Consider the following 57,355-nt stretch of genomic DNA (forward strand, 5'->3'; position numbering starts at 1 on the left):
TGGTCACATTGCGTACACCAACCGCCACGGGGCCCATTCAAGCCCCTGCCGGGTATTTTCAAGCCCCTGCGGCGATTGAGCAGCGGGGTCCGGGGCAGAGCCCCGAGACGTGGGAACGGTGCCGGGTGAACCCAGTCGACTAGCCCGCGCGGAGCGCCACCGTCATCGACTCCACCGCCAACAGCGGCGCCACATTCCCGTCCAACGCCACCCGACACGCACCGATCGCCTCGATCCGCCGCAACGTCGACTCCGGAGAAGTGCCACGGGCCAACCGCTCCAACGTGTCCTGAATCTCCGTATTGGCCAGGTCCACGCGCGAGCCGAGCTGCATCGCGAGCACGTCCCGGTAGACCCCGGTCAGCTCGGTGAGGGCCAGGTCGAGGCTGTCCCGCTGCGAGCGCGTGCGGCGCCGCTTCTGCATGTCCTCGAGGTCCTTCATGACACCGGCCGTGCCGCGCGGCATCCGCCCGCCGTTCTGCGCGCCGAGCGCCGCCTTCAACTCCTCGGTCTCCTTCGTGTCGACCTCCTCGGCGAGCTGCTTGGAGTCCTCGGCGGCCGCGTCCACCAGTTCCTGCGCCGCCTTGAGGCAGCCGCCGATCTCCTCGACGCGCAGCGGCACCTTCAGGACGGCGGCCCTGCGCTCCCGCGCGCGCGGGTCCGTGGCCAGGCGGCGGGCCCGGTCGATGTGGCCCTGCGTGGCGCGGGAGACGGCGGCGGCGACGTCCGGCTCGATGCCGTCGCGTCGTACGAGCATGTCGGCGACGGCGGAGACGGCGGGCGTGCTCAGGGTCAGCAGGCGGCAGCGGGAGCGGATGGTCGGCAGCACGTCCTCCACGGAGGGCGCGCACAGCAGCCACACGGTGCGCGCCGCCGGTTCCTCCACGGCCTTCAGGACCGCGTTCGCCGACTTCTCGTTGAGCCGCTCGGCGTCCTCCACGAGGATCACCTGCCAGCGGCCGCCCGCCGGTGACGTGTACGACTTGCGGACCGTGTCACGCATGTCGTCGACGCGGATCTGGGTGCCGACCGCGGCGACCGTCGACACGTCGGCGTGCGTGCCGAGCAGCGCGGTGTGGCAGCCGTCGCAGAACCCGCAGCCGGGGGCTCCGCCGAGGGCCCGGTCCGGGCTGACGCACTGCAGCGCGGCGGCGAACGCGCGGGCGGCGGTCTCCCGACCGGCCCCCGGCGGGCCCGTGAACAGCCACGCGTGCGTCATCTTCGACGCGGCCGGCGGCGGGGTGTCGGAGGACGCCGCCGTCACCAGGGCGTCCGCGTCCCGCGCGGCCGCGTCCAGCGACGCGATCACACGCTCCTGACCGACCAGGTCGTCCCATACGGCCACGCGGCACCGCCCCTCTCTCCCACCGATTCTCCTACCGAGCCCAACTGCAGCCATTGTGCCGGGCCCCACTGACAACGTTTGATACGGCGATGACCGACCTCCGCATCGAGCCCCTGACCGGCGCCTCCCCCGACGGGCCGCTCGCCGACTGGCAGCACGCCCACAACACGATCGTGCCGGTCGACTCGGCGTACCTCTCCCTCGACGACGTACGCGAACGCGCCGGACGCAACGTCATGGAAGTGGCCTACGCCGACGACGTACTGGTGGGCTGCTCAACCCTGCGCCCGCCCCGACGCGACGGGGTGGCCACGGTGATCGCCCGCGTGCTGCCCGAGCACCGCGGCCGCGGCTTCGGTCGGACCCTGTACGAGCGCGGGCTCGACCGGGCCCGTGCCCTGGGCGCCGACGAGATCGAGACGGTCGTCCTGACCTCGAACACGGCGGGCCTGCGCTTCGCGGAACGCGCCGGGTTCACCGCGGAGGTCGACCGCTACCGGCTGGACGGGGACACCGTGGACTGGGTGGAGCTCAGGCTGACCTGAACCCCGCCCACCTACGGTGTCACCGGCGGCGCCGCCCGCCCCGGTCGTCCTCGTCCTCACGCCCACCGAGCAACTCGTCCGCGAGCGACGGCAGGTCGTCCAGCGGCGTCTCCTCCGCCCAGTCCGGGCGCGGCCGCTTCGGCCTGCCGTTCTCGTCGACCTGCGGCAGCTCCGCCGTACGGTCGTTGGAACCGTCCGGGCCCGACCCGGGCCGCTCGTCGCGGAAGTAGCCGCGCGGCAGCCGGTCCGCCGGGTCGGAGACCTGCGGAAGGACCGCCGTCTCGTCCGCCGCACCCGGCGCGGCCTGCGGCAGCACCGTCGTCTCCTCCGCGTCCCGCGGATCCGTCGCCTGCGGCAGCACCGTGGTCTCCTCGGCGTCGCTCGCCTGCGGCAGCACGGTCGTCTCCTCGGCGTCCGAGGAGCCACCCGAAAACGCATCCGCGGGCGCACCCGAAGACGCATCAGAAGGCGCATCCGAAGGGGCACCCGAAGACGCGTCCGAAGACGCGTCCGAAGGCTCGGGCGCCTTCGTGAAGTCGACGATCGGCGTCGGCACGGTCGTCTCGTTGTCCACCGGCGCCTCGTCCGAAGCCCGGCCCGACGACCGGTCCGACGCCCCGTCCGGCGCCTCGCTCGGCAGCTCCACCTTGCGCAGATTCGCGGTCGGCGCGCCCGCACTCCGCTGCGCCTGCTCGGCGGCCTGCGCCGCGAGGCGACGCGCCTCCTCCGCGCGCAGCAGCGCCTCCTCGGCCTTGCGCTGCTTCTCCAGGCGCCGCTCCTCGGCCTCGGCCCGAAGCCGCGCCTCCTCCTCGGCCTGCTTACGGAGGCGCTCCTGCTCGGCGGCGCGCGCCTCTTCCTCGGCCTTCAGGCGGGCCCGCTCCTCCTCGGCCCTGCGGCGCTCCTCCTCGGCGCGCTGCCGGGCCTCCTCGGCCTGCCGCTCGGCCTCCAGGCGCTGCGCCTCCTCCAGCTCGCGGCGCTTGCGCTCCTCCTCCTCGGCGCGCAGCTTGGCGAGCTGCTCCTGGCGCTCGCGCTCCAGGCGCTCCTCCTCCGCCTTGCGGGCGGCCTCTTCCTCGGCCTTGCGGCGCGCCTCTTCCTCGGCGGCCTTGCGGGCCTCCGCCTGCGCCTCGACCTCGGCCTCGGAGAGCGGAAGGAGTACGTCGAGCCGGTGCCGTACGACCGTCGTGACGGCCTCCGGCTCCTGGCCCGCGTCGACCACCAGGTAGCGGCCGGGGTCGCCCGCGGCCAGCGTCAGGAAACCGGAGCGCACGCGCGCGTGGAACTCCATCGGCTCCGACTCCAGCCGGTCCGGCGCCTCCGTGAACCGCTCGCGCGCGGCCTCCGGGTCGACGTCGAGCAGCACGGTCAGGTTCGGTACGAGGCCGCTCGTGGCCCACCGGTTGATGCGCGCGACCTCGGTCGGCGACAGGTCGCGGCCGGCGCCCTGGTAGGCGACGGACGAGTCGATGTACCGGTCGGAGATGACGACGGCGCCGCGTTCGAGCGCGGGCCGGACGACCGTGTCGACGTGCTCCGCGCGGTCGGCGGCGTACAGCAGCGCCTCGGCCCGGTGCGAAAGCCCGGCCGAAGACACGTCCAACAAGATGGACCGCAGCCGCTTGCCGACCGGCGTGGCACCCGGCTCGCGCGTGACGACCACCTCGTGGCCCTTGCCGCGGATCCACTCCGCGAGCGCCTCGGCCTGCGTCGACTTGCCCGCGCCGTCGCCGCCCTCCAGGGCGATGAAGAAGCCGGTCGCGGCCGGGGCCTGCACCGGGTCGTTCCCGCCGAGCAGCGCGTCCCGCAGGTCGTGCCGCAGCGGCACCCCGCTGCGGTCGTCGGCCTTGGCGAGGACGAGCGCGGCGACGGGCAGCAGCAGCGCGCCCACCAGCATCAGCGTGAACGCGGCGCCGCCGTGCGCGAAGACGAACTTTCCGCTCTCCAGGTGGTGCGGCCCGATCAGCGCGGCCAGGACCGGCGCGAGCAGCGCGCCGAGCGCGACACACAGCCGTACGACGGCCTGGAGGTGCTCGGTCGTGCGGGCCCTGCGGAAGTCCTCGGTCTCCTGGTCGAGCAGCGTGTGCCCGGTGTTCGCCGCGATGCCCGCGGTGACTCCGGAGAGCGTCAGGACGAGGATCACGGTCGTCACGTCGGGCACCAGGCCCGCCGCGAGCAGCGCGATCCCGGTGAGTGCGATGGCGAGCGCGAAGAGGCGGCGCCGCGACAGCGTCGGCAGCACCTTGGGCGCCGTACGGATGCCGACGACGGTGCCGCCGGTCACACCGAGCACGAGCAGGCCGAACGTGACCGGGCCACCGCCCAGGTCCTTGGCGTGCAGCACGGACACCGCGACGGCCGCCGAGATCGCCCCGGCGACGCAGGAGCAGGCGAGCACGAGCAGCCGGATGGCGCCCGTACGGCCCTTGTCCACACCCGCGCCGGTGCTGGGCCTGCGCAGCCCCTCCAGCGGCGAGCGCGCACGCGGGGTCTGCCGGTCGGGCAGTTCGAGGAAGAACACGACCGACAGGGAGGCGGCGAACAGCCCCGCCCCTACGTAGGACGACAGCGCCACCTGGTGCGAGGCGAACCAGTCCACGCCGGCGCCGATCAGGTTCTGCACCAGGGTGACGAAGACGAGCGCGGCGGCGCCCAGCGGCACGGCGGCGAACCCGGTGCGCAGCGAGAGCCGGCGCAGCGCGTCCATGTGGTCGGGCAGCGGCCGCACGGCCGCGCCCTCCGGCGGCGGCGGGGGCAGCAGCGAGGGCGCGGCGCTCTCCTTGGCGACGGTCCAGAACCGCTCGGCGACCCCGATGACGAACGCCGTCACGAGGAGCATCGCCAGCGCGTTGTCCGGCACCCAGTCGATCCACAGCGGGGCGACGATGAGCAGCGCGGCCCGCAGTCCGTCGGCGCCCACCATGGTCCAGCGCCGGTCGAGCGGCCCACCGGGCGTCGTCAGTGAGGTGAGCGGTCCGAGCAGGACCGCGCCGAAGAGCAGCGTCGCAAGGATGCGCGCGCCGAACACTGCGGCGACGGCGAAGGCCACGCCGCGGTAGCCACCGCCGAACGACTCCTCGGGGATCGCGGCCTGCACCGCGAGCACCACGAGTACGAGCAGCCCGATCACGTCGCCGACTCCGCCGACGAGCTGCGCCGACCACAGTCGCTTCAACTGCGGTACGCGCAACAGGGCGCGCACCGCACGCTCTCGGGAGTCCGCTACCAGGGCGTCGTCTGGGGCCGTGTTGGGGTCCGTTGGCTGCTCGGCACGGGTCATTCGTCCAGCCTATCGGGCCCCACCGACACACCGAAGGTGTGTTCCCGGTGTGAACACCTCCCCGCACGCATCACGGGGAGGCACACATTCCGCACGAGCGTGAACTACTCCGCCGAAGCGGTCTTCTTCGCGGTCGTCGTCTTCTTCGCGGTCGTCGTCTTCTTCGCCGCGGTCTTCTTCGCCGTGGTCGTCTTCTTGGCGGCCGTCTTCTTCGCCGCCGTCTTCTTCGCGGCGGTCTTCTTGGCGGGCGCCTTCTTGGCGGTCTTCTTCTTGGCGGGGCCCTTCGCCCGCTTCTCGGCGAGCAGTTCGAAGCCGCGCTCCGCCGTGATCTCCTCCACGGAGTCCGCGGACCGCAGCGTCGCGTTGGTCTCGCCATCGGTGACGTACGGGCCGAAGCGGCCGTCCTTCACCACGACGGGCTTCTCACTGACCGGGTCGGTGCCGAGCTCCTTCAGCGGCGGCTTGGCGGCCGCGCGGCCGCGCTGCTTCGGCTTGGAGTAGATCTCCAGGGCCTGCTCCAGCGTGATGCCGAAGATCTGGTCCTCGCTCTCCAGGGAGCGCGAGTCCGTGCCCTTCTTCAGGTACGGGCCGTACCGGCCGTTCTGCGCGGTGATGTCGACGCCCTCGGCGTCCTGGCCGACGACGCGCGGCAGCGACATCAGCTTGAGGGCGTCGGCCAGGGTCACCGTGTCGAGCGACATGGACTTGAAGAGCGAGGCCGTCCGCGGCTTCACCGCGTTCTTGCCGGTCTTCGGGGTGCCCTCGGGGAGCACCTCCGTGACGTACGGACCGTAGCGGCCGTCCTTGGCGATGATCTGGCGCCCCGTCTGCGGGTCGGCGCCCAGTTCGAAGTCGCCGCTCGGCTTGGCGAGCAGCTCCTCCGCGTACTCCACGGACAGCTCGTCGGGCGCCAGGTCCTCGGGGACGTCGGCGCGCTGGTGGTTCTCGGAGTCCCGCTCGCCGCGCTCGATGTACGGGCCGTAGCGGCCGACGCGCAGCACGATGTCGTTGCCCACGGGGAAGGACGAGACCTCGCGGGCGTCGATCGCGCCCAGGTCGGTCACGAGCTCCTTGAGGCCACCGAGGTGGTCCCCGTCGCCGTTCCCGGCGTCCGCGGCGCCGCCCTGGCCGGCCTCACCCTCGACGGCCTCACCGAAGTAGAAGCGCCGCAGCCACGGCACGGCCTGCGCCTCACCGCGCGCGATGCGGTCGAGGTCGTCCTCCATGGAGGCGGTGAAGCTGTAGTCGACGAGCCGGCCGAAGTGCTTCTCCAGCAGGTTGACGACGGCGAACGACAAGAAGGAGGGCACCAGGGCCGTCCCCTTCTTGAAGACGTAACCGCGGTCCAGGATGGTCCCGATGATGGACGCGTACGTAGACGGGCGGCCGATCTCGCGCTCTTCGAGCTCCTTGACGAGCGAGGCCTCGGTGTAGCGGGCGGGCGGCTTCGTGGCATGGCCGTCGACCGAGATCTCCTCGGCGGACAGCGAGTCCCCCTCGGCGACCTGCGGAAGGCGGCGCTCACGGTCGTCCAGCTCCGCGTTCGGGTCGTCGGCGCCCTCTACGTAGGCCTTCAGGAAGCCGTGGAAGGTGATCGTCTTGCCGGACGCGCTGAACTCGGCGTCGCGGCCGTCGGCGGAGGTGCCGCCGATCTTGACGGTCACGGAATTGCCGACGGCGTCCTTCATCTGGGAGGCGACGGTGCGCTTCCAGATCAGCTCGTACAGCTTGAACTGGTCGCCGGTCAGGCCGGTCTCGGCGGGCGTGCGGAAGCGGTCGCCCGACGGACGAATCGCCTCGTGCGCCTCCTGCGCGTTCTTGACCTTGCCGGCGTACGTACGCGGCTTGTCCGGCAGGTAGTCGCTGCCGTAGAGCTGCGTGACCTGCGAACGGGCGGCCGCGACGGCCGTGTCCGACAGGGTCGTGGAGTCCGTACGCATATAGGTGATGAAGCCGTTCTCGTACAGCTTCTGGGCGACCTGCATGGTCGCCTTCGCGCCGAAGCCCAGCTTGCGCGAGGCCTCCTGCTGCATCGTCGTCGTACGGAAGGGGGCGTACGGCGAGCGGCGGTACGGCTTGGACTCGACGGAGCGTACGGAGAACCGCGTGTCCTCAAGGGCGGCGGCGAGCGCGCGGGCGTTGGCCTCGTCCAGGTGCAGCGTGTTCGCCGAACCGGCCTTGAGCTGCCCGAGCGAGTCGAAGTCGCGGCCCTGCGCGATGCGCTTGCCGTCGACCGACGACAGGCGGGCGGTCAGCGAGGACGGGTCGGAGGAGTCGCCTGCGCGGCCCGTCGCGAACGTACCGGTCAGGTCCCAGTACTCGGCCGAGCGGAAGGCGATGCGCTCGCGCTCACGTTCGACGACAAGGCGGGTGGCGACGGACTGGACGCGGCCCGCCGACAGGCGCGGCATGACCTTCTTCCACAGGACGGGCGAGACCTCGTAGCCGTAGAGACGGTCGAGGATGCGGCGGGTCTCCTGGGCGTCGACCAGCTTCTTGTTCAGCTCGCGCGGGTTCGCGACGGCGGAGCGGATCGCGTCCTTGGTGATCTCGTGGAAGACCATCCGGTGGACCGGGATCTTCGGCTTGAGCACTTCCTGGAGGTGCCACGCGATGGCCTCGCCCTCGCGGTCCTCATCGGTGGCGAGGAAGAGTTCGTCGGACTCCTTGAGGAGGTCCTTGAGCTTCTTGACCTGCGCCTTCTTGTCGCTGTTCACGACATAGATGGGCTGGAAGTCGTGCTCGACGTCGACGCCGAGCCTGCGCACCTCGCCGGTGTACTTGTCCGGAACTTCGGCCGCGCCGTTGGGGAGGTCGCGGATGTGCCCGACGCTCGCTTCGACGACGTACCCAGGGCCGAGATAGCCCTTGATCGTCTTCGCCTTGGCGGGCGACTCGACGATGACGAGTCGGCGGCCGCCCTGTGCGGTCTCGCTGGTCGGGGACAACTTCGCTCTTCTCTCCGGTCGGCGGTTCGGGATCGTTCTGATGGTTCGCTGCTGGCTTGCTGCCGCGGGATCGTGCCGGTTTCGCGGCACTGCTGCGGAGTGTGACGGTACCTCCCGCCGGTGTGTCAAACGGGAAAAGCACGCAGCAGCCACTCGGAACGGTAACCCGACTCCTCGTGATCCTGCCCCCGGACCGGCGAGCGGACGCCTGGCCTCCGGGTACCCGGCCCGTACCCGCGCGGTGGCCGCGCCTTCACCCTGCGTACCGGGTTCCTGCCGGATTCCTGTGGCAAACGTCCCCATCGCGTAGCAGTCCCGTGCCCTCGGACACCCGTACCCATCGGCCCCTGACAGGATGGCGAGTGGCTGGGGGAAGCCTGCGGGTGAGCCTCCGGCTCGTCCCCAGAGCATCACCGATCCAGGAGCTTCCCGAATGTCCGACAGCAATCCATACGGCCAGCCCCCCAAGGACCAGTCGGGCGGGAACCCGTACGACCAGCCCCTCGCGGACCAGCCGACCCAGCCGGGCACCGGCAGCCCGTACGGCTACCCCCAGCAGGGCTCGCAGCCCGGCTACGGCACCCCTCCGCCGCCTCCCGGCCCGCCCGGCCAGCCCGGCCAGCCGCAGGGCCAGGGGCAGCCGCAGGACCAGCCCGGCTACGGCACGCCGCCTCCCGGACAGCCGCAGGGCCAGCCCGGTCAGCCCGGTCAGCCCAGCTACGGCTACCCCTACCCCGGCTCCGCCCCGGCCGGCGGCGGCGCCTACCCGCCTCCGCCGGGCCCCGGCATGGGCGCTCCGGGGATGGGCGGTCCGGGGATGGGCGGTCCGGGGATGGGTGCTCCCGGTATGGGCATGCCCTACGACCCGGCCGCGCCCTACGGCTACGACCCGTTCGGCCGCCCGTACTCGGACAAGACGAAGCTCGCCGCGGGCCTCCTCGGCATCTTCCTCGGCTTCTTCGGCGCGGGCCGCTTCTACACCGGGCACACCGGGATCGCCGTCGCCCAGCTCATCGTGTCGATCGTGACCTGCGGACTCGGCAGCGTCTGGGGCCTGATCGACGGCATCATGATGCTCGCCTCCGGCAACGGCACCGACGCGCAGGGCCGCATTCTCCGGGACTCCTGACCCGTGCCCCGCGCCGCGTCCCCCACGGCCCGCCTCAAGGCCGCGCTCGGCGCCCCGGCGGCGGCCCCGCTCGGGGTGCTCGCCGGGGGCACCGCGGCCGCGGCGTACCTGTACGGCACGAATCCGCACGAGCCGGGCCACTTCCTGCCCGGCTGCCCGTTCCGGTTCGCCACGGGGCTGCTCTGCCCGGCGTGCGGCGGGACGCGGATGGTCTACGACCTGATGCACGGCCAGTACGTCACCGCCTGGCACGACAACGCCGCCCTGCTGCTCGCCGCCCCCTTCGCCCTTGCCCTGCTGGGGCGTTGGGCGTACGAGGGGCTGCGCGGCCGCCGTTGGGCGCCACGGATCGGTGGGCGCGGGTCCACCGCGATCCTCACCGCGGCGGTGGCGTGGGCGGTGCTGCGCAACCTGGTCTGAACCCGGGCGCCAGGGCCCGACAGTGCCCAGATCTGGCCTAGATCTGGCCGAAACACCACACGGCGAGCGCCAGCGCCCCCGCCCCGGCCGCCCCCGCGAACACCGCCGCCACCACAGGGCGCTCGCTGTACGCGACCGGTTCCCGGTGCGCGGCGCGCGCACCGGTCCAGGTCAGCAGGCCCGCCCCGAACAACCCGAACACCGCGCCCGCGAACGCCGCAGGAACACTCTCCATCGCTCCGCCTCCCCGCTTTCGGAACCGCTTCCGATACCCAGCGGGTGACGCTGACACGGGCGGCCGAACCCGGGGTGAACTCCCGTACGCCACAAGGAGAATCCCGGTCGGCGAAGGCGGTTCGAGGGCGGTTCGAAGGCGGATCAGCCGACAGCCGCGCCCGGCTCCACGACCGGCTCCGGGGCCGGCTCCAGGAAGCCCTGCTCGACCAGCGTGCGGATCTGCGCGGGCGTCCGGTCGCGCAGCGACACCGGGTCCTCGCCCATGAGTTGGGCGATGGCGTCCAGGATCGTCCCGGCGCTCAGCGAGCCGTCGCAGACGCCCGCGAACCCGGCGCCGACCGTGTCCACCTTCGTCGCCCGGCGCATGCCGCGCCCCTGCCGCAGCACGACGTGCTCCGGGTCCTCGGCGCCCGGAAGACCGACCTGCTCCTGCACGACCTCCCCGGCCAGCGTGAAGTGCGCGCCGAGCAGCGCCGCGTCGTCGTGCGCGCGCAGCCAGTCGACGCGCTCGAAGTGCGCGCGCACGGCGTCGCCGAGCGGCTGCTCGACGGGGTGCGGCCACTCCTCGACGACGATCGACGGCTCGGCGGAACCGGTCCTGCGCAGCGTGATCCACCCAAAGCCCACGGCCCGCACCTTGCGCGCCTCGAACTCGTCGAGCCACGCGTCGTACCGGGCCGCGTACTCGGCCGGATCGCCCCGGTGGTCACCGGCGTCCCGCAGCCACAACTCGGCGTACTGCGCGACGTCCTGCACCTCGCGCTGCACGATCCAGGCGTCACAGCCGCGCGGCACCCAGGAGCGCAGCCGCTCGGTCCACTCCTCCCCCTCCACGTGCTGCCAGTTGGCGAGAAACTGTGCGTACCCCCCGTCGTTCAGGTGCTCCCCTGCCCCCTGAACGACCGAGCGGCACAGATCGTCCCCGCTCATCCCGCCGTCCCGGTAGGTGAGCCGCGCCCCCGGCGAGATCACGAACGGCGGGTTGGAGACGACCAGGTCGTACGTCTCGTCGCCCACGGGCTCGTACAGCGATCCTTCCCGCAGGTCGGCGCCCTGTACGCCGGACAGGGCAAGGGTCAGCGCGGTGATGCGCAGCGCGCGCGGGTTGAGGTCGGTCGCGGTGACCCGGGTGGCGTGCCGCGCCGCGTGCAGGGCCTGGATCCCGGATCCGGTGCCGAGGTCGAGGGCCGAGCCGACGGGCGTACGCACGGTGATCCCGGCGAGCGTCGTGGACGCCCCGCCGACCCCGAGCACGACGCCCTCCTGGCCGCTTCCGATGCCTCCGGCGCCACCGACCGCGCACCCGAGGTCGGACACGATGAACCAGTCCTCGCCCTCGGGCCCGCCATACGGCCGTACGTCGACGGTGGCCGCGACCTCGTCCGCCCCGACGGCCCGCAGCCAGCCGCTCTCCAGGCACGCGTCGAGCGGCAGCACTTCGGCGGCCCGCTCCCGCGGCGCCGGCTGCTGCAACAGGAACAGTCGTACGAGGGTCTCCAGGGGCCGCTCCCCCCGAGTGGCCCGCAGCGCGGGCACGGTCTCACTGCGCGCGAGCGCCGCGTAGGCGGAGGCCCCGAGCAGTTCGAGCAGCCCATCGGCGGTGAACTCGGCGGCAAGCAGGGCGTCACGCAGAGACTGAGCGACGTCGGAACGGTCTACGACAGGCAGGGGGGCGACTTCAGCACTCACCCCACCATTGTGACCCGCTCCTGCTGTGGGCAGGCGTTCCGCACGGCGGAACGGGTGGGCACAGCGCCCGGCGCAGGCCTCCGCAAACACAACGCCGCCCCCGGGTAGCGCAAAAAGCGCAACCCCGGGGGCAGCGAAACGAAACCCGAGACCTAGGACCCCGACGGCGTAGCGGAAGCGCTCTTGCAGCTCTCCTGCTTCGCCATCGCCTTGCCCACGTCCCCCTCCTCGAGGTTCTTGAGCGCGTCGCTGCCGTCCTGGCTCAGCGTGTCGAGCTGTCCTGCGATGTCCTTGAGACCGTCGGCGAACTTCGCCTGGTCGCCCGTGTCGAGCTTGTCGACCTTCTTCTTCAGGTCGGCGTACGACGTCGAGATCTTGTCGAGCTCCTTGACGGCGTTCTGCTGCTTCTTCTCGCCGCCGTCGGTGGGCGGGGCGCCCGCCTTGTCGACCGCGTCGCCGATCGCCTTGTACGCGTCGGACATGTCCTGGAACGCCTTCGAGTCGGTCTTCTGGACCTGCTCGGGTTCGCTGTTGTCCGAGGTCTCCTTCTGGATCGCGGTGTTCGCGGCCTCGATCTTCTTGGCCTGCGGCTGGACCTTGTCGCAGACCTGCTTGGCCCAGGAGTCCAGCTTTTCGCTGCTGTCGTCGCTGCAGCCCGACAACGCCAGTACCAGTACCGCACCGCCGGACAGTGCGGCAGCAAGCTTCTTGTTCACCGGATTGGTCCCTTCCATGGCTCTCGGCCCCGGAACTTACACGCCACGCACACGACAGTCTCACGCAGGGTGTCCTATACGACCACTTTATTGGCCTTTAACAGCCATTTGCACCAAGAGAGATAAGGCTCACGGAACCGCTCCGGACACACCAGTGGGCGGACAGCCCGTCAGGAGGCGCTGCCCGCCCACTCGTTGAGGTGCTCTCAGGTTACGTACGAGACGTCGACACGACAGCCGGATCCGCCTGCTCCGGCACCCGTCCGGCTCCGCCCGCGTCACCGTCGTCGTCCCCGCCGACCGCGATGCCGCGCCGCTTCGACATGTACACGGCACCGACGATCACGGCGAGCGCCACGACGGCGGCCGCGACCCGCACGCCCACGCTCGCGTCGTCGCCGTAGCTGAACTTCACGATCGCGGGCGCGATGAGCAGCGCCACGAGGTTCATCACCTTCAGCAGCGGGTTGATGGCCGGGCCCGCGGTGTCCTTGAACGGGTCGCCGACCGTGTCGCCGATGACGGTGGCCTCGTGCGCCACGCTGCCCTTGCCGCCGTGGTGCCCGTCCTCCACCAACTTCTTGGCGTTGTCCCACGCGCCGCCGGAGTTGGCGAGGAAGACGGCCATCAGCGTGCCCGTCCCGATCGCGCCCGCGAGATACGCCCCGAGCGCGCCGACGCCGAGCGTGAAGCCGACCGCGATGGGCGCCATCACGGCGAGCAGGCCGGGCGTGGCGAGCTCCCGCAGCGCGTCCTTCGTACAGATGTCGACGACGCGCCCGTACTCCGGCTTCTCCGTGTAGTCCATGATCCCGGGGTGCTCGCGGAACTGCCTGCGCACCTCGTAGACCACCGAACCCGCCGACCGCGATACGGCGTTGATGGCGAGCCCGGAGAAGAGGAACACCACCGCGGCTCCGGCGATGAGCCCCACCAGGTTGTTCGGCTGGGAGATGTCCATGACCAGGTTCATCGGCCCGCCGGAGCCGACCTTCTCGCCGACGTCGTGCGCCGCCGTGACGATCGCGTCCCGGTACGAGCCGAACAGCGCGGCAGCCGCGAGCACGGCGGTCGCGATGGCGATGCCCTTGGTGATGGCCTTGGTGGTGTTGCCGACGGCGTCCAGGTCGGTGAGCACCTGCGCGCCCGCGCCCTCGACGTCGCCGGACATCTCGGCGATGCCCTGAGCGTTGTCGGAGACCGGCCCGAAGGTGTCCATGGCGACGATGACGCCGACCGTGGTCAGCAGCCCGGTACCGGCCAGCGCGACCGCGAACAGGGCGAGCATGATCGACGTACCGCCGAGCAGGAACGCCCCGTACACGCCGAGCCCGATCAGCACCGCCGTGTAGACGGCCGATTCGAGGCCGATGGAGATGCCGGCGAGCACGACGGTCGCGGGGCCGGTCAGCGAGGTCTTGCCGATGTCCTTGACCGGACGCCGGGTCGTCTCGGTGAAGTACCCGGTCAGCTGCTGGATGAGGGCCGCGAGCACGATGCCGATCGCCACGGCGACCACCGCGAGGATCCGCGGATCGCCGTCCTTGCCGCTGATCGCCGTGTCCGTGACGCCGTCCAGATCCGCGTACGAGCCCGGCAGATAGGTGAAGACGGCGATGGCCACGAGCACGATCGAGATCACCGCGGAGATGAAGAAGCCGCGGTTGATGGCGCTCATGCCGCTGCGGTCCGCCCGGCGCGGCGCGACGGCGAAGATGCCGATCATCGCCGTGACGACACCGATCGCGGGCACGATCAGCGGGAACGCGAGCCCGGCGTCGCCGAAGGCCGCCTTGCCGAGGATCAGCGCGGCGACCAGCGTGACGGCGTACGACTCGAAGAGGTCGGCGGCCATTCCCGCGCAGTCTCCGACGTTGTCGCCCACGTTGTCGGCGATGGTCGCGGCATTGCGCGGATCGTCCTCCGGAATGCCCTGCTCGACCTTTCCGACCAGGTCGGCGCCGACGTCGGCGGCCTTGGTGAAGATGCCGCCTCCGACACGCATGAACATCGCGATCAGCGCGGCGCCGAGCCCGAAGCCCTCGAGGACCTTGGGCGCGTCGGCCGCGTAGACGAGCACGACACAGGAGGCGCCGAGCAGACCGAGTCCCACCGTGAACATGCCGACGACGCCGCCCGTACGGAAAGCGATCTTCATGGCGTGGTGCGAGACGGTGGTGAGATCCTTTTCCGGCTCGCCCTCCGCCGGTGTCGCTTCCCGCGCGGCGGCGGCGACGCGCACATTGCTGCGCACCGCGAGCCACATTCCGATATAGCCGGTGACGGCCGAGAACACCGCGCCGATCAAGAAGAAGATCGACCGGCCCGTGCGCTGATTCCAGTCGTCCGCCGGAAGCAGCATGAGCAGGAAGAACACCACGACGGCGAATACGCCGAGAGTTCGCAGTTGCCGGCCCAGATAGGCTTTCGCGCCTTCCTGGACCGCTCCCGCGATCTTCTTCATGGAGTCCGTTCCCTCACCGGCCGCGAGCACCTGGCGCACCAGGACCCCGGCGACGGCGAGCGCCGCGAGCGCGACGACCGCGATCACGACGACGATCAATCTGTTGTCGTCGGTCAGAACTGCGGCTGCGAACGTAGAAGGGGTACTCGATGTGGACAGCTCCGCCATTCGTCCTCCTTGACGCTTGGGCTGAGCTCAAGATGTGGACGGATTGTAGGGAGCGGGACCTGATCAAAACAGGGCGCGGCAAACGGAATTGTTTCCTACCCAGCAAATGTTCGGCGAACACAGATCAACTACAAGAAGGGGAATGCGTAATGCATTGAATGCATTAACGAGACCCCCTGATCTGAATTGATCTCGAAAAACCCGGGATGACCTCGGGATACACAACGGAGGCCCCGTTCACCAGTGGGTGAACGGGGCCTCGTAAAAGATCTCCGATTGCGCCGAGCGGAGCGTGTCGCGCTAGGGAAGCGTCGCCGGCAGGGTCGGCCAGCTCATCCGAATGAGACCGCCGTCCGTGTCCGCGGTGACCTCGACATCGTCCACGAGGCCACTGATGACGGCGAGACCCATCTCGTCCTCACCCTCGGCCTCCAGGTCGTCGGCTCCGCCTGCGCCGCCGGCCGCGGCCGACGAAGGCACCGTGCGCGGCGCCTCGTCCCCGACCTCGATGGAGAACTGCTTCTCCTCCTCGATCAGGGCGACCCGCACCGGCGCCGAGATGCCGCTGCTCTGGTGCAGCCCGACCGCGCGGCTGCAGGCCTCACCGACGGCGAGCCTGACCTCGTCGAGCACGGCCTCGTCCACGCCCGCCCTGCGCGCCACCGCGGCCGCCACCAGGCGGGCCGTGCGGACGTGCTCGGGCAGAGGGCTGAAGCGGAGTTCGACAGTGGCCATGCATCCCCCTCGGACAGACGGGCCCCACGGTGGTACGGCGCGCTCCGGTTGTACGGGCGTGCGCCCGGGGACCGGGTCGGCCTCGGCCGCCCGATCCCCTGATCTGTGCCGGTGTCGCCACCGGCATCGCCCGGATCAGTCGGTCGCCGCGACGGCTTCCTCGACCGAGGTGTGGATCGGGAACACCTTGGTCAGACCGGTGATACGGAAGATCTTGAGAATGCGCTCCTGGTTGCACACCAGGCGCAGCGAGCCCTCGTGGGCCCTCACACGCTTGAGACCGCCGACCAGCACGCCGAGCCCGGTGGAGTCGAGGAAGTCCACGCCCTCCATGTCGACGACAAGGTGGAAACTGCCGTCATTCACCAGCTCGACCAGCTGCTCGCGCAGCTTGGGCGCGGTATACACATCGATTTCGCCACCGACCTCGACGACCGTACGATCGCCGACGGTACGGGTCGACAGGGACAGGTCCACGGATCCTCCAGCACCTTGCTATCGAGCGGTCGCCCCTCGGGGACACCTCGGCTTGATCCCCCGGGACGGTTCGCCAGCCGCGATGGCATTCAATCACTTACCGGCAGGCGTGCACGACGCCTTGAGAGCATTGTCCGTCACGCCAGTGACACACTCGGTGCCGATGGCCAAGAATCACCGATCCGAACGACCCTCGGCGCCCGCCGCAGACCGCCCCTCGCCCGGTGCGGTCCTGGACCGGCTCGCCTCGGGTCCGAGCAGGGCTGCGCGCATCACCCATACGGAGCACTTGCCCTCTCGCCCGGGCCGTCATGCCGTCTGGCCCGATCGGATCCGGGCCGAGGTCATCGCGGCCGTGCAGGCCGCCGGAATCGCGCACCCCTGGGCCCATCAGGCACGCGCGGCGGAGCACGCCCTGGACGGCGATTCGGTGATCGTCGCCACCGGCACGGCTTCCGGGAAGTCCCTCGCCTATCTCGTCCCGGTCCTGTCGACACTGCTCGACGGATCCGAGGCGCCGAACGGGCGCGGCGCGACCACGCTCTACCTCTCCCCGACGAAGGCGCTCGCGGCGGACCAGTGCCGATCGGTGAAGGAACTTTCACAACCGCTCGGTACGGCCATCCGCCCGGCGGTCTACGACGGCGACACCCCGTTCGAGGAACGCGAATGGGTCCGCCAGTACGGAAACTACGTCCTCACCAACCCGGACATGCTGCACCGCGGCATCCTGCCCTCGCACCCGCGCTGGTCCTCCTTCCTCAAGGCGCTCAAGTACGTCGTGATCGACGAGTGCCACACATATCGCGGCGTCTTCGGCTCGCACGTGGCACAGATCGTGCGCCGGCTGCGCCGCATATGTGCCCGCTACGGCTCCGATCCCGTCTTCCTGCTCGCCTCCGCGACCTCGGCCGAACCGGCCGCCTCCGCCCGCCGGTTGACGGGTCTGCCGGTCGTCGAGGTCGCGGACGACGCCTCGCCGCGCGGCGAGCTGGTCTTCGCGCTCTGGGAGCCGCCGCTGACCGAGATGGAGGGCGAGAAGGGCGCGCCGGTGCGCAGGACCGCGACCGCGGAGACGGCGGACCTCCTGACCGACCTGGCCGTCCAGGGCGTGCGTTCGGTGGCTTTCGTACGGTCCCGGCGTGGCGCCGAGCTGATCTCCGTGATCGCCCAGGAGCGCCTCGCCGAGGTCGACCGCTCCCTCACCCGGCGGGTCGCGGCCTACCGCGGCGGCTATCTCTCCGAGGAACGCCGCGCCCTCGAAGCGGCCCTGCACTCCGGCGAACTCCTCGGCCTCGCCGCCACCACCGCCCTCGAACTCGGCATCGACGTCTCGGGGTTGGACGCCGTACTGATCTCCGGCTATCCCGGTACGCGGGCGTCGCTGTGGCAGCAGGCGGGCCGGGCCGGCCGCTCCGGCGAGGGCGCGCTCGCGGTCCTCGTCGCCCGCGACGACCCCCTGGACACCTATCTGGTCCACCACCCCGAGGCGCTCTTCGACCAGCCGGTCGAGTCGACGGTCCTCGACCCCGACAACCCGTACGTGCTGGCTCCGCACCTGTGCGCCGCCGCGGCGGAAATACCGCTCAAGGAGCCGGACTTGGAGCTGTTCGGCCCGGCGACGGCCGAGCTGCTGCCGCAACTGGAGGCCGCGAAGCTGCTGCGCCGCAGGACCGCCACGAAGGCCTGGCACTGGACGCGCCGCGAGTCCGCCGCGGACCTGGCCGACATCCGGGGCGAGGGCGGCGCCCCCGTGCAGGTCGTCGAGGTGGGCACGGGGCGGTTGCTGGGAACGGTCGACGCGGGCTCGGCCCACACGACGATCCACGACGGCGCGGTCCACCTCCATCAGGGGCGTACGTACGTGGTGAAGAAGCTGGACCTCGACGACAACGTCGCCCTCGTCGAGCTCGCGAACCCCACCTACTCCACGACCGCCCGCGACACGACCGCCATCTCCATCCTGGAGACCGACGTCGAAGTCCCTTGGGGCGAAGGCCGGTTGTGCTACGGCTCCGTGGAGGTCACGAACCAGGTCGTCGGCTATCTGCGGCGCCGCCTCATCACGGGTGAGGTGCTGGGCGAGACGAAGCTGGACCTCCCTCCTCGTACGCTGCGGACGCGGGCGGTGTGGTGGACGGTCACGGAGGACCAGTTGGACGCGGCCCGGGTCGGTCCTGAGATTCTGGGCGGGGCCCTGCACGCCGCCGAACACGCCTCCATCGGCCTGCTCCCCCTCTTCGCCACGTGCGACCGCTGGGACATCGGTGGCGTCTCGATCCCGCTCCATCCCGACACGCTCCTTCCCACGGTCTTCGTCTACGACGGCCACCCCGGCGGGGCGGGCTTCGCCGAACGGGCCTTCCACACGGCCCGCGAGTGGCTGGCCGCCACGCGTGAGGCGATCGCCTCCTGCGAGTGCGAGGCCGGGTGTCCGTCCTGCATCCAGTCCCCCAAGTGCGGCAACGGCAACGATCCGTTGCACAAGCGGGGGGCGGTGCGGTTGCTTTCGGTGTTGTTGAAGGAGGCGGCGGGGTAGGGCGGGCCCGTGCCGCAGGGCGGGCCCGTGCCGGCGGCCCGCACCGTGGCTGGGCCCCGGGGCTCCGCCCCGGACCCCGTTCCTCAAACGCCGGAGAGGCTCAAAGATGGCGCACCCGCTCGCGCCCGGACCTCCGACCGGAAGCCCGGCTCGCCCGCCGCCGCGGTCACCTCCGACACCTCCCCGTGCAGCACACACCGCACCACTCCCGCACCCTGCGCCCGCGCCACCCGCTCCGCCAGCGCGCACGCCCGCGTCCTCCCCTCCGTCCAGTGGTCCGCCGCGGCGAGCGCCGCGAGGTCCGCCGCCGCACCCGCCCGGTGGCGTGCCTCCACCGCCTGGCCCATGGCCAGCACCGCGCCGAACACCACGCCCACCGCGGCCATCGCCACGGCCACCCACACTGTCGCCGACCCTCGGTCCGACCGCGCCACGCGTCTCCTCATGTCCGCCCCACCGCCTCCTCCGCCGCCGCCACGGCCTGCGCCCCCAGGTCCACGCCGAGCGGCCCCGGCCCCACGGACCTGAACCGCACCGTCACCCGGACCAGGTCGCCCTCCCGGCCCACCGCGATCCGCGCCCCCTTCGGCGCGGCCTCCCGGGCCACGGCCACCGCCGCCCCCGTGGGCTCCTGCCGCGCCACCGCCCTGGCCCCGGCGCGCGCGGCGTCCACGCACCTGATCTGCGCCGACGCCGCGAGCACCGCCCAGATCAGCGCCATCGTGAACACCACGAGCACCGGCAGCGCCACGGCCGCCTCCGCCGTCACAAAGCCCCGATCGCGGCGGGACTCAGAACGACCCATGGAGCGCCTTCGCCACCAAGGACCGCAGCGCCGACTGCACCACGTCGCTCGTCACCACCTGGAACAGCACCCCGGCGAAGCCCACCGCCGCGATCAGCCCCACCGCGTACTCGGCGCTGACCATCCCGGCGTCCCGCCGCCCGGACCGCACCGCCCGCGCCCACCTCCTGACGCCTCCGCGCAGCCACCCGTACGTCCGCACCACACGCATACCGTTCATTTCGACTCCCTTCGACTCCCTTGAGAACAGCCCTTGTTCGCTTGCCAACCGCACCACCGGCACGGGTGCCGGTCACCTCCCTCCCAGCACTCCACTCCCGAGCCCGATCACCACCGGCACCACTCCGACCACCAGGAACGCGGGCAGGAAGCACAGCCCCACCGGCGCCGTGATCGTCACCGCCGCCCTGCGCGCCGCCGCCGTCGCCTGCCGCCCGCGCTCGGCCCGGCACTCCGCGGCGAACCGCGCCACGGGTGTCGCCGCCGGAGCCCCGGACTCGCCCGCCCGCTCCAACAGCCGCACCAACCCGCCGGCCCCGGGTACGGCCGCCAGCTCCCGCCACGCCACACCCAGTTCGCCCCCGAGCCGCACCTGGGCGGCGCCTCGCTCGAGCCCCCGCCCGGCGGGTCCGCCCAGCGCCTCGCCGACGGCCCGCGCCGCCTCCACAGGACCGGCCCCCGCCGCGAGACACGACGCCAACAAATCCGACGCCAACGGGAGTTGACGGACCGCGTCCGCTCTTCCGCCCGCACTCGCCGCTCCCGGTTCCCGATGCCGCCACCAGTGCCACACCCCGGCCCCGCACACCGCCCCGACCACGAGCCCGCCCACCCCACCGACCAACACGAACCCGGCCCCTACCGCCCCCGCGACCGGCCCCCACCGCCGCACCACGACCGGCAGCCCCACGGCCCGCCGCGCCGCCCCTTCACCGGCGATTCCCGGCACACCCAGCACAAGCCGCACCCGCCGCCGCGCCACCCGCTCGGCGCGCCGCGCCGCGATCTCCCGCACCAGCCACGCCACCGTCGCCGCGACGCACAGCACTACCCCCAGCCTGTGGACAACGTTCATCGCCTCTCACCCCTCCGCCCTTCGTACGATCCGCGCCGCCCACCACATCCCGGCGGCCTCCAGCACCCCGCCCACGACCAGGCACCCGACCCCCGGCCAGGTGTGCAGCAGCACCCGCAGCGGCCGTGCGCCCATCGCCGCCCCGAGCAGCAGCGCGAACACCGGCAGCCCCGCGAGCATCACCGTGGTCGACCACGGGCCCGCCAACTGGGCCCTGAAGTCCGACCGTTGATCCCGCTCCGCCCGCAGGGCGTCCCCCAGCCGTTCGAGGCCCGCCGCGAGTCCGGCGCCCCGGTCCACCGCCACTCGCCAGCACGCCGCGAGCCCGTTCAGCCCCGCGGCGCCCGGCTCCCGCGCCGCCGCGCCCAGGGCCCCGGGCACATCCCCGCCGAACCGGGCGGCCGCCACCACCGCCGCGCTCCCCGCACCGGTCAACGCCCCCGCCCCGCGCACCGCGACAACCAGCGCCTCCCCCGGCTGGCGCCCGGCCCGCACCTCACCGGCCACCAGCCCGCACAGCCGGATCACCGCCTCCTCGCGCCGCTCCTTTCCGCGCCGCGCCGCCCTGGCCCCGCGCAGCCGCCCCGCTCCGGGCACGGCGCACACCCCGAGCACGACCGGCAGCACCGAGGCGCCGGCGATCCCGACCACCAACCCGACGACCGCACACCACCATTCGGGCCGCGCCCGCACCCGCCCCCACCACCGCTCGCCCACACCAAGACACCCCGACACCACCCCGCCACGCGGCCCGACACCGAGCACCCTCCGAACCCGCCGCACCTCCAACTCCCGCTCCCACACCGCCCACATGGCCGCCACACCACCAAAGGCAGCCAGCACACCGGACCCGCCACCGCCCAGAACCCCATCCACGCCCACGCACCCCTCTCCACCGATTCCACCGATTCCCGATCGAGCCCCTGCGGCGATTGAGCAGCGGGGCCCGGGGCAGCGCCCCGCAACCGCAACCCCGCCCTCGCGCACGGGAAAAGCCACCGCTCCTCACCCCATGCGCACTCCCAAAAACCCCCCGAGCCGCGCCCACCCCACCCCCTCCACAAATCCCCGCTCGCCCCACTCCAGCGCCGGCACCGCCCGCACCCAGCCCTCCGGGTCCCGCTCCAGCACCTGGACCTGCGCGATCCGCCGCCGCCCGCCCCGGCCCCGTACGAGATGCAGCACCACGGAAACCGCCGCCGCCAACTGGCTGTGCAGCGCGGCCCGATCGAGCCCGGCCGCCGTCCCCAGCGCCTCGAGCCGCACCGGGACATCGCTCGCCGCGTTGGCGTGCACCGTCCCGCAGCCGCCCTCGTGCCCCGTGTTCAGGGCGGCGAGGAGCGACACGACCTCCGCGCCGCGCACCTCGCCCACCACGAGCCGGTCGGGCCGCATCCGCAGCGCCTGCCTGACCAGGTCGTCGAGGCCCACGACGCCCGCGCCCTCCTGGTTGGCGGGACGCGATTCGAGCCGTACGACGTGCGGATGGTCCGGCCTCAACTCGGCGGAGTCCTCGGCCAGAACGATCCGCTCCCGCGGCCCGACGAGCCCGAGCAGCGCGCTCAGGAGCGTCGTCTTGCCGCTGCCCGTACCGCCGCTGATCAGGAACGACAGGCGCGCGTCGAGCAGGGCCCGCAGCACCCGGTCACCGCCCGGCGGCACCGTCCCCGCCGCCACCAGCTCCGCCAGCGTGAAAGCCCGGGGCCGTACGACCCGCAGCGACAGGCACGTACAGGCCGCCGCGATCGGTGGCAGCACCGCGTGCAGCCGGGTCCCGTCGGGCAACCGGGCGTCCACCCAGGGCCGCGCGTCGTCCAGGCGCCGCCCCACGACGGCCGCGAGGCGCTGCGCCAACCTCCGTACATCCGCGGCGCTTTCGAAGGACACGGCGGCCCGCTCCAGGCCGTGGCCCCGGTCGACCCACACCTTGTCCGGCGCCGACACCAGGACATCCGTCACCGAGGGGTCGGCGAGCAGCGGCTCCAGCGGCCCGGCGCCCACCAGCTCCGAGCGCAACCGGCCCGCCGCGCCGAGCACTTCGGCGTCGCCGAGGATCCGGCCCTGCGCCCGCAGCGCCTCGGCCACGCGCGCGGGGGTCGGCTCCGACCCGTTCTCGGCGAGCCACTGCCGTACGCCGTCCAGCATGCGCGCCCCGACCACCGCGCCCCGCCCAGGCCGCGCGGCCACCCCCGCACGCCCAGCCACCTCGAACACCTCAGCCGCCCCATTCACCCCGTCCATCGCACCCACCCCGTCCGCCCTGTCCATCGCATCCATCTCCCCGATCACGTCCACCGCCCCCATCACGTCAACCGCCTCCATCGCGTCCACCGCCGCCACGCCATCCACCACCTCCGCCCGACTCACGCCACGCCCACCCGACTCACGCCGCATCCCCCTCCACCGCCGCCACCGGCATCCGCTCCCAGAACGCCCCGCAGAACCGCCCCAACGGACCGCCGTTCAACACCCCCGCGTCCACGGGCAGTTCACCGGCGAACGGCAGCCCGACCAGCCGCGCCACCTCCTCCGTCGCGAGGCCTCCCGCCCCGCGCGCGGGAGCCGTCACCACCCGCAGGTCCCGCAGCACCATCGCGGCGGCCCCCGCCATCCGGCGCGCCGCCGCCACGGCGCGCAGCTCCGGTGGCACCACGAGCAGCCCGAGGTCGAGCTGGGCCAGGGCCTCGACGGATCCGGCGTCCACCCGGCGCGGCAGGTCCACCACGACGGTCCCGCCCCTGCGCCGCCCCGCCGCGAGCACGGCCCGCACCGCCTCCGGCGGCACCGCCGCGAGGTCGCCGCGGTCCCAGCTGAGCACCCGCAGATCGTGCAGCCGGGGCAGCGACTCCTCCAGGGCCGTGCTGCCGAGCCGGCCCCGCGACTCCGCGAAGGCCGGCCAGCGCAGCCCTTCCGCCGCCTCGCCGCCGAGCAGCACATCGAGGCCGCCGCCGAGCGGATCCGCGTCGACCAGAAGCGTGCGCCGCCCCACCCGCGCGGACGCCACCGCGAGCGCGCAGGCCAGCGTGGAGGCCCCGGACCCGCCGCGGCCACCGAGCACCCCGACGGTCAGGGCGGGCCGCCCCACCCCTTCGGCGACATCGGCGATCCGGTCCATCAGCCACTGCTCGCCGTCCGGCAGGACCAGGACATGGTCGGCGCCGATCTCCACGGCCCGCCGCCACACCCCGGAATCGTCTTGATCACGACCAACCAAGATCACTCCACGGCGTCGGGACACCCCGGAAAGGCGCCGTGCCGCGTCGTCCCCGACCAGGACGAGAGGCGCCGATTCCCAGCCGCCCCAGCCCTCCGCGCACGCCGGCGCCCCGTGCCCGACCTCGGGCCGCACCCCCGCCGCCGCGCACAGGCGCAGCAGGTCATCGAGGAGTTCCACGTCCTCCGTCACGATCAGCGGGGCGCTCCGCATGTCCCGCGCGTCGCACGCGATGACTTCCGCCATGGTCCGATCCCCCTCTCGCCGCGCTCGCCCGCCCCTGCGGACGATCCGTTCCGCACGCGAAGTCGGCGGTGGCGAACGCGCCGAATACCGTCCGCCCGGCACAGCTCGGCCATAACAAACCGGCCATGAACACGGACCTGAACTTCGTGTGCGGAATCACCGTGCAGCGATCCCGGAAAACGTGGGGATCTTGGTCAATAACTGTGGACGCGAGAAGGCTTGTGAATATCCCGGTCACCCATACCAGTGACACCCTGAACTCGGCATGAATCTGCCCACAGAGCAGCCCGGCAGTCACGCAGCGTGATGGATCGACGGCGCACCGGCTGCGGCACACGAGCCCGCGAATCCCGCGGGGCGGGCCTGGGAAGGACATGAAAAAGGACCCGAAAACGGGTCCGGACATGCGACGACCCCCGCCGGGGGGGAGAGCGGGGGTCGTCCTCCACGGTCCGACTCGGGGGGGGAGGAGCCAGACCGGGTACGCACGGTCGCGAACGATCCGTGACTTCCATGGTGTACCCGAGAGCCTTCTCAAGCAAACCCACGCGCCCCAGCTTACGCCGAATGGTTGGCGCCTATGCTCGGCCTCGTGGAAAACCACTCCTTCTCTCACTCCACGCCCCGTACAGCGGCGTTCTTTGACCTGGACAAGACGGTCATCGCTAAGTCGAGCACACTCACCTTCAGCAAGTCGTTCTACCAAGGCGGGCTGATCAACCGGAGGGCCGTACTGCGCACCGCGTACGCCCAGTTCGTCTTCCTCGCCGGCGGCGCCGACCACGACCAGATGGAGCGGATGCGCGAGTACCTCTCGGCGCTGTGCCGCGGCTGGAACGTGCGACAGGTGAAGGAGATCGTCGCCGAGACGCTGCACGATCTGATCGACCCGATCATCTACGACGAGGCGGCGTCCCTCATCGAGGAGCACCACATCGCCGGGCGCGACGTCGTGATCGTCTCCACATCCGGCGCCGAGGTCGTCGAGCCGATCGGTGAACTCCTCGGCGCGGACCGGGTGGTCGCCACCCGCATGGTCGTGGGCGACGACGGCTGCTTCACGGGCGAGGTGGAGTACTACGCGTACGGGCCGACGAAGGCGGAGGCCATCAAGGAGCTGGCCCGCACCGAGGGATACGACCTCGCGCGCTGCTACGCGTACAGCGACTCGGCGACGGATCTGCCGATGCTCAGCTCCGTCGGGAACCCGCACGCCGTCAACCCGGACCGGGCGCTGCGCCGCGAGGCGCTCGCGCGCGAGTGGCCGATCCTCGATTTCCACAAGCCGGTCCGGCTCAAGCAGCGCCTGCCGCGTCTCTCCGCGCCCTCACGGCCCGCGCTGCTCGCCGCGGCCGGGGTCGGCGCGGCGGCCGTCACGGCGGGCATCGTCTGGTACGCGAGCCGGCGTCGTGCGACGTCAGGGGCGCTCTGAAGCGCCACCGGTTCGTCCTGTTTGAACCTAAAAGTAAAGAAGTGCGGCCAGGGCTTCCGCTTGCTCCGGGGGAGGAGTACAAAGGATTCAACGGCCCGCGAGACCAAGGACATCCGAGAGGAACGCCTTTAACCGCAATCAGGCCCCACGGACCGATGCATGAACACCGGGCACCCACGCGACGTCGACCCGTCGATTACGGGCCAGCCGCACCAGGTGACGGGCAAAGTTCCCGACCTGATGGGCAACACTTCGAGGACGCTTGGTAACCCAGTGGACATGCCAGCGGCGGTACGAATTCTCGTACCGCCGCACTTTTGGTTCCACGCGGTCTACGCGGCGCCCCGCTGCAGCGCCTCGCAGACGGCCGTCGACTCCCTGACGCCCAGCTCGACCGCCTTGCCGCAGTGGGTGATCCAGGCAGCCATGCCCTCCGGCGTACCGGATACGTAGCCGTCGAGGGCGGCCGCGTAGGCGGCGCGGCCGAGTTCGGCGTGGCCCAGCTCGGCCGGGCAGATGGACTTCGGGTCGAGGCCGCTGCCCACCAGGACGATGCGCGCGGCCGCGCGGGCGACCAGGCCGTTGTGCGAGGCGAAGGGGCGCAGGGCGAGCAGTTCGCCCTCCACGATGGCGGCGCTGACCAGGGCCGGCGCCGCGCTTCCGGCGATGACCAGCTGCGAGAGCCCCTCCAGGCGGCCCGCGACCTCGTCGGCGTCCGGCACCGGGAGTTCGATGAGCGGCTCGTCGACGGCTTCGCCCGCGAGCCGCGGCCGCCCCACCGCGTCGCCCTGGTCGGCCGCCGCGACCAGGTGCAGGCGCGCGAGCACCCGTAGGGGTGACTGCCGCCAGATGGACAGGAGTTGACCCGCCTCGGCGGTCAGGCGCAGGGCCGCGCCGACCGTGGGCGCCTCCTTGTCGCCGTCCGCCCCGCTGAAGTCGGTGCGCCTGCGCACCTCTTCGAGCGGCCAGTCGGCGCCGGAGAGCGCCGCACTGCCCCGCGCGCCACGCAGCGCGGCCTCGGACGTGACCTCGTTGCTGCGACGCCGCATGACCCGGTGCCCGTAGACCCGGTCCACGGCCTTGCGCACGGAGTCCACGGAATCGGCCACGCCCGGCAGGTCGGCCAGGGCGGCGAGGGGGTCGGCTGTCGTACTCATGAGTACGACCCTACGGGCCACGGCCTGCCGCCCCACGAAGGAGTGGTCTTCTTCACGCCTCGTCGACACGGACAGCGATGACACCGATACCCTTTGTGAACATGAAGATCGCTTTCGTGGGGAAGGGCGGCAGTGGCAAGACCACGCTGTCCTCACTGTTCATCCGCCATCTCGCCGGCACCGGCTCTCCGGTCATCGCCGTCGACGCCGACATCAACCAGCACCTCGGGGCCGCGCTCGGGCTCGACGAGGGCGCGGCGGGCGAGCTGCCCGCCCTGGGGGCGCGGCTGCCCCTGATCAAGGACTATCTGCGCGGCTCGAACCCGCGGATCGCCTCGGCCGACACGATGATCAAGACGACGCCGCCCGGCGAGGGCTCGCGGCTCCTTCGGGTGCGCGAGAACAATCCGGTGTACGACGCGTGCGCCCGTGGCGTGGAACTCGACGGCGGCGCCGTGCGTTTGATGGTCACCGGACCCTTCACCGAGGCCGACCTCGGTGTCGCCTGCTACCACTCCAAGACCGGAGCGGTGGAGCTGTGCCTGAACCACCTCGTCGACGGCCGCGGCGAGTACGTGGTGGTCGACATGACCGCGGGCTCCGACTCCTTCGCGTCCGGCATGTTCACCCGCTTCGACATGACGTTCCTGGTGGCCGAGCCCACCAGGAAGGGCGTCTCGGTCTACCGCCAGTACAAGGAGTACGCGCGGGACTTCGGGATCGACCTCAAGGTGGTGGGCAACAAGGTGCGGGACGCGGACGACCTGGAGTTCCTGCGCGCCGAGGTCGGCGACGACCTGCTCGTCACCGTCGGGCACTCGGACTGGGTGCGCGCCATGGAGAAGGGGCGCCCGCCGCGCTTCGAGCTCCTGGAGGCGCCCAACAAGGAGGCTCTACGGGCGCTCCAGGGCGCGGCCGACGCCACGTACGAGGTGCGCGACTGGGAGCGCTATACGCGGCAGATGGTGCACTTCCACCTGAAGAACGCCCAGAGCTGGGGCAACGAGAAGACGGGGGCCGACCTGGAGTCCCAGATCGACCCCGGCTTCGTACTACGGGAGAGCGTCGCGGCGACCGCCTGAGCGGGAGATCGCGTGAGCGGGCGAATCGCCTGAGCAACGGATGTGCGGGGGCTACGACTTGGTGGCCGGGGCCCCCGGTGCCCCCTTCGGGATCTTGACGCCCTTGCGTTCCAGGAAGGCCGCCCAGCCCTCCTTCGGCTCCTCGCTCACCGCGAGGCGGCCGAGCTTCTTCAGGGTCTTCGGGTCCTGGGCGTCGAGCCAGTCGGTGACCTGCTTGAAGGAGACGCAGCGGACGTCGGGCTTCTTGCAGACCCGCTCGACCGTCTGCTCCACGGCGCGCATGTAGGTGCCGCCGTTCCAGGACTCGAAGTGGTTGCCGATGACGAGCGGGGCGCGGTTGCCCTTGTAGGCGCGGTCGAAGCCCGCGAGCAGGCTGTCGCGCATCTGGTCGCCCCAGTAGGCGTGCTTGGCGGGGTCGCCCTGGGTGGCCGATCCGGACTGGTTGGCCATGAAGTTGTAGTCCATGGTCAGCTGCTCGTAGGAGTGGCCCTTGAAGGGGACGAGCTGCATCGACAGGTCCCACAGGCCGTTCTTCTTCTTGGGCCAGACCTGTTCGTTGACGCCGCTGGTGTCGTAGCGGAAGCCGAGGTCGCTCGCGGCGCGCCGGAAGTTTTCCTTGCCTTCGAGGCAGGGGGTGCGGGCGCCGATGAGCTCCTTGTCGTAGTCGAAGGGCAGCGGGGCCGACCTGTTGAGGCCCGCGTTGCTCTTCCATGCCTTTACGAAGGACTTGGCCTGCCGGATCTCGCTCTTCCACTCGTCGACCGACCACTGGCCCACTCCGCCGTTCTTGCCGCAGAAGTGGCCGTTGAAGTGGGTGCCGATCTCGTTGCCCTCGAGCCAGGCGCCGCGCAGTTGCTCGACGGTGTCCTTGATTCCCTTGGAGTCGTTGAAGCCGATGTCCGAGCGGCCGGCCGAGTGCTGCGGCGCGTGGTACTTGCCCGCCTTGTCCCGCGGCAGCAGATACACGCCGCTGAGGAAGTACGTCATGGTCGCGTTGTTCTCCTTCGCGACCTTGCGGAAGTGCGAGAACAGCTTCTGGCTGTCCTCGCCCGCGCCGTCCCAGGAGAAGACCACGAACTGCGGCGGCTTCTGCCCCGGTCTGAGGCGCTCGGCCCTGGGCACGTTCGGCTGCCGTCCGGTGTACGCGGTCGAGCCGTCGCCGATGAGCCGGACCGCGCTGCCCGGGGCCGCGGCCTTGGCCTTCTTCGGGCCGGGGGCGCCCTTGCGGGGCTCGGTCCTCTCGGGGCTGTGCGCGCTCTCCCCGGCGGCGCAGCCCGCGAGCGCCGCGGCACACGCCGCGGCGGCGGTGATGCCCGCGGCGAGCCGTTTGGGGACGGTTCTGTGGGTGGCGGCCATCTTCCGCCCACCTTCTTCCTGGAGTCGGCTTGCATGGCGGTGAAAAGAGAGAGACGCCCCACTTGACCTATATGTACGGGCGCCGCCGCCACCGTGGCACGAGAGCCGGAACGAATTAGTCCGACAAGCCGACCGGGATGCTTATTCACTACTGAGCGTGAACAGCAGACCCATTTGCCCTTTAAGTCCGACCCCAACCTTTACCCTGCATTACGATTCATTTACCGAGCGTTGATTTCATCCCGCCGCTGCACGCCGTGAACCACGGCCGCGATCGACCCCACCCACCACTCGGGGTCACCCCCCATTCCGCGACCGCGCTGCACCCCGGAGGAGACGGGAAACATGTCAGCCTGCGTACCCACACGTGCCCATGACTCCGACGACGAGGGCCGTCCCAACGGCCCCGCAGGATCGGCCCGAACGGCACACAGTCCACCGCCCCGCCGCCGCCGTCCACGCCTCGCCGGCGTCGATGTGTCGGCATCCATCGCGGTCTTCCTGATCGCCATCCCCCTGTCCCTCGGCATCGCCCTGGCGACCGGCGCCCCGCTGGAGTCCGGCCTGGTCGCCGCCGCCGTCGGCGGCCTGCTCGCCGGTTTCGTCGGCGGCTCGCCGCTCCAGGTCAGCGGGCCCGCCGCGGGCCTGACCGTGGTCACCGCCGAACTGATCCAGCGCTACGGGTGGCGCACCACCTGCGCGATCACCGTGATGGCCGGCGTCGCCCAGCTCGGGCTCGGCTGTCTGCGCGTGGCCCGCACCGCGCTCGCCGTCTCGCCCGCCGTCGTGCACGGCATGCTCGCCGGGATCGGCATCACCATCGCCGTGGCCCAGCTGCACATCGTCCTGGGCGGCAACCCGGAGAGCTCCGTCGTCGCCAACCTGGCTTCGCTGCCCGCCCTGTTGGCGCACCCGCACCCCGCCGCGCTCGCCATGAGCGTGCTCACCCTCGTCGTGCTGTTCGGCTGGCCCAGGCTGCCCGGACGGTTCGGGCGGGCCGCGCGCAAGGTGCCCGCCGCGCTGATCGCCGTGACCCTGGCGACCGCCACCACCGCCACCTTCGGCCTGACGCTGCCCGAGGTCGACCTGCCGTCCTGGAGCAGCCACGCGCTGGCCGGGCTGCCGGAAGGGCCGGTGCTCGGCATCGCCGCCGCCGTGCTGACGACCACCCTGGTGTGCAGCGTGCAGTCGCTGCTCGGGGCGGTCGCCGTGGACAAGCTGGCCACGGCGAACCCGGAGATCCCGCCCACGGTGCGCCGCTCGAACCTCGACCGCGAACTGCTCGGGCAGGGCGCGGCGAACATCGTCTCGGGCACGCTCGGCGGGCTGCCCGTGGCGGGCGTCGCGACGCGCTCCGCGATGAACGTGAGCGCGGGCGCGGTGAGCCGCAACTCGACGATGCTGCACGGCATCTGGGTCCTCGTGGCCTCCCTGCTGCTCGTGCCCGTCCTGGAGATGATCCCGCTCTCCTCGCTGGCCGCCCTGGTGATGGCGGTCGGCATCCAGATGGTGTCCCTGAACCGCATCCGCACGGTCACCCGCCACCGCGAGGTCCTCGTCTACGTGGTGACCACGCTCGGCGTCGTCCTCTTCGGCGTCCTCGAAGGCGTCGGGCTCGGGGTCGCGGTCGCCGTCGGGGTCGCGCTGCGCCGCGTCGCGCACACCCGGATCACCGAGGCGGTGGACGCGCGCGGCGTCCACCACGTGCGCGTACGAGGGCAGTTGACGTTCCTGGCCGTGCCCCGGCTGAGCCGCGCGCTGCACCAGGTGCCCCAAGGGGCGCGCTGCGTCGTGGAGTTGGACGGGTCGTTCATGGACCACGCCGCGTACGAGGCACTGCAGGACTGGCGGAAGTCGCATACATCCCAAGGGGGACACGTGGAAATGACAGGACGTTCCGGCGGCAGGATCGCGGCGCCCGCGGGCGACGCGCACTCGTGCTGCAGGCCGTGGACGCCGTGGCGCAACCATCACTGCGACCGACCGCACCACACCCCTTCGGACCAGGGCCGTCCGCACCAACTGGCCAGCGGGATCAGCGCGTTCCAGCGCAATACGGCGCCGCTGGTGCGCGAGGAGCTGGCGCGGCTCGCCCGCGAGGGGCAGAAGCCCACGCAGCTCTTTTTGACCTGCGCGGACTCCCGGCTCGTGACGTCGATGATCACGTCGAGCGGGCCCGGTGACCTCTTCGTCGTACGGAATGTGGGCAACCTCGTGCCCCTGCCCGGCGCCGAGAGCGCGGACGACTCGGTGGCCGCCGCGATCGAGTACGCCGTCGACGTGCTGAAGGTGCAGTCGATCACCGTGTGCGGGCACTCCGGATGCGGGGCGATGCAGGCGCTGTTGAGCAGTCCGCCGAGCGGTCACGGGGCGCTGACGCCGCTCAAGCGCTGGTTGCGGCACGGGGTGCCGAGCGTGGAGCGGATGGCCGACGCGGGGATGCCGTGGGCGCGGCTCGCGGGGCGCTCGCCCGCCGACGCGGTCGAGCAGCTCTGCCTGACCAATGTCGTACAGCAGTTGGAGCACTTGCGGGAGCACGAGTGCGTGGCGCGCGCCCTGGAGCGGGGCACGCTCGAACTGCACGGCATGTACTTCCACGTCGGGGAGGCGCAGGCGTATCTGCTCGGGGCGGCCGATCCGGTCTTCGGGCAGGTGGAGGCCGCCACCCAGGTCTGAACCGACCGCTCCCCACAGCCGTGCAGTGAGGTGAGAGCGTAGGGCTCCCGACCTGGTCGGGAGCCCTGTGCGCACAGGTCTAAACCAGTTCGCCGATCCCCCTTGTCACCGGGGGTCGGCGTCTGATGAGCTGTGGCCTGGGACACAACGGTCGCCTCCGGCGCAAAAGATGCATGGGAGATGTCGTGAGCAACGAAAGCCTGGCCAACCTTCTTAAGGAGGAGCGACGCTTCGCGCCGCCCGCTGACCTGGCCGCGAACGCCAACGTCACGGCCGAGGCGTACGAACAGGCCAAGGCTGACCGGCTCGGTTTCTGGGCCGAGCAGGCCCGCCGCCTCACCTGGGACACCGAGCCGACCGAGACGCTCGACTGGTCGAACCCGCCGTTCGCCAAGTGGTTCAAGGACGGCAAGCTCAACGTCGCGTACAACTGCGTCGACCGGCACGTCGAAGCGGGGAACGGCGACCGCGTCGCGATCCACTTCGAGGGCGAGCCCGGCGACAGCCGCGCGATCACCTACGCCGAGCTCAAGGACGAGGTCAGCAGGGCCGCGAACGCCCTGACCGAGCTGGGTGTCGAGAAGGGCGACCGGGTCGCCGTCTACCTGCCGATGATCCCGGAAGCGGTCGTCTCGATGCTCGCCTGCGCGCGCATCGGCGCCGCGCACTCCGTCGTCTTCGGCGGCTTCTCCGCCGACGCCATCGCCAAGCGCATCGAGGACGCCGACGCCAAGGTCGTCATCACCTCCGACGGCGGCTACCGGCGCGGCAAGCCGTCCGCGCTGAAGCCCGCGGTCGACGAGGCGCTGACCCGCGTATCCGTCGAGAAGGTCCTCGTCGTGCAGCGCACCAAGCAGGACGTGGCCTGGACCGAGGGCCGCGACCTGTGGTGGCACGAGACCGTCGGGCGGCAGTCCGCCGAGCACACGCCGGAGGCCTTCGAGGCCGAGCAGCCGCTCTTCATCCTGTACACGTCGGGCACGACGGGTAAGCCGAAGGGCATCCTGCACACCTCCGGCGGCTACCTGACGCAGGCCAGCTACACGCACCACGCCGTCTTCGACCTCAAGCCGGAGACCGACGTCTACTGGTGCACGGCCGACATCGGCTGGGTCACGGGCCACTCGTACATCACGTACGGACCGCTCTCGAACGGCGCGACGCAGGTCATCTACGAAGGCACCCCGGACACCCCGCACCAGGGCCGCGTCTCCGAGATCGTGCAGAAGTACGGCGTCACGATCCTCTACACGGCGCCCACCCTGATCCGTACGTTCATGAAGTGGGGCGACGAGATCCCCGCGAAGTTCGACCTGAGCAGCCTGCGGGTGCTCGGGTCCGTGGGCGAGCCGATCAACCCGGAGGCCTGGGTCTGGTACCGGAAGAACTTCGGCGCCGACAAGTGCCCCGTCGTGGACACCTGGTGGCAGACCGAGACCGGCGCGATCATGATCTCGCCGCTGCCGGGCGTCACCGAGACGAAGCCGGGCTCCGCGCAGCGCGCGCTGCCGGGCATCTCCGCGACGGTCCTCGACGACGAGGGCCACGAGGTGCCGAACGGCGGGGGCGGCTACCTCGCCCTCACCGAGCCGTGGCCGTCCATGCTGCGCACCATCTGGGGCGACGACCAGCGGTTCATCGACACGTACTGGTCGCGCTTCGAGGGCACGTACTTCGCCGGTGACGGCGCCAAGAAGGACGAGGACGGCGACATCTGGCTGCTCGGCCGGGTCGACGACGTCATGCTCGTCTCCGGGCACAACATCTCGACCACCGAGGTCGAGTCGGCGCTCGTCGCGCACGAGGCCGTCGCCGAGGCCGCCGTGGTCGGCGCCGCCGACGAGACGACCGGGCAGGCGATCGTCGCCTTCGTGATCCTGCGCGGCAGCGCGGACGCGGACGACGAGTCGCTGGTGGCGGACCTCCGCAACCACGTGGGCGCCACCCTCGGCCCGATCGCCAAGCCGAAGCGGATCCTGCCGGTCGCCGAATTGCCCAAGACGCGCTCCGGCAAGATCATGCGCCGCCTCCTGCGCGATGTCGCGGAGAACCGGGCGGTGGGCGACGTCACGACGCTCGCCGACTCCTCCGTGATGGACCTGATCCAGGCGGAACTGCCGTCGGCGTCCAGCGAGGACTGATCCACGCAGATCGCGAGAGACGGGCATCCGGCGAGCGCGCCGGATGCCCGTTTCGTACGTAAGGTGATGATCAACAAGCACGCCGGAACGCCCTGTAGGGTAAAGGTCGCGTCAGGAACGCGACAGAGATCCATAGGGTGCGCCGGGAAGTCTGGTCGGCAACGCAGTCCGCCGTACCCGACTGGAGGTCTCACCAGTGAGCGCGCCCACGAACAAGCCCGACCGCAAGGACCGCAAGGCACTCGGCCGGCTCTCCCTGCCCGAGCGGAACTTCGTCGCCGAGGCGCTGCGCACGGAAACCGTCGGCGGTGTACTGCTCCTCGTGGCCGCGGTCGCCGCGCTCGTCTGGTCCAACATCCCGGCCCTGCACCACAGCTACGAGGCCGTCAGCGAATGGCACATAGGCCCCGGCGCCCTCGGCCTCGACCTCTCCATCGAGCACTGGGCCGCCGACGGACTCCTCGCGATCTTCTTCTTCGTCGCCGGCATCGAGCTCAAGCGCGAACTCGTCGCGGGCGACCTGCGCGACCCGAAGGCCGCCGCGCTGCCGGTCGTCGCGGCCCTGTGCGGCATGGCGACTCCGGCGCTCGTGTACGTCGTCGTCAACGCGTTCGGCGGCGGCTCGATGTCCGGCTGGGCCGTGCCGACCGCCACCGACATCGCCTTCGCGCTCGCCGTGCTCGCCGTCATCGGTACGTCGCTGCCGAGCGCGCTGCGTGCCTTCCTGCTGACCCTCGCCGTCGTCGACGACCTCTTCGCGATCCTGATCATCGCGATCTTCTTCACCGACGACCTGAACTTCGCGGCGCTCGGCGGCGCCTTCGTCGGCCTCGCCGTCTTCTGGCTGCTACTGAAGAAGCGGGTGCGCGGCTGGTACATCTACGTACCGCTGGCCGTGGTCATCTGGGGGCTGATGTACAACAGCGGCGTCCACGCCACCATCGCCGGTGTCGCGATGGGCCTGATGCTGCGCTGCCACCGCGAGGAGGGCGAGGAGCACTCCCCCGGCGAGCACATCGAACACCTGGTGCGGCCGCTCTCCGCCGGGCTGGCGGTGCCGCTGTTCGCGCTGTTCAGCGCCGGTGTCGCGGTGTCGGGCGGGGCCCTGGGCGACGTATTCACCAAGCCGGAGACGCTCGGCGTGGTGCTCGGACTCGTCGTCGGCAAGGCGGTCGGCATCTTCGGCGGTACGTGGCTGACCGCCCGGTTCACCAAGGCCTCGCTCTCCGACGAGCTGGCCTGGCCGGACGTGTTCGCGGTGGCCTCGCTCGCCGGCATCGGCTTCACGGTCTCGCTGCTCATCGGCGAACTCGCCTTCACCGGCGACCCCTTGCTGACGGACGAGATCAAGGCGTCCGTGCTGATGGGCTCGCTGATCGCGGCGGTCCTGTCCAGCGTGCTGCTGAAGATACGGAACGCCAAGTACCGCACCTTGTACGAGGCCGAGAACCTCGACGAGGACCTCTCCGGGGTGCCGGACATCTACGAGGTGGGCGACCCGGCGTACCACCTCCGGATGGCCGAGATGCACGAGCGCAAGGCCGCGGAACACCGCAGGCTTGCGCAAGTGGCGGCCGGGGCAGGCGGCGAGGACGAGCGTCCGGCATGATCTGACGGAGACTTTGCGCAGTACGCGCATACGAAGCAGCCACAGAAGAACAGGGGAGTACGCGATGAGCGCACCCGACGACAGCCCGGTCGGCGCCGAACGCAGCATCGGCCAGCTGTTCGCATCCGCGACGGCCGAGATGTCCGCGCTGGTGCACGACGAGATCGCCCTGGCCAAGGCGCAGCTGAAGCGGGACGTGAAGCGGGGCGCCGTCAGCGGCGGCGCGCTCGCGGCGGCGGGGGTGGTCCTCACCTTCTCGCTGCCCATGCTCAGCTTCGCGCTCGCGTACGGGATCAACGCCTGGACCGGCGGGTCCAACGGCGACGGCGGCTGGAACATGGCCTGGTGCTTCCTGCTGTCGTTCGCGGCGAGCGTGGTCATCGCGCTGCTGCTCGCGCTCATCGGCGTCGTCTTCGCCAAGAAGGCCGCGAAGGGCAAGGGCCCGCAGAAGACCGCCGCCTCGTTCAAGGAGACGGCGGGCGTACTGCAGAACGCCAAGCCGCACCCCCGTGAGGTGACCGCGGACGGCCATGACACGAAGGCCATCGAGGCTGTGGCACGCTCGTCTTCATGACGGACCCTGCCACTCCTTCGGCCCAGCCGCCCCCATCCTTCGTACTCCTCGACGTCCCCGGCGGTCACCGGGTGACCCACCGGGACGTCGCGGCGAACGGCGCGCGCTTCCACATCGCCGAGCTGGGCGACGGGCCGCTGGTGCTGCTGCTGCACGGCTTCCCGCAGTTCTGGTGGACGTGGCGGCACCAACTCGTCGCGCTCGCCGACGCGGGCTTCCGGGCCGTGGCGATGGACCTGCGAGGGGTGGGCGGCAGCGACCGTACGCCGCGGGGTTACGACCCGGCGAACCTCGCGCTCGACGTCACCGGCGTGATCCGGTCCCTGGGCGAGCCCGACGCCGCGCTCGTCGGCCATGACCTCGGCGGATATCTCGCCTGGACCGCGGCCGTGATGCGGCCCAAGCTGGTGCGCCGGCTCGCGGTCTCCTCGATGCCGCATCCGCGCCGCTGGCGCTCGGCGATGATCGCGGACTACCGGCAGTCGCGCTCGGGTTCGTACGTGTGGGGCTTCCAGCGGCCGTGGCTTCCCGAGCGTCAACTCCTCGCGAACGACGGCGAGTTGGTGGGCAAGCTGGTACGCGACTGGTCGGGGCCGCACCAGCCCGACGACGACACCGTGCGGACGTACCGGCAGGCCATGTGCATCCCGTCGACCGCGCACTGCTCGATCGAGCCGTACCGGTGGATGGTGCGCTCCCTCGCGCGCCCCGACGGGATCCAGTTCAACCGGCGGATGAAGCGCCCCGTGCGCGTGCCGACGCTGCACCTGCACGGCTCCCTCGACCCGGTGATGCGCACGCGCAGCGCGGCGGGCTCCGGCGAATACGTCGAAGCGCCGTACCGCTGGCGGCTGTTCGACGGGCTCGGGCACTTCCCGCACGAGGAGGATCCCGTGGCATTCTCGAAGGAGCTCGTCAACTGGCTGAAGGATCCCGAACCGGATCGGTGAGCCCGGATCTCCCGGCTCGGACCGGCGCGGGAACGCCTGTGCTTCGAACGGCCAATTGCCCGGCGCATAACCCAATTTGGGGAGCGTGAGGGCGGTTACCGACCATGGGGCAGGGGCACACGTCGGGGTATGGGCTGGACGCACGACTACGGTGACGCAGCACGCAATCGCCGCCCAGCGATGACGCTGGGCTCTCTCCAGAGGGGAGCGCCGGACAGCTGGTCGGCGCACGATCCCCGGCTGGGCATTCCTCGTATTCTGCGGCGCCGGGCCCGGTGGGTCTCCGCGCGGATCCGGCACGGCGGGCGGGGCTGAACTCCCCTTCCGCGGCGGGTTCCCCGGCTACAGCGCGCAGGCGTCCGTGTCGACCTGCTGGCTCGCCCGGCGGCCGAGCGCGACGTCTCCGCTGATCTCGTCGCCGGAGAGCGCGTAGCCGGTCTGCGAGTCGTCGAGGGACTTCGCGAACACCACGCCGTACACCTTGCCGTCCGGAGTGAGCAGCGGGCCGCCGGAGTTGCCCTGGCGGACCGTCGCGAACAGCGAGTACACATCGCGCCGCACGGTGCCCCGGTGGTAGATGTCCGGGCCGTCCGCCGTGATGCGGCCGCGTACGCGCGCGGGACGGACGTCGTACGCGCCGTTCTCCGGGAAGCCCGCGACGATCGCGCCGCCGCCGCGCTGCGCGTCGGCGTCGGTGAACTGGAGCGGGGGCGCCTTCAGGGCCGGCACGTCCAGGACCGCGATGTCGCGCTTCCAGTCGTAGAGCACGACCTTCGCGTCGTAGCGCACGCCCTCGCCGCCTATCTGGACGGTGGGTTCGTCGACGCCGCCGACCACGTGCGCGTTCGTCATCACGCGGCGGTCCGAGAAGACGAAGCCGGTGCCTTCGAGGACCTTGCCGCAACTGGGCGCCTGGCCCACGACCTTGACGATGGAACGCTTCGCGGTGAGCGCCGTCCTGCTGTTCGCAAGGGCCGGGTCCGGCGGCTTCACCTCGGCGATCGGCTCGTTCGCGAACGGGCTGAAGACCTGCGGGAACCCGTTCTGCGCGAGCGTGGAGGAGAAGTTGGCGAACCAGCTGTTGGCCTGCGTGGGCAGCGCCTGCGCGACGCCGAGCAGCACCTTCGAATTGCGTACTTCCTTGCCGAGCGTGGGCAGCGTGGTGCCGGCGAGCGCGGAACCTATCAGCCATGCCACCAGGAGCATCGCCGCCACGTTGACCACCGCGCCGCCCGTCGCGTCGAGCGCGCGGGCCGGGGACCACGTGATGTACCGGCGCAGCTTGTTGCCCAAGTGCGTGGTGAAGGCCTGGCCCACGGAGGCGCAGACGATCACGACGACCACGGCGACGACCGCGGCGGTCGTGGTGACCTCCGCGTCGCTGGTGATCGCGTCCCACAGGACGGGCAGCGCGTAGACCGCGACGAGGCCGCCGCCGAGGAAGCCGATCACCGACAGGATGCCGACGACGAAGCCCTGGCGGTAGCCGACGATCGCGAACCACACGGCGGCGGCGAGCAGCAGGAAATCCAGCACGTTCACCGATTCACGCCCCGCCTCGCATGTCGCCCCGCCCCTGTCGGCCCGTGCACTGTCGGCCCGTGCACTGTCGGCCCGTGCACTGTCGGCCGTGCTCCTCGATACCTTCCGGCCCCTGGTCTTCCGGCCCCTGCGCCTCGTTCACGGCGACCACCCTGTCACGACCGCCAATCGAGTGGGACCGTCTTTGATCGGTCCCAGGGGCGCTCCCACCCGGCGTAGTGCAGCAGCCGGTCGATCACGCCCGCGGTGAAGCCCCAGACGAGGGCCGATTCCACCAGGAAGGCGGGGCCCTGGTGGCCGCTCGGGTGGACCGTCGTCGCCCGGTTCGCCGGGTCGGTGAGATCCGCCACGGGGACCGTGAAGACGCGCGCCGTCTCCGCCGGGTCGACCGCGGCGACGGGTGAGGGCACCCGCCACCACCCCAGTACGGGCGTGACGACGAAACCGCTCACCGGGATGTACAGCTTCGGCAGCACGCCGAAGAGCTGGACGCCGCCCGGGTCGAGCCCGGTCTCCTCCCACGCCTCCCGCAGCGCGGCCCGCAGCGGTCCTTCGGCGAGCGGGTCGCCGTCCTCCGGGTCGAGGGCGCCGCCGGGGAACGAGGGCTGGCCCGCGTGGGATCTGAGCGAGCCGGAGCGCTCCATGAGCAGCAGCTCGGGGCCGCGCTCGCCCTCGCCGAACAGGATCAGCACGGCGGACTGCCGGCCGGCCCCGCTCTCGGGCGGCAGGAAGCGGCTGAGCTGCTCGCCGCGGACGGTGGCGGCGGCGTGCGCGACGGGGTCAAGCCAGTCGGGGAGGCCGTCGGTGCGGAGGGTGACGTCGGAGGGTGGCGGGGTGCCGGGGCCGCCGTGCCCCGGGCCGTGCGACCCGGTCCGGCCCGCCGCCCCCTCCGCCTCGCCGCTCAACTCGCCGATCTCGCTCACGTGCTTCATCGCCGCCCCCTCGCGGTGTGCTGGGCCAACCCCCGACTGCCCTCCGATACGGTCCGTCACGCCTCCCGGCCGGGCAGGGGCGGGGCCGGGAGCCCACCCGCGTCCAGATACGACTTCGGCGGCTTCAGGCGCTGGCCGGGGAAGCCGCCCTTCTCGTACTTGAGCAGCTTCTTGGCCTTCTCCGGGTCCGTCTCGCCCTCTCCGTACGCCGGGCAGAGCGGGGCGATCGGGCAGGCGCCGCAGGCCGGTTTGCGGGAGTGGCAGATGCGGCGGCCGTGGAAGATCACGTTGTGACTCAGCTGGGTCCACTCGCTCTTCGGGAAGAGCGCGCCGACCGCCTGCTCGACCTTGTCCGGGTCCGTCTCCTCGGTCCACTTCCAGCGGCGCACCAGGCGGCCGAAGTGCGTGTCGACGGTGATGCCGGGCCTGCCGAAGGCGTTGCCGAGGACGACGAAGGCGGTCTTGCGGCCCACGCCGGGCAGCTTGACCAGGTCTTCGAGGCGGCCTGGCACCTCGCCGCCGAAGTCCTCGCTCAGCGCCTTGGCCAGGCCCATGATCGAGCGCGTCTTGGCGCGGAAGAAGCCGGTCGGCCGGATCAGCTCCTCGACCTCCTCCGGATTGGCCGCGGCCAGGTCCTCGGGGGTCGGATACGCCGCGAACAGGGCGGGCGTCGTCTGGTTGACCCGCAGGTCCGTCGTCTGGGCCGACATGACCGTGGCCACCAGGAGCTGGAAGGGGTTCTCGAAGTCCAGCTCCGGGTGCGCGTACGGGTACACCTCCGCGAGCTCCCGGTTGATCTTCCGGGCGCGGCGGACGAGCGCGGTGTGCGACTCGGGCTTCTTCGCGGCCGTCGTCTTCTTCGGGGCCGTCGTCTTCTTCGCGGCGGCCGTCGTCTTCGCCGCGGCCGGCTTCGTCTTCTTCGCGGGCGCAGTCATCGGCTAGGCGGCCTTCCCCTGTACGAACACGGACCTGAGTACGGGCGCGGAGGCAGCCTCCGAAGGCTGTTCGCCCACAGCGGAATCACGGTCTCCCATTACCGTCACGACCCCCTCCGCCTGCGCTCTCACCGGCATTTTGAACACTCGGCCAGCCTAAAGCCCGGCACTGACATCCGCCCCGAAGCCGCCGGATCGCTCCACGATTGGCCCCCTCCCCCTCGGGTTGTGGCGCGGGTGCGGCAGACTTGTGTACGAGTGACTGATCACACTGTTTGGACCGTCCGGCAAAATGGGCAGTGGAAATGATCGACAACCGGGGCGATCCGGTCGATTCGATCGGGTCCAGTCCCGATGCAGGCGACATAGGAGAGAAACTCGTGGACGACGTTCTGCGGCGCGCCCCGCTCTTCGCGGCGCTCGATGACGAGCAGGCCGCGGAGCTCCGCGCCTCCATGAGTGAGGTGACCCTCGCACGCGGCGACGCCCTGTTCCACGAGGGCGACCCCGGAGACCGCCTGTACGTGGTCACCGAGGGCAAGGTGAAGCTCCACCGCACTTCCCCCGACGGGCGCGAGAACATGCTCGCCGTCCTCGGCCCCGGCGAGCTGATCGGCGAGCTGTCGCTGTTCGACCCGGGACCGCGCACCGCCACCGCCAGCGCCCTCACCGAGGTCAAGCTGCTCGGCCTCGGCCACGGCGACCTGACGCCCTGGCTGAGCGCCCGGCCCGAGGTGGCCACCGCGCTGCTGCGCGCCGTCGCACGGCGCCTGCGCAAGACCAACGACCAGATGTCCGACCTGGTCTTCTCCGACGTGCCGGGCCGGGTGGCCCGCGCCCTGCTCGACCTGTCGCGCCGCTTCGGCGTGCAGTCCGAGGAAGGCATCCACGTCGTGCACGACCTGACGCAGGAAGAGCTGGCCCAGCTGGTCGGCGCCTCCCGCGAGACGGTCAACAAGGCGCTCGCGGACTTCGCGGGCCGCGGCTGGCTCCGCCTGGAGGCCCGCGCCGTGATCCTCCTGGACGTGGAGCGCCTCGCGAAGCGCTCGCGCTGACACGACGCGCCTCACACGCCTCTACGTAGAAGGGTCCCGCCACACGAACCGTGGCGGGACCCTTCTACGTAGAGCCACGAACAACCACACAAGGGGAGCCGCTCATGACCCAGCCGCCCGATGATCTCGTCACCCGTTTCGAGGCCGAGCGCGGGCGGCTGCGCTCCGTGGCGTACCGGATGCTCGGTTCGCTGAGCGAGGCCGAGGACGCCGTGCAGGAGGGCTGGCTGCGGCTGCAGCGGGTCTCATCCGACGGCAGCGACGACGTACGGAATCTGAGCGGCTGGCTGACGACCGTCGTCGGGCGGATCTGCCTCGACATGCTGCGGGCCCGCTCGTCGCGCCGCGAGGAGCCCCTGGAGGACGGCTCGGACGGCTCGGACGGCCTGGTCGAGGTCCGCGTCCCGGACCCGGTGGTGCGCCCCGCCGACCCCGTCCAGGAGGCCGAACTCGCGGACTCCGTAGGGCTCGCGCTGCTCGTCGTGCTCGACACGCTCGCGCCCGCCGAGCGCCTCGCCTTCGTGCTGCACGACATGTTCGCGGTGCCCTTCGAGGAGCTGGCGCCCGTCGTGGAGCGCACGCCCGCGGCGACCAGGCAGCTGGCGAGCCGCGCGCGGCGCCGCGTACAGGGCGCGACGGTGCCGCCCGACACCTCGCTGGCCCGGCAGCGCGAGGTCGTCGACGCCTGGCTGGCCGCCACGCGCGTGGGGGACTTCGAAGCGCTGCTGGAACTCCTCGACCCGGACGTCCTGCTGCGGGTCGACGCGGGCGGCGGCACCGCGTCCGGGCTGCTGCGCGGGAGCCTGGCCGTCGCCAAGCAGGCCGCGTTCTACGGGAAGTTGGCGCAGGCCGCGTACCCGGCGGTCGTCGGCGACACGCTCGGCATCGTGCAGGCGCCCCGCGGCCAGGTCGTCGGGGTGCTCGCCTTCACGTTCCGGGGCGGCAAGGTGGTCGGGGTCGACATCATCGCCGACCCGCCGCGGCTCGCCGCCCTGGGCATCAAGTGGGCGTCTTCTTAAGGATGTTCTAGATCAACCCGTGTTCGCGCAGATAGTCGAGCTGGGCCCGCACGCTCAGCTCGGCCGCCGGCCACAGGGAGCGGTCCACGTCCGCGTACACGTGCGCCACGACGTCCGGCGCGGACACGAACCCGTCCTCGACGGCCGTCTCCACCTGGGCGAGGCGGCCCGCGCGGTGCGCGAGGTAGAACTCGACGGCGCCCTGGGCGTCTTCGAGCACGGGGCCGTGGCCCGGCAGCACCGTGTGCGCCCCGTCGTCGACCGTCAGCGAGCGCAGGCGGCGCAGCGAGTCCAGATAGTCGCCCAGGCGGCCGTCCGGGTGCGCGACCACGGTCGTGCCGCGGCCGAGGATGGTGTCGCCCGTCAGGACGGCCTGGTCGGCCGGGAGATGGAAGCACAGCGAGTCCGCGGTGTGGCCGGGGGTCGGCACGACGCGCATCTCCAGGCCGCCCGTGGTGATCACGTCACCGGCCGCCAGGCCCTCGTCGCCGAGCCGCAGCGCCGGGTCGAGCGCCCGCACCTTCGTCCCGGTCAACTCGGCGAACCGGCCCGCCCCTTCGGCGTGGTCCGGGTGGCCGTGCGTGAGGAGGGTGAGCGCGACCCGCTTGCCCGCCTTCTCGGCGACGTCCACGACGGCGCGCAGGTGGTCGTCGTCCAGCGGGCCCGGATCGACGACGACGGCGAGGTCGCTGTCCGGTTCGGCGACGATCCAGGTGTTGGTGCCGTCGAGGGTCATCGCGGACGGGTTCGGCGCAAGGACGTTGACCGCGCGGGCGGTGGCGGGGCCCGAGAGGACCCCGCCGCGCGGCTGCCCCGGCAGTGCGGCGGCTTCGGTCATCAGGAGGCTCCCCCGTTCTGCCCGTTCCGGTCGGATCCGCCGGTCGGGATGTGCTTGGTGAACTCGTCGTGCCCCGGCCAGGACAGCACCAACTCGCCCTCCTCCAGGCGCGCCTGGGCCAGTACGGGGGTGAGGTCGCGCCCCGCCGCCCCTTCGAGGGCGTCGCCCACGCGCGCGTACTCGGCAAGCGTGCGCAGCGTCGCGATCGTCGGCGGCATCATCGACAGCTCGCCCTGGTCGTACGCCGCCGCGGCCCGCCCCGGCCTGATCCACACGGTGCGGTCGGCCTCGGAGGAGTCGTCGCTGGTGCGCTGGCCCGCCGGGAGGGCGGCCACGAAGAACCACGTGTCGTAGCGGCGCGGTTCGAACTCGGGGGTGATCCAGCGGGCCCAGGCGCCGAGCAGGTCGGAGCGGAGCACCAGACCGCGGTCGTCCAGGAACTCGGCGAAGGACAGGTCCCGGTCGATCAGCGCCTGCCGGGCGGCCTGCCAGCGCTCGCCCGTGGTGTCGTCGACAACGGTGTCCGGAGTGGGGCCCGCGAGCAGCACACCCGCCTCCTCGAACGTCTCCCGTACGGCGGCGCAGACGATCGCCTGCGCCTCCCGTTCCGGTACGCCGAGGCGCGCGGCCCACTCCGCGCGCGTGGGGCCCGCCCAGCGGACGAGCCGGTCGTCGTCGCGGGGGTCGACCCCGCCTCCCGGATACGCGTAGGCCCCGGCCGCGAACTTCATCGACGTACGTCTGCGGAGCATGTGCACCTCGACGCCCGAAGCGGCTTCGCCGGATCTGAGCAGCATCACCGTCGCCGCGCGGCGCGGAGTCGCCGGTGTGAGCGTGCCGGCGGCGAGGGCGCGGATACGTTCCGGCCACTCGGGGGGATACCACTGCCCGTTTGCCATGGCCGGAGGCTAACGGGTGGCGGCTGGATGTTCGAGAGGTGCCACCCGCCCGGGGTTGCGGTCGCGGGGCTCTGCCCCGGACCCCGCTGCTCAATCGCCGCAGGGGCTCCACATGCCCAGCCCCGCCGGCGTTCGAGGCGCAGGGGTCCGGGGCAGAGCCCCGCGAACCACCCGCCCAGGACTCCGCGGAGCGGTTACGCCTCGGTGAGCTCCACCTGGATCTCGACCTCGACCGGCGCGTCCAGCGGCAGGACCGCCACGCCGACCGCGCTGCGCGCGTGCACGCCCTTGTCGCCGAGGACCTCGCCGAGCAGCTCGCTCGCGCCGTTGATGACGCCGGGCTGGCCGGTGAAGTCCGTGGCGGAGGCGACGAAGCCGACGACCTTCACGACCCGCGCGATGCGGTCCAGGTCACCGGCGACCGACTTCACGGCGGCCAGCGCGTTCAGCGCGCACGTGCGAGCCAGGTCCTTGGCCTGCTCGTCCGTGACCTCGTCGCCGACCTTGCCGGTCAGCGGCAGCTTGCCGTCGACCATGGGCAGCTGCCCCGCCGTGTACACGTACACGCCGGACTGCACGGCCGGCTGGTACGCGGCCACCGGCGGCACCACGGGCGGCAGGGTCAGGCCCAGCTCGGCGAGCCGCGCGTCGACGACGCCTCCCGCCCGTCGCCCGCCACCACCCTCAACCGAGGTGCTTCGCGCCGCCCCTGTCATGCGTCCTTCTCCCGCTTCAGGTACGCCACCAGCTGCTCGGGGTTGTTCGGCCCCGGCACGACCTGGACCAGCTCCCAGCCGTCCTCGCCCCAGGTGTCCAGGATCTGCTTCGTCGCGTGCACGAGGAGCGGCACGGTCGCGTATTCCCACTTCTTTGCCATGGGGCCGACTGTATCCGCCACACGTGGCCGAAGCGTTCCGGAGGCTGCTGCGTGGATGTCGGACCTACTGGTTAGGCTCGAATACGTGAGCAGGCTCCAGGTCGTCAGCGGCAAGGGCGGGACCGGAAAGACCACGGTCGCCGCCGCGCTCGCGCTCGCCCTCGCGACCGAGGGCAAGCGCACTCTCCTCGTGGAGGTGGAGGGCAGGCAAGGGATCGCGCAGCTCTTCGAGACGGAGGCGCTTCCTTATGAGGAGCGGAAGATCGCAGTCGCGCCCGGGGGCGGCGAGGTGTTCGCGCTCGCCATCGATCCCGAACTGGCGCTGCTCGACTACCTCCAGATGTTCTACAAGCTGGGCGGCGCGGGCCGCGCCCTGAAGAAGCTGGGCGCGATCGACTTCGCGACCACCATCGCGCCGGGCCTGCGCGACGTACTCCTGACGGGCAAGGCCTGCGAGGCCGTCCGCAGGAAAGACAAGCGCGGACGTTATACGTACGACTACGTCGTCATGGACGCGCCGCCCACCGGCCGCATCACCCGGTTCCTGAACGTGAACGACGAGGTGGCCGGGCTCGCCAAGATGGGCCCGATACACAATCAGGCGCAGGCGGTGATGCGGGTCCTCAAGTCCCGTGAGACGGCCGTGCACTTGGTGACGCTCCTCGAGGAGATGCCGGTGCAGGAGACCCTCGACGGGGTCGCCGAACTGCGCTCAGCGAAGCTCCCAGTGGGCCGGATCATGGTGAACATGGTGCGGCCCGCGCTCCTCGGGGAACCCGACCTGGCGCTGGCCCGCGACGGCGAGGTCCGCCCGGCCGTCACGGAGGCGCTGACGGCCGCCGGGCTCGGCAGCGCCAAGCGGCTCGTCGGACCGCTGCTCGCCCAGGCCGACGAGTACGCCGAGCGGTACGCCCTGGAGCGCGAGCAGCGCGAGCAGCTCGCCGACGCGGGGCTGACGCTGCACGAACTGCCGCTGCTCACCGAGGGCTTGGACCTCTCCGGGCTGTACACGCTCGCCGAGGAACTGCGACAGCAAGGGATTTCATGACACTGAACCCTTCGGGCACGCTCGACGTGGATCCGCTGCTCGACGACCCGGCCACCCGCATCGTGGTGTGCTGCGGCAGCGGCGGCGTCGGCAAGACCACCACGGCCGCCGCCCTCGGGCTGCGCGCCGCCGAGCGCGGCCGCAAGGTCGTCGTCCTCACCATCGACCCGGCCCGCAGGCTCGCCCAGTCCATGGGCATCGACTCGCTGGACAACACGCCGCGCCGGGTCAAGGACATCGACAACGGGTCCGGCGGCGAGCTGCACGCGATGATGCTCGACATGAAGCGCACCTTCGACGAGATCGTCGAGGCGCACGCGGACGAGGAGCGCGCGAAGGCGATCCTGTCCAACCCCTTCTACCAGTCGCTCTCTGCGGGCTTCGCGGGCACGCAGGAGTACATGGCGATGGAGAAGCTGGGGCAGCTCAGGTCCCGCGACGAGTGGGACCTGATCGTCGTCGACACCCCGCCGTCGCGCTCCGCGCTCGACTTCCTGGACGCGCCGACGCGGCTCGGCTCCTTCCTCGACGGAAAGCTGATCCGGCTGCTCATGGCGCCGGCGAAGGTCGGCGGCCGGGCCGGGATGAAGTTCCTGAACGTCGGGATGTCGATGATGACCGGCACCCTCGGCAAGCTGCTCGGCGGTCAACTGCTGCGCGACGTCCAGACGTTCGTGGCCGCGATGGACACCACCTTCGGTGGTTTCCGTACCCGCGCGGACGCCACGTACAAGCTGCTTCAGGCGCCCGGCACCGCGTTCCTCGTGGTCGCGGCGCCCGAGCGGGACGCGCTGCGCGAAGCGGCGTACTTCGTGGAGCGGCTCGCCGCGGAGAAGATGCCGCTGGCCGGGCTCGTACTGAACCGGGTGCACGCGAGCGGTGCGGGCAGGCTTTCGGCCGAACGCGCGCTCGCCGCCGCGGAAAATCTTGACGAGCGCCGCATTGTGGATCAGGCGGACGGGAAGGAAGAGAGTCGTGCCACTCCCGAACCGGCTCCCCCGCCGGACCCGGCGCCCGCGAATCCCACCATTGAGCAACTGACCGCGGGACTGCTGCGGTTGCACGCCGAGCGCATACAGATGGTCGCGCGCGAACAGCGCACGCGTGACCGCTTCACCGCGCTCCATCCCGAGGTCGCCGTGACCGAAGTCGCGGCGCTGCCCGGTGACGTACACGACCTGACGGGCCTCAGGGACATCGGGGAACGGCTCGCGGCCGGTGGCACTCCGGCCGGAGCAGCATGAGCCGTACGCGGGTGAGCTGACCTGCGGTTGCAGGTGAGGTGACCCGCGGTGCGCGCGCCGGCTATCCGACGGCCGCGTACCTCTCGTACGTCTCGTCGTTCTCCAGTTCCGCGGGCAGCAGGCCCGCGCCGCGCTCGTACTCCGTACGCGCCGTCTCCAGCAGCCTGCGCCATGAGGTGACGGTCGGACGCCTGCGCAGCAACGCGCGGCGCTCCCGCTCCGTCATGCCACCCCACACGCCGAACTCGACGCGATTGTCCAGCGCGTCCGCCAGGCACTCGGTCCGCACGGGGCATCCCGTGCACACCGCCTTCGCCCGGTTCTGCGCTGCTCCTTGAACGAACAGTTCGTCCGGATCGGTAGTGCGGCAGGCCGCCTGCGCACTCCAGTCGACTACCCAGCCCATACCGGCGCCGTCCTCTCCCGAATCGAGGCTCCCCCACGGCGGCAGCGGCATATTCACCGCCGCCAGTTGAGGACGTTACGGAAGGTGGGCACAGCGCAACACCCCCTTCGGGCCCAATCTTGAATGGCCCGAACGGACTATGCGTAAGCGGCAGATCACCCGACGGAGTGACCGGAGGACATGCGTAATAACCCCGGCAAACCAGGACAGTTCACTTGAGTCACAACGGTCATCGAGTGACACACAAGGCGGATTCGGACACCCCCCGAGCCCTACGCGAAGCTCCGCGAAAGGGCCCTGGAATGACTACAAGAGGCACGTCATACGTGCCGGGAACGATTCGGGGTCGTCCCGCATCTTGATACGAGACCGCACTGCTGTGACAGTTGAGTGCAGCTTAGGCCAAGGCATATACGCCTGTCCGGAGAATCGACACGTAGGCTGCCCCGTATGGGAAAGAAGCGCTCGGGCGGTGGCGGCGGCATGTCGCCGGCCCAACAGGCCGCCAAGTTCCTCGGAGTCAGTGTGCTCGCGGGAGCCGTGCTGGCCGGGATCGCCCTGCCCGCGGCAGGCGCGCTCGGTCTCGCGGCGAAGGGCTCGGTCGAGGGGTTCGACGAGATCCCGGCGACGCTGAAGACCCCGCCGCTGAGCCAGCGCACCACGATCCTCGACAACGAGGGCGGGAAGATCGCGACGACGTACTCGCGTGACCGCACCGTCGTGAAGCTCGACGACATCTCGCCGTACATGCAGAAGGCGATCGTCGCGATCGAGGACTCGCGGTTCTACGAGCACGGCGCCATCGACGCCAAGGGCATCCTGCGCGCCATCAACGCCAACGCGCAGAACGGCGGCGTCTCGCAGGGCGCCTCGACCCTCACCCAGCAGTACGTGAAGAACGTCTTCATGGAAGAGGCGGGCGACGACCCGACCAAGCTGGCGCAGGCGACGCAGCAGACGATCGGCCGCAAGGTCAAGGAGCTCAAGTACGCGATCCAGGTCGAGGACGAGATCGGCAAGAAGCAGATCCTCGCCAACTACCTGAACATCACGTACTTCGGGCAGCAGGCGTACGGCGTCGAGGCCGCGGCCCAGCGGTACTTCTCCAAGTCGGCCAAGGACCTGAACGTCCAGGAGTCGGCCCTGCTCGCCGGCATCGTGCAGTCCCCCAGCCGCTACGACCCGGTCAACGACGAGACCGAGGCGAAGAAGCGGCGCAACATCGTGCTGCAGCGGATGGCCGAGACGCACGACATCACGCGCGCCGAGGCCGAGAAGGCGCAGAAGACGCCGATCGAACTGAACGTCAGCAGGCCGCAGAACGGCTGCATCACGGCGGAGCACGGCGCCGCGTTCTTCTGCAAGTACGTCGAGAACGCCTTCAAGAACGACCCGGCCTTCGGTGACACCCCGGAGGAGCGCGCCAAGGTCTGGAACCGCGGCGGCCTCACCATCAAGACCACGCTCGACCCGCAGACCCAGCAGTCGGTCGAGGACTCGCTCAACCGGCACGTCTACAAGACGGACAAGGTCGCCGGTGCGGGCGCGTTCGTCGAGCCGGGCACCGGCAAGGTCCTCGGCATGGGCCAGTCCAAGCCGTACGGCTCCGACGTCAACAAGGACGAGTCCGAGATCAACTACTCGGTCAACTACCGGGACGGCGGCTCCAACCTCGGCTTCCCGACCGGTTCGACGTTCAAGCCGTTCGTGGCGGCGGCGGCCCTGGAGAAGGGCATGTCGGTCACGAAGCAGTACCCGGCGCCGTTCTCGATGCCGTACCCGAGCAGGGTCCAGTCGTGCAGCGGCAAGCCGTGGGTGAACGACAGCGGCTACAAGCTGGAGAACGAGAACGAGTCGGAGGTCGGCCCGTATCGCCTCAAGGAGGCGATGGCCAAGTCCATCAACACGTACTTCGTGCAGATGATCGGCGACATGGGCATGTGCCCGGTCGTGAAGATGACCGACAAGCTGGGCGTGGTGCAGGGCAACGGCAAGAAGGTCGACGAGGTGCCCTCGTCCATGACCCTCGGCTCGACGGGCCTCTCGCCGCTGACGATGGCCTCCGCGTACGCGGCGTTCGCCAACCGCGGCACGTACTGCACGCCCGTCGCGATCGAGTCGATCACCGACGCCAACGGCAAGTCGCTCCCCGTCCCGAAGTCGAAGTGCTCGCGGGCGATGTCGGAGTCGACCGCCGACAAGATCAATACGCTGCTCAGTGGCGTGATCGACTCCGGTACGGGCAAGACGGCGGGCCTCTCCGGCCGGGACAACGCGGGTAAGACCGGTACCACCGACGGCCGCAAGAACGCGTGGTTCGCGGGGTACACGCCGAACCTGTCGGGGGCGGTGTGGGTCGGCAGCCCGATGCAGAACGTCGAGATGACCAACATCACCATCGGCGGCGTGCCCCACGACAAGGTCTTCGGCGCCGATACGCCGGGGCCGATCTGGCGGGACGCGATGACCGGCGCGCTGTCCGGCCGGGAGGCTCCCACCTTCAACAAGGTGAACATCCCGGACCCGGACAAGAAGAAGAAGGAAAAGGAGAACAAGCCCGCGGACCCCGGGGGCGACGACTCCGACGACGGCGGCAACGGCGACGCCGATCCCCTGCCCGACATCTCGATCCCGCCGGACCTGATCGGCGGAAACGGGAACGGTAACGGCCACGGGGGCGGCTGGGGCCGCTAGACCCTGGACCTAGACCTAGACCTAGACCCACCGAGAACGTGAAAGGGGCCCGCCTGGTCGGCGGGCCCCTTTCACGTGTTCGCTCATGCCCTGCCGCTGAAGTCCGGGTCACCGCAGGTGCTCCAGAGAATGGTCTTGGACCCGTACTCGCCCAGGCATGCCTGGATGACGACCTGCTCCCCTTCGGCGATGTTGAGGTCGTAAATCTGCTGCGTGGCGCTGCCCTTGGCGTTCCACAGGGTCCAGCTCCGGGGCTCCCCACCGATATGGGAGTCGACCAGCCCGACGGCGGAGTGCCCGTCGGAGACCTCGTCGCGCACACTGACCCATTCGTCATCCGGGATGAAGTTCACGATCGACCCGTAGTGGCTCGTGTCCGTCGCGATCGATGACGTACCCGCCGACGCGCTGCCACTCATCGCGAACACGAGCGCCATTCCGGCGCCGAAGACTCCCACTGCCCGCTGGTATGTACGCATGACTCTCCTTGTGAAAAGGCTTCCGCTCTCCTGTCGAATCCCAGATGGGGACGTTAATTAGCTCCACCACGTGAATGCAACGCCTGAGGACAAACTGACGTAATTGCGCCCGGCGGCGCGATTACGCCAATTCGAAATTGCGCCTTGCCCCTCGGCGCCGCACCGCCGACCTTGAATTACCGACGCACTCCCGTCAGTCTTCGACACGAAGGACGGTCATTCATGCGATTCACCAAGAGGGGCGCCACCAGTGCGGTAGCCGCGAGTTTTCTCGTTCTGATGGGGACGGGTACGGCGCACGCGGACACGGGCTATACGTCGTGCACGAATTCATCCCAGGACCCCGGGGGCGAGAACTGCACGGTGTACTACCGGGGCAGTGATGGATCGAGGGCGAGTTCGGTCGATTTCATCGCCTACGGAGAACACGTGTACATGTATGACGAGGCGGCGGACGGCAAGGGGATATACGCGCAGTTGAGGTGGGGGTCCACCCCCTTGCCGGAAAAGTGGCTGACGGCCGGCTACGGAACGTCCACCGAGTTCAATATCCCCGCCTTCCAGGACGGAACCAACGTGCCGATCAGGGTCTGCCAGACCAACGCCGGGCAGCTGCAGACCTGCATAACCATGTATCCGGTCGCCTGAGCAGCGCTTCTGTACAGACAGCTGAATTACGTCAACCCGGGGGCGACGATTTGATCTTTCTCCGGGTTCCTGAATGACGTATTCCCGCCAAGCGGAATGTCCGGATTGTTAGGCATTGAGATGGATCGGGAGCTTGCCCCCGCGGATGCGTGCACTGCAAAATCATGTGTGATCGAGTTTGCAGGTTGTGGCCCGTGGAGGGGGTACCCGCCCATGCATAGCCCACATGTTGACGAATTCGACCTGTCGATTCTCAAGATGCTCTATCGCGGAATGGATGACGCGGCAATCGCGCGAAGATTACGCATAGGGCATCGAACTGTGCAGCGCCGTGTCCACAGAATCATGCTGCGCCTGAACGCCAAGGGGCGCGTCGCACTGGGGGCGCGTGCACAGGAGCTCGGCCTTCTTCGGACCGCGGAACCGGTCCGGCTGAAGACCGTTCGCATTCCCCCGGGAAACGTCACGAAAACCTGAGAATCGGTCGACCGAAGCTCCGCCGATACACCCACACCAAACCGTCCGCACGCCGTCCTCCCAGACGGAATGCGGCGGTTTCTCATGAGTACCGGAGAAAAAGTGCGAAGCCGCAGACAAAAACACACACGAAGACGTTTACGGACGTCTCTGGTCGTAGCGACGGCAGGTGCGCTCGCAGCGGGCCTCCTCCCCTCCCTGGCCTGGGCCGACGGCGCGCAGAGCAGCGCCGCCGACAAGACCGCAGCCGGCAGGACCGCAACCAGCAAGACCGCCGCCAGCAGGACCGCCGCCGTGAAGCCGGCCCCGGACTCGGTGCCGGGGCGGGACCGGGCCGCCGTGCTGGGCGCGGACTACAAGAAGTCCAAGGACGTCGCCTGGACCACCACGGGTGACGCGCAGGGCTTCCACCTGCTGACCGCGACCGAGCAGAGCGGCTACGCGTGGAAGACGCTCGCCTCCCTCGCCGAACCGGGCTTCGACGCCGACCAGTGGATCGGCAACGCCTGTGTGACCGGGTCCGGGAAGCGCGCCGTGGTCGTGTACGCCCCGCGGACGTTCACCAACAACCCCAAGCTGATGGCGCGCGGCGGATTCTCCGCGGTGGTCGACCTGGCCACCGGCGCGGTGACCAAGCTGAAGGTCAACGCCTCGCTCTCCTACTACGACCCCGGCTGCGGCACCGGCGAAGAGGCCGTCCTGACGCAGTCCCCCGGCGAGGACAAGAAGCAGACCCGGCTGATCCGCGTGAACGCCGCCACCGGCAAGGTGAGCGAGCCCGTCGTGGTGAACGGCCAGATCACCTCCGCCGTCCCGGCCACCGACACGAAGATCGCGGCGGCCTCCGGGCGCAGCCTCGTCGAGATCGACGCCGAGGGGCACAAGGCGACGCGGGCCACGGTCGGCACCGTCCCGTCCCACATCAGCAAGGACAGCGACGGCGGCTACGTCTTCCTGGAGCGCGAGCAGCGCGACAGCCTCAAGGAGAAGGAGACCGCCCTCGTCCGCCGCTGGGCCGGCGGCAAGCTCGCGAAGCTGGGCTCGGGCCCGCTCGGCGCCACCGGTCTGACGCGCCGCGGCGGCCACGTCTACGTAACCGGCGACGTCACGACCTCGCGCGCCCTGCCGAAGACCGTGACCCGGCTCGCCGGCGCGGACAAGGACGCCACCCTCTCCACGCACGGCGCGACCCTCGTACAGCACACGGCGTGGGCGGACGGCAAGGGCTCACCCTCGTATCTGCACCCGGACGAGGCGACGGACGCGCGGGCGGTCAACATCACCGCGACCGTGCGCGACAGCGGCGAGCGGGCCAGGTTCACCGTCACCCCGCTGCGGGCCAAGTCCGCCCAGTGGAAGACGTCGCGTACGCCGTCGCCGCTCCTGGGCACGGGCGGCCGGAAGGCGTCTTCGCGGGCGAGCCGGGAGGGCGGGACACGTACCCAGACCCTGTCGGCGACCTCGGCCGCGACCGCCGACGTCACCGGCTCCTCCTCGGAGATCGTGGAGTCGGAGCGCACCTGCTCCGTGCCGCGCAACGACCCCCGCAACCAGGCCATGCAGCCCAAGCCGCGCCAGGTCGAGTGGGCCGTCGACAAGGCGATCACCAACAAGCTCAACATCGGCGCCACCCGCCCGGCGAACTGGAAGAACCTGGGCATGCCCGGGTACGCCCCGCAGACCCTCTTCGACTACCCCACCCTCGACGGCGGCGGCCGGGTACCGGCCCAGGTGATGCTCGGCATCACCACGCAGGAGTCGAACATGTGGCAGGCCGCCCGCTCCGCGGTGCCCGGCGTGACGGGCAACCCGCTGATCGGCAACTACTACGGCATCGACTACTACGACGGCACCGACCTCAACGACTGGGACGTCAACTGGTCCGACGCCGACTGCGGTTACGGCATCACCCAGGTCACCGACCACATGCGGATGGCAGGCCGCGAGCACGGCAAGGGCGGCACCGCCTGGGACTACCAGAAGCAGCGCGCCGTGGCCCTCGACTACGCGGCCAACATCGCCGCAGGACTGCAGATCCTGGTCTCCAAGTGGAACCAGACCAGGCAGGCGGGCCTCCAGGTGCACGACGGGGACCCGACCAAGCTGGAGAACTGGTTCTTCGCGCTGTGGGCCTACAACAGCGGCTTCTACGAGAACGTCAACGGCAACGAGCCGTGGGGCGTGGGCTGGGCCAACAACCCCGCCAACCCCGAATGGGACGCCGGTCGTACGCCGTTCATGGAGGACCGGCTCGGCAACGAGGACGCCTCGGCCGCCGCGCGCCCGCAGAACTGGCCGTACCCCGAGAAGGTGCTCGGATTCGCCGCGCACCCGCCTGCGTTCCTCGAATCGCCCGGCACGATGGTGCCCGCGTTCCGCGCCGCCTGGTGGAACGGCACCGGCGAGGACGCCACCGTCAAGGGCTCGGCGAAGTACAACCGCGCTCACGTGAAGCCGCCGGAGGACCTGTTCTGCGGACCGTACAACTGGTGCGAGCCGTCGAAGATCGGTGACGGCGCGGACAACGAACCCGGCCAAGGCCCGTGCACCCGCGACGACTTCAAGTGCTGGTGGTTCCAGTCGGTGCAGTGGAAGACGGACTGCTCCTACTCCTGCGGGAACGAGTTCTTCCGCTTCACCTCGCCCGACTACGACGCCGAACAGGCCGACGGCACCGCCTACCCGCCCAACTGCTCACGCTCCGGCCTGCCTTCGGGCGCGAAGATCATCGACGACGTGCCGCAGGGCACCCCGAGCGTCAGACCGGGGTGCGGCAACAGCGGCTGGACCAACGAAGGGACGTTCAGCCTCGACTTCGGCGACGGCGAGTGGGGCGAGGCCCACGACGGGACGCTCGCCACGGTGTGGCCCGGCAAGGTCGACCTGCACCAGCTCGGCGCGGGCTTCGGCGGCCACTTCTACTTCGGCCACACCCGCTCGGACAACGACAAGGGACAGCGGCTCAGGGCGACGGGGTCGTGGACCCTCGGCCAGACGGTCACGGGCCCGGCGAAGATCTGGGTGCACCTGCCCGACCACGGCGCCCAGACCAAGTACGCCGCGTACAAGATCACCACGTCGAAGGGCGTCAAGACCCGCGTCGTCGACCAGAACGGCAGCACGAACAGATGGGTCTCCATCGGGGCCTTCATGTTCGACGGCCGCCCCAAGGTCTCCCTGTCGACGATCACCCCGGACGGCACCGGGGACAAGGACATCGCCTACGACGCCGTAGCCGTCGAGCCGATCAACGGGAAGTTCGTCGAACGCTCCCTGACCGCGGCCGCGATCTTCGACCCGAACCAGGACCTCGACTCGAACATGCCGGCGGAGATCCAGACGCCGCTGCGCACCATGACGACGCTCTACAACTGGGCCATCGGCCTGTCCTACAAGGGCCCGCTGTGGTCGAACCCGGACGGCGCCGACGCCATGGGCATCACCGGCGCGGCCCGGTGCCCGACCGCGACGCCGGTGGGCGAGTGCAGCGGGCAGAAGACGTACGACGCGGCCGAGAAGTGGTACCAGGACATCAAGGCAGGCGGGCACACGCCCACGTCCGACGGCTCCGTACCCGGCATGTCGATCCCCCGCTGGATGGCCATGGCGAACGAACGCCCCGACCCGTCGCAGCCGGCCAGCGTCGCGCTGTCCGACGACAACAGCTACAAGATCAAGAGCGATGTCGACGTCAGCTTCATCGTCGACACCTCCACCGGAAAGATCGTCTCCGGCAGCGAATCGGGCGACTACCGCGTCCGCGTCGGCAACGCCCACCTGCCGCACTTCGTGACCGACATCATGAAGGCCATCGAAACGGACTACGGAATCGAGAAACCCAATATCGACTACGTCACCCAGGACGCGCTGGAATACGGCCGGGACCAGCTCGTCCAGCCGTACACCACCGGAGACACCCCGGGGCAGGCGTACTTCCCGCACTTCAGGGGAGCGCACCTCAACTCCGACAACACCTGCGTCGACTTCCGGGCCATCGGAGGCGGCGTCCACGGATACCGGCCGATGGTCGCGCACAAGTACATCAACGACAACGTCAAGGCCTGGGTCGACAAGGTGAAGTCCAGTACGAAGACGAACATCGGCGTACGGAATTTCGCCGGGGACGTCTACTCGATGTTCTTCAAGAACGACGGAACCAACAACATCTTCGGCAGCCAGATCGGCAACGCCCCGCCCATCTGGCAGGACATCGCGGCCGCGTTCTGCGCGGACGGCAGCGTCAAGCCGACGCACAAGGCCAACAACCGCGACGCGAGCCCGGAGGACGGCATCGTCTTCCAGAGCTACATGCCGGACCTGTACCTCTACATCGACGACAAGATGACCGACAACCGGGGCAACCCGTCGAGCAAGCGCATCCAGGGCGGGGACTGGAAGAACTTCTCCAACATCCCCGGAGCGAACAGCATCGGTGGCAACGCGTTCGGCAAATGCGACGTGGTGGGCCGGGGCAGCGGCGGAAACCCCTGGGGCGTGGACGCGCCGGTGCCGATCATCGGTGACGGTCCCGGATTCCGGCCGGCGGGGGTGGTGCACTGCGACGAGGCCTCTGTGGGCTTCCTCGACAATGTGACGCCGTAGCCGACGTACGTAGCCGACCTACGTAGCCGACCTACGTAGCCGACCTGCGTAGTCGACCTACGTAGCCGACCTGCGTAGTCGACGTACGTAGCATCAAGGAAGTGCGGGACCCGCTTGTCGCGGGCCCCGCACTTCCACCTCACACAGGGATCACCATGGGTTTCGGCTTCATCCTCGTCCCGCTCGTCCTCTATCTCCTTCTGGTGACGCCGCTGTGCGTCAAGGTCGGAGCGAAAACGTCGACGAGAACGGGCTGGGCCATGGCAGCGGGCTGCATCGGACTACCGCTGGCCCTCTTCGTGGCCATGGTCGTCGCTTCGTCCTGAGCCCTTGGTGTTGGTGACAGTCAGCCCGCCAGGATCCGCTTGACCGTGGCGGCCACCCGGCCGCCGTCGGCGCGGCCCGCGATCTTCGGGTTCACGATCTTCATGACCTGCCCCATGGCCTTCGGCCCCTCGGCACCTGCCGCCTTCGCCTCGTCGACCGCCTGGCCCACGATCTCCTCCAGCTCCGCGTCGGTCAGCGGCTGCGGCAGGTACACGGCGAGGATCTCGCCCTCCGCCGTCTCCCGGGCCGCGGACTCCGCGCGCCCGCCCTTCTCGAAGGCCTCGGCCGCCTCGCGGCGCTTCTTCGCCTCCTTGGCGATCACCTTCTGCA

At 70.7% G+C, this 57,355-nt stretch carries 49 protein-coding genes (1 of these 49 only partly in view); 21 read left to right on the forward strand and 28 right to left on the reverse strand.

The features are described from left to right. Positions 1–139 precede the first annotated feature (139 nt). Positions 140–1,345, reverse strand: coding sequence for a DNA polymerase III subunit delta' (locus tag RBJ65_RS11835; RefSeq protein ID WP_306318547.1), 1,206 nt, complete (start codon positions 1,343–1,345; stop codon positions 140–142). 89 nt (positions 1,346–1,434) lie between these two features. Between RBJ65_RS11835 and RBJ65_RS11840 the strand changes: the two genes are divergently transcribed. Next, positions 1,435–1,890, forward strand: coding sequence for a GNAT family N-acetyltransferase (locus RBJ65_RS11840; RefSeq protein WP_306318546.1), 456 nt, complete (start codon positions 1,435–1,437; stop codon positions 1,888–1,890). 19 nt (positions 1,891–1,909) lie between these two features. Here RBJ65_RS11840 and tmk read toward each other — a convergent pair whose 3' ends face one another. Next, positions 1,910–5,164 carry a dTMP kinase gene (gene tmk / locus RBJ65_RS11845; protein ID WP_306318545.1) on the reverse strand — a complete coding sequence of 1,085 codons (3,255 nt, stop codon included), beginning with the start codon at positions 5,162–5,164 and terminating at the stop codon, positions 1,910–1,912. 104 nt (positions 5,165–5,268) lie between these two features. Beyond that, positions 5,269–8,112 (reverse strand): type I DNA topoisomerase, encoded by a 2,844-nt coding sequence (gene topA, locus RBJ65_RS11850; RefSeq protein WP_306318544.1) that lies wholly within the window; start codon positions 8,110–8,112, stop codon positions 5,269–5,271. Between the two features lie 433 nt (positions 8,113–8,545). Between topA and RBJ65_RS11855 the strand changes: the two genes are divergently transcribed. Then, positions 8,546–9,241, forward strand: coding sequence for a TM2 domain-containing protein (locus tag RBJ65_RS11855; RefSeq protein ID WP_306318543.1), 696 nt, complete (start codon positions 8,546–8,548; stop codon positions 9,239–9,241). Between the two features lie 3 nt (positions 9,242–9,244). Further along, positions 9,245–9,661, forward strand: a complete 417-nt coding sequence (locus tag RBJ65_RS11860) for a DUF2752 domain-containing protein (protein WP_306318542.1) — start codon at positions 9,245–9,247, stop codon at positions 9,659–9,661. A gap of 37 nt (positions 9,662–9,698) precedes the next feature. On the opposite strand, the gene RBJ65_RS11865 is transcribed toward RBJ65_RS11860, so the two are convergent. The 6 genes from RBJ65_RS11865 to bldG all read right to left on the reverse strand — a co-directional run bounded on the left by RBJ65_RS11865 (position 9,699) and on the right by bldG (position 16,147). Continuing rightward, positions 9,699–9,896 (reverse strand): hypothetical protein, encoded by a 198-nt coding sequence (locus RBJ65_RS11865; RefSeq protein ID WP_306318541.1) that lies wholly within the window; start codon positions 9,894–9,896, stop codon positions 9,699–9,701. 143 nt (positions 9,897–10,039) lie between these two features. Continuing rightward, positions 10,040–11,587: a methyltransferase gene (locus tag RBJ65_RS11870; RefSeq protein ID WP_306318540.1), complete on the reverse strand. Its 1,548-nt coding sequence runs from the start codon at positions 11,585–11,587 to the stop codon at positions 10,040–10,042. 152 nt (positions 11,588–11,739) lie between these two features. Next, positions 11,740–12,321: a small secreted protein gene (locus tag RBJ65_RS11875; RefSeq protein WP_306318539.1), complete on the reverse strand. Its 582-nt coding sequence runs from the start codon at positions 12,319–12,321 to the stop codon at positions 11,740–11,742. 193 nt (positions 12,322–12,514) lie between these two features. Further along, positions 12,515–14,935: a sodium-translocating pyrophosphatase gene (locus tag RBJ65_RS11880; protein ID WP_306318538.1), complete on the reverse strand. Its 2,421-nt coding sequence runs from the start codon at positions 14,933–14,935 to the stop codon at positions 12,515–12,517. A gap of 300 nt (positions 14,936–15,235) precedes the next feature. Beyond that, positions 15,236–15,670, reverse strand: a complete 435-nt coding sequence (locus RBJ65_RS11885) for an ATP-binding protein (protein WP_306318537.1) — start codon at positions 15,668–15,670, stop codon at positions 15,236–15,238. 135 nt (positions 15,671–15,805) lie between these two features. After that, positions 15,806–16,147, reverse strand: a complete 342-nt coding sequence (bldG, locus tag RBJ65_RS11890; protein ID WP_003975386.1) for an anti-sigma factor antagonist BldG — start codon at positions 16,145–16,147, stop codon at positions 15,806–15,808. An 82-nt stretch (positions 16,148–16,229) separates the two neighbouring features. Here bldG and RBJ65_RS11895 point away from each other — a divergent pair, with 82 nt between their 5' ends. Beyond that, complete coding sequence (locus RBJ65_RS11895; RefSeq protein ID WP_306318536.1) at positions 16,230–18,686, forward strand: DEAD/DEAH box helicase; 2,457 nt, start codon at positions 16,230–16,232, stop codon at positions 18,684–18,686. A gap of 83 nt (positions 18,687–18,769) precedes the next feature. On the opposite strand, the gene RBJ65_RS11900 is transcribed toward RBJ65_RS11895, so the two are convergent. From RBJ65_RS11900 to ssd, 7 genes are all read right to left on the reverse strand, one after another. After that, positions 18,770–19,132: an Rv3654c family TadE-like protein gene (locus RBJ65_RS11900; protein WP_306318535.1), complete on the reverse strand. Its 363-nt coding sequence runs from the start codon at positions 19,130–19,132 to the stop codon at positions 18,770–18,772. Further along, positions 19,129–19,491 carry a TadE family type IV pilus minor pilin gene (locus RBJ65_RS11905; RefSeq protein WP_306318533.1) on the reverse strand — a complete coding sequence of 121 codons (363 nt, stop codon included), beginning with the start codon at positions 19,489–19,491 and terminating at the stop codon, positions 19,129–19,131. The genes RBJ65_RS11900 and RBJ65_RS11905 overlap by 4 nt, the downstream gene beginning before the upstream one ends. Continuing rightward, on the reverse strand, positions 19,478–19,711 hold the full coding sequence (locus tag RBJ65_RS11910; protein WP_306318532.1) for a DUF4244 domain-containing protein: 234 nt from the start codon (positions 19,709–19,711) through the stop codon (positions 19,478–19,480). The genes RBJ65_RS11905 and RBJ65_RS11910 overlap by 14 nt, the downstream gene beginning before the upstream one ends. Before the next feature lie 72 nt (positions 19,712–19,783). Further along, positions 19,784–20,566, reverse strand: coding sequence for a type II secretion system F family protein (locus tag RBJ65_RS11915; RefSeq protein ID WP_306318531.1), 783 nt, complete (start codon positions 20,564–20,566; stop codon positions 19,784–19,786). A 6-nt stretch (positions 20,567–20,572) separates the two neighbouring features. Next, complete coding sequence (locus tag RBJ65_RS11920; RefSeq protein WP_372341244.1) at positions 20,573–21,448, reverse strand: type II secretion system F family protein; 876 nt, start codon at positions 21,446–21,448, stop codon at positions 20,573–20,575. 123 nt (positions 21,449–21,571) lie between these two features. Beyond that, entirely contained in the window at positions 21,572–22,711 is a 1,140-nt protein-coding gene (locus RBJ65_RS11925) for a TadA family conjugal transfer-associated ATPase (protein ID WP_306318646.1), read from the reverse strand. 238 nt (positions 22,712–22,949) lie between these two features. Further along, positions 22,950–24,026, reverse strand: coding sequence for a septum site-determining protein Ssd (gene ssd, locus RBJ65_RS11930; protein ID WP_306318529.1), 1,077 nt, complete (start codon positions 24,024–24,026; stop codon positions 22,950–22,952). 580 nt (positions 24,027–24,606) lie between these two features. On the opposite strand from ssd, the gene RBJ65_RS11935 reads away from it, so the two are divergent. Next, positions 24,607–25,458, forward strand: coding sequence for an HAD family phosphatase (locus RBJ65_RS11935; protein WP_306318528.1), 852 nt, complete (start codon positions 24,607–24,609; stop codon positions 25,456–25,458). A gap of 332 nt (positions 25,459–25,790) precedes the next feature. On the opposite strand, the gene RBJ65_RS11940 is transcribed toward RBJ65_RS11935, so the two are convergent. Next, on the reverse strand, positions 25,791–26,615 hold the full coding sequence (locus RBJ65_RS11940) for an oxidoreductase (RefSeq protein ID WP_306318527.1): 825 nt from the start codon (positions 26,613–26,615) through the stop codon (positions 25,791–25,793). A gap of 101 nt (positions 26,616–26,716) precedes the next feature. On the opposite strand from RBJ65_RS11940, the gene RBJ65_RS11945 reads away from it, so the two are divergent. Then, positions 26,717–27,697, forward strand: coding sequence for an ATP-binding protein (locus tag RBJ65_RS11945; protein ID WP_306318526.1), 981 nt, complete (start codon positions 26,717–26,719; stop codon positions 27,695–27,697). Positions 27,698–27,748: 51 nt separating this feature from the next. Here RBJ65_RS11945 and RBJ65_RS11950 read toward each other — a convergent pair whose 3' ends face one another. After that, positions 27,749–29,053 (reverse strand): hypothetical protein, encoded by a 1,305-nt coding sequence (locus RBJ65_RS11950; RefSeq protein ID WP_306318525.1) that lies wholly within the window; start codon positions 29,051–29,053, stop codon positions 27,749–27,751. Positions 29,054–29,398: 345 nt separating this feature from the next. Here RBJ65_RS11950 and RBJ65_RS11955 point away from each other — a divergent pair, with 345 nt between their 5' ends. The 6 genes from RBJ65_RS11955 (at position 29,399) to RBJ65_RS11980 (ending at position 37,318) form a co-directional block, all read left to right on the forward strand. Then, the gene (locus tag RBJ65_RS11955) at positions 29,399–31,729 is read left to right on the forward strand and encodes a bifunctional SulP family inorganic anion transporter/carbonic anhydrase (protein WP_306318524.1); all 2,331 of its coding nucleotides are present in this window, start codon (positions 29,399–29,401) and stop codon (positions 31,727–31,729) included. A 173-nt stretch (positions 31,730–31,902) separates the two neighbouring features. Next, positions 31,903–33,870, forward strand: coding sequence for an acetate--CoA ligase (gene acs / locus RBJ65_RS11960; RefSeq protein WP_306318523.1), 1,968 nt, complete (start codon positions 31,903–31,905; stop codon positions 33,868–33,870). A gap of 196 nt (positions 33,871–34,066) precedes the next feature. After that, positions 34,067–35,479, forward strand: coding sequence for a Na+/H+ antiporter NhaA (nhaA, locus tag RBJ65_RS11965; protein WP_306318522.1), 1,413 nt, complete (start codon positions 34,067–34,069; stop codon positions 35,477–35,479). A 64-nt stretch (positions 35,480–35,543) separates the two neighbouring features. Beyond that, positions 35,544–36,053: a phage holin family protein gene (locus RBJ65_RS11970; protein WP_306318520.1), complete on the forward strand. Its 510-nt coding sequence runs from the start codon at positions 35,544–35,546 to the stop codon at positions 36,051–36,053. Next, positions 36,050–37,003 carry an alpha/beta fold hydrolase gene (locus RBJ65_RS11975; RefSeq protein WP_306318519.1) on the forward strand — a complete coding sequence of 318 codons (954 nt, stop codon included), beginning with the start codon at positions 36,050–36,052 and terminating at the stop codon, positions 37,001–37,003. The genes RBJ65_RS11970 and RBJ65_RS11975 overlap by 4 nt, the downstream gene beginning before the upstream one ends. A gap of 129 nt (positions 37,004–37,132) precedes the next feature. Beyond that, a complete protein-coding gene (locus RBJ65_RS11980) occupies positions 37,133–37,318 on the forward strand; it encodes a hypothetical protein (RefSeq protein WP_306318518.1) in 186 nt (61 codons plus the stop codon). A 27-nt stretch (positions 37,319–37,345) separates the two neighbouring features. Here RBJ65_RS11980 and RBJ65_RS11985 read toward each other — a convergent pair whose 3' ends face one another. The 3 genes from RBJ65_RS11985 to nth form a co-directional block, all read right to left on the reverse strand. Next, positions 37,346–38,545: a MarP family serine protease gene (locus tag RBJ65_RS11985; RefSeq protein ID WP_306318517.1), complete on the reverse strand. Its 1,200-nt coding sequence runs from the start codon at positions 38,543–38,545 to the stop codon at positions 37,346–37,348. Positions 38,546–38,700: 155 nt separating this feature from the next. After that, complete coding sequence (locus tag RBJ65_RS11990; protein WP_306318516.1) at positions 38,701–39,477, reverse strand: CoA pyrophosphatase; 777 nt, start codon at positions 39,475–39,477, stop codon at positions 38,701–38,703. A gap of 56 nt (positions 39,478–39,533) precedes the next feature. Continuing rightward, positions 39,534–40,412 (reverse strand): endonuclease III, encoded by an 879-nt coding sequence (gene nth, locus RBJ65_RS11995; protein ID WP_306318515.1) that lies wholly within the window; start codon positions 40,410–40,412, stop codon positions 39,534–39,536. Positions 40,413–40,792: 380 nt separating this feature from the next. Between nth and RBJ65_RS12000 the strand changes: the two genes are divergently transcribed. Beyond that, positions 40,793–41,467, forward strand: a complete 675-nt coding sequence (locus tag RBJ65_RS12000; protein ID WP_306318514.1) for a Crp/Fnr family transcriptional regulator — start codon at positions 40,793–40,795, stop codon at positions 41,465–41,467. Positions 41,468–41,571: 104 nt separating this feature from the next. Continuing rightward, the gene (locus RBJ65_RS12005) at positions 41,572–42,486 is read left to right on the forward strand and encodes a sigma-70 family RNA polymerase sigma factor (protein WP_306318513.1); all 915 of its coding nucleotides are present in this window, start codon (positions 41,572–41,574) and stop codon (positions 42,484–42,486) included. 7 nt (positions 42,487–42,493) lie between these two features. On the opposite strand, the gene RBJ65_RS12010 is transcribed toward RBJ65_RS12005, so the two are convergent. The 4 genes from RBJ65_RS12010 to RBJ65_RS12025 all read right to left on the reverse strand — a co-directional run bounded on the left by RBJ65_RS12010 (position 42,494) and on the right by RBJ65_RS12025 (position 45,100). Then, positions 42,494–43,324, reverse strand: a complete 831-nt coding sequence (locus RBJ65_RS12010) for an MBL fold metallo-hydrolase (RefSeq protein WP_306318512.1) — start codon at positions 43,322–43,324, stop codon at positions 42,494–42,496. Further along, the gene (locus RBJ65_RS12015) at positions 43,324–44,223 is read right to left on the reverse strand and encodes an NUDIX hydrolase (protein ID WP_306318511.1); all 900 of its coding nucleotides are present in this window, start codon (positions 44,221–44,223) and stop codon (positions 43,324–43,326) included. Before RBJ65_RS12015 ends, RBJ65_RS12010 begins: the two co-directional genes overlap by 1 nt. Positions 44,224–44,417: 194 nt before the next feature. Then, complete coding sequence (locus RBJ65_RS12020) at positions 44,418–44,939, reverse strand: RidA family protein (protein WP_306318509.1); 522 nt, start codon at positions 44,937–44,939, stop codon at positions 44,418–44,420. Continuing rightward, positions 44,936–45,100 (reverse strand): DUF4177 domain-containing protein, encoded by a 165-nt coding sequence (locus RBJ65_RS12025; protein ID WP_086020382.1) that lies wholly within the window; start codon positions 45,098–45,100, stop codon positions 44,936–44,938. Before RBJ65_RS12025 ends, RBJ65_RS12020 begins: the two co-directional genes overlap by 4 nt. Positions 45,101–45,185: 85 nt before the next feature. On the opposite strand from RBJ65_RS12025, the gene RBJ65_RS12030 reads away from it, so the two are divergent. Continuing rightward, the gene (locus tag RBJ65_RS12030; protein WP_306318508.1) at positions 45,186–46,148 is read left to right on the forward strand and encodes an ArsA-related P-loop ATPase; all 963 of its coding nucleotides are present in this window, start codon (positions 45,186–45,188) and stop codon (positions 46,146–46,148) included. After that, the gene (locus RBJ65_RS12035) at positions 46,145–47,392 is read left to right on the forward strand and encodes an ArsA family ATPase (RefSeq protein ID WP_306318507.1); all 1,248 of its coding nucleotides are present in this window, start codon (positions 46,145–46,147) and stop codon (positions 47,390–47,392) included. Before RBJ65_RS12030 ends, RBJ65_RS12035 begins: the two co-directional genes overlap by 4 nt. Positions 47,393–47,453: 61 nt before the next feature. On the opposite strand, the gene RBJ65_RS12040 is transcribed toward RBJ65_RS12035, so the two are convergent. Further along, positions 47,454–47,798: a WhiB family transcriptional regulator gene (locus RBJ65_RS12040; protein WP_306318506.1), complete on the reverse strand. Its 345-nt coding sequence runs from the start codon at positions 47,796–47,798 to the stop codon at positions 47,454–47,456. 450 nt (positions 47,799–48,248) lie between these two features. Between RBJ65_RS12040 and RBJ65_RS12045 the strand changes: the two genes are divergently transcribed. Further along, the gene (locus RBJ65_RS12045; protein WP_306318505.1) at positions 48,249–50,492 is read left to right on the forward strand and encodes a transglycosylase domain-containing protein; all 2,244 of its coding nucleotides are present in this window, start codon (positions 48,249–48,251) and stop codon (positions 50,490–50,492) included. Positions 50,493–50,575: 83 nt separating this feature from the next. On the opposite strand, the gene RBJ65_RS12050 is transcribed toward RBJ65_RS12045, so the two are convergent. Further along, the gene (locus RBJ65_RS12050) at positions 50,576–50,971 is read right to left on the reverse strand and encodes a hypothetical protein (RefSeq protein ID WP_306318504.1); all 396 of its coding nucleotides are present in this window, start codon (positions 50,969–50,971) and stop codon (positions 50,576–50,578) included. A 222-nt stretch (positions 50,972–51,193) separates the two neighbouring features. Between RBJ65_RS12050 and RBJ65_RS12055 the strand changes: the two genes are divergently transcribed. From RBJ65_RS12055 to RBJ65_RS12070, 4 genes are all read left to right on the forward strand, one after another. Next, positions 51,194–51,619 carry a hypothetical protein gene (locus RBJ65_RS12055; RefSeq protein WP_306318503.1) on the forward strand — a complete coding sequence of 142 codons (426 nt, stop codon included), beginning with the start codon at positions 51,194–51,196 and terminating at the stop codon, positions 51,617–51,619. A 213-nt stretch (positions 51,620–51,832) separates the two neighbouring features. After that, positions 51,833–52,096, forward strand: a complete 264-nt coding sequence (locus RBJ65_RS12060) for a LuxR C-terminal-related transcriptional regulator (RefSeq protein WP_306332128.1) — start codon at positions 51,833–51,835, stop codon at positions 52,094–52,096. 294 nt (positions 52,097–52,390) lie between these two features. Beyond that, entirely contained in the window at positions 52,391–56,698 is a 4,308-nt protein-coding gene (locus tag RBJ65_RS12065) for a hypothetical protein (RefSeq protein ID WP_306318501.1), read from the forward strand. Between the two features lie 155 nt (positions 56,699–56,853). Beyond that, positions 56,854–57,024 carry a hypothetical protein gene (locus tag RBJ65_RS12070; RefSeq protein ID WP_306318500.1) on the forward strand — a complete coding sequence of 57 codons (171 nt, stop codon included), beginning with the start codon at positions 56,854–56,856 and terminating at the stop codon, positions 57,022–57,024. Between the two features lie 20 nt (positions 57,025–57,044). On the opposite strand, the gene RBJ65_RS12075 is transcribed toward RBJ65_RS12070, so the two are convergent. Then, positions 57,045–57,355, reverse strand: partial view of a GatB/YqeY domain-containing protein gene (locus tag RBJ65_RS12075; RefSeq protein ID WP_306318499.1) — the 3' portion only. It continues 154 nt past the right edge of the window; the window shows 311 of its 465 coding nt (coding positions 155–465); the start codon falls outside the window, past its right edge — the gene reads right to left on this strand; it ends in the stop codon at positions 57,045–57,047.

Origin of the sequence: Streptomyces sp. KL109B (genome assembly GCF_030766935.1) — a bacterium.
Lineage (GTDB): Bacteria > Actinomycetota > Actinomycetes > Streptomycetales > Streptomycetaceae > Streptomyces.

What these genes read in the sequence shown, in the direction of transcription:
- RBJ65_RS11840 (WP_306318546.1), top strand. Translation starts at nt 1,435, where the DNA reads ATGACCGACCTCCGCATCGAGCCCCTGACCGGCGCCTCCCCCGACGGG.
- tmk (WP_306318545.1), bottom strand. Translation starts at nt 5,164, where the DNA reads ATGACCCGTGCCGAGCAGCCAACGGACCCCAACACGGCCCCAGACGAC.
- RBJ65_RS11855 (WP_306318543.1), top strand. Translation starts at nt 8,546, where the DNA reads ATGTCCGACAGCAATCCATACGGCCAGCCCCCCAAGGACCAGTCGGGC.
- RBJ65_RS11865 (WP_306318541.1), bottom strand. Translation starts at nt 9,896, where the DNA reads ATGGAGAGTGTTCCTGCGGCGTTCGCGGGCGCGGTGTTCGGGTTGTTC.
- RBJ65_RS11875 (WP_306318539.1), bottom strand. Translation starts at nt 12,321, where the DNA reads ATGGAAGGGACCAATCCGGTGAACAAGAAGCTTGCTGCCGCACTGTCC.
- RBJ65_RS11880 (WP_306318538.1), bottom strand. Translation starts at nt 14,935, where the DNA reads ATGGCGGAGCTGTCCACATCGAGTACCCCTTCTACGTTCGCAGCCGCA.
- RBJ65_RS11885 (WP_306318537.1), bottom strand. Translation starts at nt 15,670, where the DNA reads ATGGCCACTGTCGAACTCCGCTTCAGCCCTCTGCCCGAGCACGTCCGC.
- RBJ65_RS11895 (WP_306318536.1), top strand. Translation starts at nt 16,230, where the DNA reads ATGGCATTCAATCACTTACCGGCAGGCGTGCACGACGCCTTGAGAGCA.
- RBJ65_RS11900 (WP_306318535.1), bottom strand. Translation starts at nt 19,132, where the DNA reads ATGAGGAGACGCGTGGCGCGGTCGGACCGAGGGTCGGCGACAGTGTGG.
- RBJ65_RS11905 (WP_306318533.1), bottom strand. Translation starts at nt 19,491, where the DNA reads ATGGGTCGTTCTGAGTCCCGCCGCGATCGGGGCTTTGTGACGGCGGAG.
- RBJ65_RS11910 (WP_306318532.1), bottom strand. Translation starts at nt 19,711, where the DNA reads ATGAACGGTATGCGTGTGGTGCGGACGTACGGGTGGCTGCGCGGAGGC.
- RBJ65_RS11915 (WP_306318531.1), bottom strand. Translation starts at nt 20,566, where the DNA reads ATGAACGTTGTCCACAGGCTGGGGGTAGTGCTGTGCGTCGCGGCGACG.
- RBJ65_RS11925 (WP_306318646.1), bottom strand. Translation starts at nt 22,711, where the DNA reads ATGCTGGACGGCGTACGGCAGTGGCTCGCCGAGAACGGGTCGGAGCCG.
- ssd (WP_306318529.1), bottom strand. Translation starts at nt 24,026, where the DNA reads ATGGCGGAAGTCATCGCGTGCGACGCGCGGGACATGCGGAGCGCCCCG.
- RBJ65_RS11935 (WP_306318528.1), top strand. Translation starts at nt 24,607, where the DNA reads ATGCTCGGCCTCGTGGAAAACCACTCCTTCTCTCACTCCACGCCCCGT.
- RBJ65_RS11940 (WP_306318527.1), bottom strand. Translation starts at nt 26,615, where the DNA reads ATGAGTACGACAGCCGACCCCCTCGCCGCCCTGGCCGACCTGCCGGGC.
- RBJ65_RS11945 (WP_306318526.1), top strand. Translation starts at nt 26,717, where the DNA reads ATGAAGATCGCTTTCGTGGGGAAGGGCGGCAGTGGCAAGACCACGCTG.
- RBJ65_RS11950 (WP_306318525.1), bottom strand. Translation starts at nt 29,053, where the DNA reads ATGGCCGCCACCCACAGAACCGTCCCCAAACGGCTCGCCGCGGGCATC.
- RBJ65_RS11955 (WP_306318524.1), top strand. Translation starts at nt 29,399, where the DNA reads ATGTCAGCCTGCGTACCCACACGTGCCCATGACTCCGACGACGAGGGC.
- acs (WP_306318523.1), top strand. Translation starts at nt 31,903, where the DNA reads ATGGGAGATGTCGTGAGCAACGAAAGCCTGGCCAACCTTCTTAAGGAG.
- RBJ65_RS11970 (WP_306318520.1), top strand. Translation starts at nt 35,544, where the DNA reads ATGAGCGCACCCGACGACAGCCCGGTCGGCGCCGAACGCAGCATCGGC.
- RBJ65_RS11975 (WP_306318519.1), top strand. Translation starts at nt 36,050, where the DNA reads ATGACGGACCCTGCCACTCCTTCGGCCCAGCCGCCCCCATCCTTCGTA.
- RBJ65_RS11980 (WP_306318518.1), top strand. Translation starts at nt 37,133, where the DNA reads ATGGGCTGGACGCACGACTACGGTGACGCAGCACGCAATCGCCGCCCA.
- RBJ65_RS11990 (WP_306318516.1), bottom strand. Translation starts at nt 39,477, where the DNA reads ATGAAGCACGTGAGCGAGATCGGCGAGTTGAGCGGCGAGGCGGAGGGG.
- nth (WP_306318515.1), bottom strand. Translation starts at nt 40,412, where the DNA reads ATGACTGCGCCCGCGAAGAAGACGAAGCCGGCCGCGGCGAAGACGACG.
- RBJ65_RS12005 (WP_306318513.1), top strand. Translation starts at nt 41,572, where the DNA reads ATGACCCAGCCGCCCGATGATCTCGTCACCCGTTTCGAGGCCGAGCGC.
- RBJ65_RS12010 (WP_306318512.1), bottom strand. Translation starts at nt 43,324, where the DNA reads ATGACCGAAGCCGCCGCACTGCCGGGGCAGCCGCGCGGCGGGGTCCTC.
- RBJ65_RS12015 (WP_306318511.1), bottom strand. Translation starts at nt 44,223, where the DNA reads ATGGCAAACGGGCAGTGGTATCCCCCCGAGTGGCCGGAACGTATCCGC.
- RBJ65_RS12020 (WP_306318509.1), bottom strand. Translation starts at nt 44,939, where the DNA reads ATGACAGGGGCGGCGCGAAGCACCTCGGTTGAGGGTGGTGGCGGGCGA.
- RBJ65_RS12025 (WP_086020382.1), bottom strand. Translation starts at nt 45,100, where the DNA reads ATGGCAAAGAAGTGGGAATACGCGACCGTGCCGCTCCTCGTGCACGCG.
- RBJ65_RS12035 (WP_306318507.1), top strand. Translation starts at nt 46,145, where the DNA reads ATGACACTGAACCCTTCGGGCACGCTCGACGTGGATCCGCTGCTCGAC.
- RBJ65_RS12040 (WP_306318506.1), bottom strand. Translation starts at nt 47,798, where the DNA reads ATGGGCTGGGTAGTCGACTGGAGTGCGCAGGCGGCCTGCCGCACTACC.
- RBJ65_RS12045 (WP_306318505.1), top strand. Translation starts at nt 48,249, where the DNA reads ATGGGAAAGAAGCGCTCGGGCGGTGGCGGCGGCATGTCGCCGGCCCAA.
- RBJ65_RS12050 (WP_306318504.1), bottom strand. Translation starts at nt 50,971, where the DNA reads ATGCGTACATACCAGCGGGCAGTGGGAGTCTTCGGCGCCGGAATGGCG.
- RBJ65_RS12055 (WP_306318503.1), top strand. Translation starts at nt 51,194, where the DNA reads ATGCGATTCACCAAGAGGGGCGCCACCAGTGCGGTAGCCGCGAGTTTT.
- RBJ65_RS12060 (WP_306332128.1), top strand. Translation starts at nt 51,833, where the DNA reads ATGCATAGCCCACATGTTGACGAATTCGACCTGTCGATTCTCAAGATG.
- RBJ65_RS12070 (WP_306318500.1), top strand. Translation starts at nt 56,854, where the DNA reads ATGGGTTTCGGCTTCATCCTCGTCCCGCTCGTCCTCTATCTCCTTCTG.